The sequence below is a fragment of the Aurantimonas sp. A2-1-M11 genome (assembly GCF_036549475.1).
In the GTDB taxonomy this organism is placed as follows: Bacteria; Pseudomonadota; Alphaproteobacteria; order Rhizobiales; family Rhizobiaceae; genus Aurantimonas.
In genome coordinates this window covers 1-42,193 of sequence record NZ_JAZHLI010000041.1, presented here as the reverse complement: position 1 = coordinate 42,193, position 42,193 = coordinate 1, and the positions used below count along the sequence as shown (strand labels likewise).

Genomic DNA, 42,193 nt, shown 5'->3' with positions numbered 1-42,193 from the left:
CCACGGCATCCTCCCAACGGCGAAAATCCGCCGGCCAAGCGAAGAATCCATCGCAACCGCAAACGCAAGTGAACAATCAGACTACAAAAATTTCCAAATGCGATTCCCCTGCTGGTGGTACGCCGGACCGGTGATCTGGCTCCTGTTCTATGCCTTCGCCCCGGCCGCCGGGAGTCTCGAGGCTCGCGTCGCCGTCGTCTCGTCGATCGGCGCATTCTATTCCTTCGCAGGGGCGCTGCTCCTCCTCAATCCGGCCGCCAGGACCCGTGCGGCCAAGATTTTGAGCGCAGCCTTCGCCGCCCACGGATGCTTCAATACCCTGCGGATGCTCATGGTCGGCATGCCGGGGGCGCTGTCCGACCAGCGGCTGATGACCGGCTTCGTATTCACGATGATCATGGTCCAGGCGGTCCTCATAATCGGCGGGACGACCTATCTCATCATCGCCATGGTGCGCGGAAGGCAGGAGGCATCGCTGCGGCGGATGTCGGAGACGGACTTCCTGACCGGCATCGACAACCGCCGGGCCTTCACGGCCAAGGCGACCGCTCTCCTCGACAACGCCGATGCCGGCGAGGTGGCGCTGCTCCTGTTCGATCTCGATCGCTTCAAGCGGATCAACGACGAGCACGGCCACGGCTGCGGCGACGAGGTCATCAAGCTGTTTGCCGACAGCACTGCCGATCATCTGCGACCATCCGACGTCTTTGCGCGACTGGGGGGCGAGGAATTCGCCGCCGTGGTCAAGCGGCGCGACAGACACGAGCCGGCAGTGATCGCGCAAGCGATCGTGCGAGGCTTTGCCAACCAGGCCCGCATGGTGGGCGGCCGGTCGATCGCCGCCACCGTCAGTGCGGGAGTGGCGACCAATGCGGAAACGCACGATCTCAACGGACTGCTGACGGCGGCCGACCGGGCGCTCTACCGGGCCAAGTCCATGGGCCGCGACCGTGTCGAAGACGCTGTAGCCGAGGGACTGTCGCAGACACGGAAGACGGAAGCAGCGTTCCGCCAGGCCTCCTGAACGGGATCCGTCCCGGCCTACCAGTGAATGTGGAAGTGATGGGTCGGGCCATGGCCCGATCCGACGTCGAGCCGGTCCGCAGCGGCAATGGCGCCGGCGACATAGGCCTTGGCGCTCCGCGCCGCGTCGAAAGCATTTCCGGTCAGTGCGAGTTGCGCGGCCAGCGCCGAGGACAGCGTACAACCGGTACCATGGGTGTTGCGGGTCACCATGCGCCGGCCCTCGAACCATTGCCGCCGCGCTGCCGTGACCAGGAGGTCCGGGCTCTCGTCTCCCGCCAGATGCCCGCCCTTCAGGAGCACGGACCGGCACCCCAGCGCCATCAGCCGGGTCGCGGCCCCGTCCATTTCGTCGCGGCTGGCCGCCTCCGCCGCATCCAGCAGGACGGCCGCTTCGGGCAGGTTCGGGGTGATCATGTCCGCCAGGGGAATGAGTTCGCTCCGCAGCGCGGCGACAGCCTCGCCAGTCAGCAGGCGGTCACCGCCCTTGGCGACCATCACCGGGTCGAGGACGACGTTGGGCGCCTCGTGCCGCCGCAAGGCATCCGCGATGGCGCGGGCAATCTCGGCGGTGGCGATCATGCCGATCTTCACGGCATCGACGCGGACATCCGCGAAAACGGTGTCAATTTGCCGGCTTATGAAGTCCGGCGAGACCAGTTCCACGCCGGTAACGCATTGGGTGTTCTGGGCCGTCAGGGCGGTGACGACCGCCATGCCATAGACGCCGTTCGCGGCAAAGGTCTTCAGGTCGGCCTGGATGCCGGCCCCGCCGGACGGGTCCGAACCGGCGATGGACAGGACATTGCGGATGGAAGGGGGTGGCGCGGGCTGCATCTTGTGTCGGCTCCTGGCCGACGGGGAGCCCGACCCGGCACGATGGGAGGCGCCGGAGTCGCGACTCCCTCCGCCGGCATTATCCGGGTCAGGTTCAAAGGGTGCATCTCAGCCCGCCGTTCCCGGCGGACGCCCCCGTCACGAAGTGAAAGTCTACAACACCGCCGCAGGCTGTGTCAGCAACCCGAGGGGCAGGAAGGCGACGGATCGCCTCCCCCGATCCGGCTCAGTCTTCCTGCACCAGGACGATGGTCCCCAGCGGCGGCAACGACAGCGGCACGGAGAAGGGCCGGCCATGGACCGAGACCTCCTCGGCTTCCTTGCCGCCGAGATTGCCGACATTGGAGCCGCCATAGATCTCGGCATCGGTGTTCAGCCGCTCGACCCATCGGCCGGGCAGCGGCACGCCGATGCGGTAGTCGTGGCGCGGCACGGGTGTGAAGTTCGAGACGATCAGCACCGGATTGCCCGCGCGGTCCTTGCGCATGAAGGCGATGATGCTCTGCTCGACATTCGACGTGTCGACCCATTCGAAGCCGGCCGGATCGCAGTCGAGTTCGTAGAGCGCCGGCAGTTCGCGGTACAGGGTGTTGAGATCGCGCACCAGCCGCTGCATGCCCTTGTGGCCCGGCTGGTCCAAGAGGTGCCAGTCGAGGGAACGGTCGTGGTTCCACTCGCCAACCTGCCCGAACTCGCCGCCCATGAAGATCAGCTTCTTGCCCGGATGGGTCCACATGAAGCCGAAATAGGCCCGCAGGTTGGCGAATTTCTGCCACTCGTCTCCCGGCATCTTGCCGAGCAACGAACCCTTTCCGTAGACCACCTCGTCATGGCTCAGCGGCAGGACGAAGTTCTCCGAATAGGCGTAAACCATGCCGAAGGTCATGTGATGGTGGTGGTAGCGTCGGTTGACCGGGTCTTCCTGCATGTAATGCAGCGTGTCGTGCATCCAGCCCATGTTCCACTTGAAGTGGAAGCCGAGGCCGCCGGCAAAGGTCGGGCGCGACACGTCCGGGAAGGCCGTCGATTCCTCGGCGTGGGTCGTCGCCTTGGGATAATACTCGCCGACCCGCTCGTTGGTGTCCTTCAGGAAGGCCATGGCCTCCAGATTCTCGCGCCCGCCATGGATGTTGGGCTCCCATTCGCCGTGCTCGCGCGAATAGTCGAGATACAGCATCGAGGCGACCGCATCGACGCGCAGCCCGTCGATATGGAAGCGGTCCAGCCAGTAGAGGCCGTTGGCGACCAGGAAGTTCTCCACTTCCGGCCGGCCGTAGTCGTAGATCAGCGTGTTCCAGTCCTTGTGGAAGCCACGGCGCGGATCGGGATGCTCGTAGAGCGCGGTCCCGTCGAAGCGGCCGAGACCGTGGGTGTCGGTCGGGAAATGCCCCGGCACCCAGTCGAGAAGCACGCCGATTCCGGCCTGGTGCAACGCATCGACCAGCCGGGCGAACGCCGCCGGCGATCCGAAACGCGAGGTCGGCGCATAGAGGCCGATCGGCTGGTAGCCCCAGGACCCGTAGAAGGGATGCTCGGAGACCGGCAGGAGCTCCACATGGGTGAAGCCCATGTCGCGCACATAGGGGACCAGTTGCTCGGCAAGCTCGTCATAGTCGAGATAGGCGTTCTCCTCGCCGCGGCGCCAGGAGCCCAGATGCACCTCGTAGATCGAGATGGGCTTCTCGCGATCCTGCCAGTCCGCCGCATGAGCCTGGAACTCGTCGTCCTTCCATTCGTGCTCGACCAGACCGTCGACGACGGAGCCGGTGGACGGCGCCATCTCCTGCAGGAAGCCGACCGGGTCGGTTTTCAGCGGCAGGACGTCGCCATGGACGCCGACGATCTCGTATTTGTAGACCTCGCCGCGGCCGACGGCCGGAAGGAACAGCTCCCAGACGCCGCATTCGTGGCGCTTGCGCATGACATGGCGGCGGCCGTCCCAGGAGTTGAAATTGCCGACCACGGAGACCCGCCGGGCGGCCGGGGCGAGCACCGCGAAGCTGGTGCCCTCGACGCCGTCCATGACGGTCGGATGCGCGCCGAGCTTCTCGTACAGGCGGTAATGGTTGCCCTCCGCCAGGAGATAGACGTCCTGCTCGCCCAGCACGGGGCCGAAACGATAGGTGTCCTCCTCCTGCCAGCTGTCGCCGCCATGGGTGAAGTGCAGGCGGTAGGCCTCGCCCGGCTTCAGCCCGGCCACATGGCCCGAATGGAAACCGTCGGGGCCACTCGGCTCCAGCTGGCCCAGCACGTTGCCGGACATGTCCACGACCGACGCGGTCTCTGCACCGGGCCGGAAGACGCGCACGATCGTGCCGCCATCGGCGTCATGTGGCCCCAGGACTCCAAACGGATCACCGTGAACGCCGCGGGTGACGGCATCGATCTGATGCGCATCCGGCCGATGGTCGGTCGAAGCCGAGGCTTCGCGCGATTGGGGATTCGTCATCGTCATTTCAAAACCTGTCGTTTCTCGAGGAGCGCCACGATTCCCCGCAGCGGGATCGACAGCCATGCCGGACGCATCGTCGCCTCGTAGCGCAGTTCATAGAAAGCCTTCTGGAGCACGAAGAGATCGAGCAACTGCCCGATCGCCGGGTCGTCGAGCGCGATGCCCGACGCCTCGCTCCAGCGGTCGAGGAAGGTCTCGGTGACCTCGTCGCGCCAGTTCTCGGCCATTTCGCGCAGCCGCTCGATCGTTACCTCGTCGGCGGGACCGGCCTTGTCGCGGGCCGAAAAGGCCGCGTAGTCGAAGGAACGGATCATGCCCGCCACGTCGCGAAGCGGCGAGGATTTGCGCCGCCGCTCTTCGAGATCGCGCCCCGGCTCGCCCTCGAAGTCGAGGATGGCCACGTCGTTCTTGGCAACCAGCACCTGCCCCAGATGATAGTCGCCGTGGATGCGGGTGCGGTGGGATTCGACCTTCAGATTGAGGAAGCCGTCGAACCAGGTGAGAATGTCCTTCTCCGCCCCGAGTAGGCGATCGACGTCGGTCCCGATGCCGTCGCCTGCGTTGTCGCGCATGCGCCGCAGGATCACGAGGGCGTCGGTGGCCTCGCGCTTGGCCTCGGCCAGCATCTCGGCCAGCGAATCCCGGTCGATCGGCTCCGGGTCGAAGGCCGGGTCGCCGGTCCGGGTCGCCAGGGCCGCATGCATCTCGCCGGTCCGCGTGCCCAGGACATCGCCGACATCGATCTGGATGGCGAGCTTGAGATCGCTCATCGGGGCGACCTCGGCACTCTCTTCGCCGGACGGGTCCTGGGAATAGGCGTGGTCGCGCAGGAAGCGTGCCAGAGCGTCGGTAACGACGCTCCAGGCGTCGCCCTGGTTGCGGACCTGTTCGAACAGCGCCGCGATCGCCGTCCGGCTGCCATCCTCGCGCACGAGCTCGATCGATCCCAGCAGCGCGGGCGCCGCCTCGAAATCGGTCTTCTCGGTGAGGAATCGGGTGACCTCCAGCTCGGGCTGGATGCCGTCGCGCAGGCGGCGATAATATTTCAGGATCGCCTCGTCGCCGATGAGCACCGACGTGTTGGACTGCTCGCCGGAGATCGCGTGGATCAGTTCGGGCTCGATGAGAAGCGCCTGGGCAAGCCCCTCGCGTTCGGTCTCCGACGCGTAGATCTGCAGCGACGCCCCACCGAGGTCGATGTCGACGCCGGCGGCGATCAGCGAGACCACAAGCTGGGCCAGGTCCGGATCGCGGGTGCCGTCGACCACCGCGCCGATGCGCGGTCCCTGGCGGATCTTCGTCAGGGTGTAGGGCAGGAGCGGCGCCTGGGAGCTGAGATTTTCCTCGCCCCATTTGGCGCTGAGCGGCATGAAGTAGCGGTGCTGGCCGTCTTGCGCCTCGACGACGATCTCGGTGAAGAGATGGCGGCGCGAATTCGGCGTCGGCGGTCCGAGCACCTTCAGGGACATTCCGTGCTGACCTTCGGCCTTGGCGGCGAACCAGCGCTGCCCGCCGACGAAGTCCGGCAACACGGTTTCCAGTTCTGCCTGGTTGCGCGAATGGATCGTGCCCTTGAGGTCGCCGGAGGCCACCAGCGTCGAAAAGGCCGGCAGAGGCGTCGGTTCGGCGGCCTTCGTCGCGGTTGATGCGAGATCGAACCAGAAGAAGCCGAAGGCCGGCAGGGTCAGCATGTAGGAGCCGGTGCCGATCTGCGGGAAGGTCGAGAGGCCCAGCATCTCCACCGGCATCGCGCCGGCGAAGTCGGACAGCTCGAGCTCCACGGCCTGTGCCGAGGACGACAGGTTTGCCACGCACAGGATCCGCTCGTCGCGGTACTCGCGCAGATAGGCGAGAATCTTGCGGTTGGACGGGTAGAGGAACTTCACCGTGCCGCGGCCGAAGGCTTCCTTGGTGCGGCGAACCTGGATCAGCCGCCGCATCCAGTTGAGCTGCGAGGCCGGGTTGTTCGACTGCGCCTCGACGTTGACCGCCTGATAGCCGTAGACCGGATCCTGGATGACCGGCAGGTAGAGGCGTTGCGGATCGGTGCGCGAGAAGCCGCCATTGCGGTCGGCCGACCACTGCATGGGCGTGCGCACGCCGTCGCGGTCACCGAGATAGTAATTGTCGCCCATGCCGATCTCGTCGCCGTAATAGACGGTCGGCGTGCCGGGCATCGACATCAGCAGAGCATTGAGGAGTTCGACCTTACGCCGGTCGTTGCCCATGAGCGGCGCCAGCCGCCGGCGGATGCCGAGATTGATCCGCGCCCGGGTGTCGGCCGCATAGGTCGACCAGAGATAGTCGCGCTCTTCCTCAGTCACCATTTCCAGCGTCAGCTCGTCATGGTTGCGCAGGAAGATCGCCCACTGGCAATTGGCCGGAATTTCCGGCGTCTGCCGCAGGATGTCGGTGATCGGGTGCCGGTCCTCCTGCGCCACCGCCATGTACATGCGCGGCATCAGCGGGAAGTGGAACGCCATGTGGCATTCGTCGCCGTCGCCGAAATACGGACGCGTGTCCTCTGGCCACTGATTGGCCTCGGCCAGCAGCATGCGGTCGGGATAGTGCTTGTCCAGATTGGCGCGGATCGCCTTCAGGACATCGTGGGTTTCCGGCAGGTTCTCGTTGTTGGTCCCTTCGCGCTCGACCAGATAGGGGATCGCGTCGAGCCGCAGCCCGTCGACGCCCTTGTCCAGCCAGAAGTGCATGACCGACAGCACTTCCTCCAGAACCTTGGGATTGTCGAAATTCAGGTCCGGCTGGTGCGAGAAGAAGCGGTGCCAGAAATACTGCTTGGCGACCGGATCCCACGTCCAGTTGGACGTCTCCGTGTCGGTGAAGATGATGCGGGTGAGATCGTAGCCCTTGTCATCGTCGGCCCAGACGTAGAAGTCGCGCTCCGGCGAGCCCTTGGGCGCGTGGCGGGCGGCCTGGAACCAGGGGTGCTGGTCCGAGGTGTGGTTGATCACCAGCTCGGTGATGACCCGCATGCCGCGCTTGTGGGTCTCGGCGATCAGCCGCTCGACGTCCTCGATCGTGCCGTAGGACGGGTTGACCGAGCGATAGTCGGAAATGTCGTAGCCGTCGTCGCGCAGGGGCGACGGGTAGAAGGGCAGCAGCCAGATCGCCGTCACGCCCAGCGCCTGAACGTAGTCGAGCTTCTCCAGCAGCCCGGCGAAATCGCCGATCCCGTCACCATTGGTGTCGAGATAGGTCTTCACGTGCAACTGGTAGATGACCGCGTCCTTGTACCAGTCCTCGGCATCGGGATCCGGTCCGGTGGCGTGGTCGGTCGGCGCGACGGAAACGTGTTCGTTCATGAAGTGGATGCTTCCCGATAGTTCGTGTCAGCGTGTGATCTTGAAGACGGCGTAGGGCTGTTCATGCGGGTCCATCCACCAGTGCTGGATCTTCCCGCGCCAGACAAATTCCTGCCCCGAGGCCATGTCCGTCACCTTGACCGTGCCGTCGTCGGGCAGGCCGAGTTCCCACATGGGCACCTCGAAATGCCCGCCCTGGGCGGAATGGGGATCGAGGTTGACGAGGAACAGGAGGAACGACGAGCGGTCGGCGGTCCGCTTGCCGTAATACAGGACGTTGTCGTTCCAGAAATTGTAGAAGGCCAGGCTCCGGAAATCCTGCAGTGCCGCTTCCTCGCGGCGGATCCGGTTGAAGAAGGCGATATCCTCGCGGATGTTGCCCTCGGACTTCCAGTCGAAGGCGCGGATCTCGTATTTCTCGGAGTTGAGATACTCCTCCTTGCCGGGCACCGGCAGGAATTCGCAGAGCTCGAAGCCGGAATAGACGCCGTAATTGCCGGCGAGCGAGGCGGCAAGCGCCAGGCGCGTCCGGAAGCCGGGCCGGCCGCTGACCTGCAGGAACACCGGATTGATGTCCGGCGTGTTGACGAAGAAGTTCGGCCGCATGAATTCGGCGCATTCTTCCTGCGTCAGTTCCGTCAGATATTCCGCCAGTTCCGCCTTGGTGTTGCGCCAGGTGAAGTAGGAATAGGACTGGTTGTAGCCGACCTTGGCCAGCCGCTTCATCACCTTGGGCCGGGTAAAGGCCTCGGCGAGGAAGATCACGCCGGGGTCGGCCTTCCTGACTTCGGCGATCATCCACTCCCAGAACGGGAACGGCTTGGTGTGCGGGTTGTCGACGCGAAAGATCCGCACGCCCTTGTCCAGCCAGAACAGCACGACGTCCCGGAGCTCGTACCAGATCGAGGGCAGCGCGCCGCGGTAGAAGTGGACATTGACGATGTCCTCATACTTCTTCGGCGGGTTCTCGGCATATTTGATCGTGCCGTCGGGCCGCCAGTCGAACCATTCCGGATGCTCCTTGATCCAGGGATGGTCGGGCGAACACTGGATGGCGAAGTCGATGGCGACCTCCAGCCCATGGTCCTTGGCGCGCGAGATCAGCCGGGCGAAATCGTCGAAGGTGCCAAGCTCGGGATGGAGGGCGTCATGGCCGCCTTCGGGCGAACCGATGGCATAGGGGCTGCCGGGATCGTCCGCGCTGGGCGTCAGCGTGTTGTTCTTGCCCTTGCGGTTGACCTTGCCGATCGGATGGATCGGCGGGAAATAGAGGACGTCGAAGCCCATTTCCTGGATGTCGGGCAGGCGGTCGATGACGTCGTCGAAGGTGCCGTGGCGGGCCGGGTCGCCGGACTGGGATCGGGGAAATAATTCGTACCAGGCCGAGAACCCGGCGGCCTTGCGGTCGACCCAGACCGGAACATTGCCGGGATAGCGGGACAAATTCGTGCGCTGGCCGGCCACCGCCAGCAGCGCGATCGTCTCCGGATCCTGCAGCAGATGGTACTGGCCGTCGGCATCCGACTTCGCCTGCAGCGCCTCAAGCTTGTCGTAGAGACGCACCACCCCGTCCTGCTGGGCCTTGTTGCCGCGACCGGACTGGCGGGCCGCATGAACCAGTTCGCGCCCTTCGGTCAGCTCCAGGTCGGTGAGCTTGCCGGCATCGCGCTTCTTCTTCGCCTCGTCGCGCCACGTTGCATGGAGATCGCGCCACGCAATGATCGAGAAGCGATAGAGACCGGGACGATCGAAGACGATCTCGGCGGCCCAGCGGTCGTTCTCGACGAAGATCAGCGGCGTCTCGTTCCATTCCTCGCCATCGGCCGCGCCGTAGACGACCGCGGCCGCGATCTTGTCGTGGCCGTCGGAAAAGACATCGGCCTCGACGGTCAGCGGTTCACCTTCCAGCCGCTTCACGGGGAAGCGTCCGCCATCGATCTCCGGGGCAACGGCCTCGATCGCCACACGATTCTGGGCTAGCGCGAGCAATTGCGCCTCGCCGGCGGGTGCCACTCCCGCCGCGGCATCCGCCTTGGCGGGCTTGCGGGACTTGCGTGCGGGCTGGACTGCCTTGACCATGAAGATCCTTCCCCAAATCGAATAACCGGGCCCTTGGAATGGTGGGGCGGTACGGAAATCAATCAACGCTGTGCCTGAGCGACTGATCCCCTGACCCGCATCCCTCCGCGGTGACCGCGATACGCCCCAACCCCGGGATGCCGTCCTTTGGAAAAGTCCCTCGGGGGCGCAATGTTCCGTCCCGCGCCGCATGTGTTGCATTGCGGGACGGCGACAGGTCAGCCGGCGGCTGCGCGGATCGTCTGGCGCTGCTCGCCCAGATGGGTTCCCCCGAGGGTGACGATGTCGCCGGGCTTCAGGAAACGCGGCGGCTTCATGCCCATGCCGACGCCGGGCGGCGTACCGGTGGTGATCACGTCGCCTGGCATGAGCCGCATGAATTGCGAGATGTAGGAGACCAGCATCCGGATCCCGAAGATCATCGTGGCGGTGGAGCCGGTCTGCATCCGTTCCCCATTGACGTCGAGCCACAGGTCCACGGCCTGCGGATCGCCCAGCGTGTCCGGCGTCACCAGCCACGGACCGAGCGGTCCGAAGGTCGGCGCGCTCTTGCCCTTCATCCACTGTCCGCCGCGCTCGGCCTGGAAGGTGCGTTCGGAGACGTCGTTGCACAGGCAGAAGCCGGCAACGTGATCCATGGCGTCCGCCTCCGAGACGTAGCTCGCCTCGTCGCCGATCACGACGGCGATCTCGACTTCCCAATCGAGCTTGTCGGAGCCGCGTGGCACGACGACGTCGTCATGAGGGCCGACGATGCAGGACGGGGCCTTGTTGAAGAGAATCGGCTCCTTGGGGATGTCCATGCCGGATTCCTTGGCATGGTCGGCGTAGTTGAGGCCGACGGCGATGAAATTGCCGACGCGCCCGACGGGCGGTCCGATGCGGTGCGAGGGATCGGCCTTGGCGAGGCCCTTGGGATCGAGCGTTCGAATGCGCTCCATCTGTGCCCGGCCCAGAAACTCTCCGGCGATGTCCCCGACGTCTTCCGACAGATCGCGCAGCACATGATCGTCGTCGATCAGGCCCGGCTTCTCGCTGCCGCTCTCGCCGTATCGTACCAGTCGCATCGCAAATCCCTTCTCCAGCGCCGCCGCTGCGGCATGGCCTGGAAGAAGAGATAGACGGACCGGGCCGCATGTCGCGGCTTTGCGCCGACTTTTCTGCGCGAGGTGCAAGTTCCACGGTCCGAACGGCGTCGCGAAGGCCGGGTTATTGCGGCGCCTCGCCCCTATTTGCGCGGGCCGGCGAGGCGGCAAGATCGGCGCGGGGCGGCAGCGAGCGTCCGGGCGAATGCCGGTCATAAGCCCGGCGCCCGTCGACATAGGTGGCGACCGTCGACCGTTCGTCGCCGAGCACGATCAGCGCGAACAGCTCTTCCTCCAGGGTCTCCACCCGTTCCATCCGGCGGCGCATGGCGGCTGTCGCTTGGCTGTCCAGCACGACGAGATCGGCTTCCATCCCCGGCGCGATACGCCCGATGCGGTTGTCGAGCCCCATGGCCGCGGCATTGCCGGCGGTCAGCATGTGGAAGGCCTCGAAGGCCGGCAGCCGCTGGCCGTTGAGGGCGAGCACCTTGTAGCCCTCGGCCGCGGTCCGCAGCATGGAATAGCTGGTGCCGCCGCCGATATCGGTGGCGATCCCGGCCAGGATGCCCGCGGCCCGCATCCCCGCCAGGTCGAACAGGCCGGAGCCGAGGAACAGGTTCGAGGTCGGGCAGAACACCGCCGTCGCGCCGGCCACCCCCAGCGCGCCGCGCTCGCGGTCCGACAGATGGATGCAATGGCCGAACATCGCCTTCGGCCGCACCAGGCCGTAGCGCTCGTAGACCTCGGTATAATCCTTCGACCAGGGAAACGCCTGGCGCACGAAGGCGATCTCGGCGACATTCTCGGACAGATGCGTCTGGACGTGCATCTCGGGATACTCCGCCGCCAGGGTCTCGCAGGCCTCGAGCTGGGCCTCGCTCGACGTCGGGGCGAAGCGCGGCGTGATGGCGTAGTCGAGCCGACCCTTGCCGTGCCAGCGGCCGATCAGGTCCTGCGACTGCTGGTAGCCGGTGGCGGCCGTGTCGCGCAGCGCCTCGGGGGCGTTGCTGTCCATCATCACCTTGCCGGCGACCATGCGCAGGCTGCGCCGCTCGGCCTCGGCGAAGAAGGCGTCGACGCTCTGGGGATGGCTCGTGCAATAGACCCCGGCGGTCGTCGTGCCGTTGGCGAGCAGTTCGTCGAGGAGGAACCGCGCGGCGGCTTCGGCGACGGCCGGGTCGCCATACCGGCTTTCCTCGGGAAAGGTATATTTCGCCAGCCATTCCATCAGCTCGGCGCCATAGGAGGCGATGACCTGGGTCTGGGGCAGGTGCAGATGCGGGTCGATGAAGCCGGGCATCATCAGATGCGGGCGATGATCGACGACCGGCGTGTCCGGCGGCAGCCGGCGCAGCACCGCCGCGGCGTCGCCGACGTCGCGGATCACGCCGTTCTCGATCAGGACGATGCCGTCCTCGACATAGCGCACGGCGCGCGCCTCGCCCTCCTCGGCCGGGTCGGCGTCGAACCACAGGAGCCGCGCCCGCAATGCCGTGTCGCCGGGACGCCTCATCGCGCTGCCCTCGCGACATAGAGGCCCGAGCCGGAGGCGATCCAGGCCGCCAGCGTCTCGCGCTCCTCGGGCTCCAGGCCGGTGACGTTGCCGGGCGGCATGGCGTGGCTGCGCACGGCCTGCACATCGATCAGCGACGCGTAGTGGATGATCTCCTCGGCCGTCTCCAGCCGCACGTCCTTCGGCGCATGGCCGATGCCCGGCCAGAGCGGCTCCTGCGCATGGCACATGGAGCAGCGTGCCATGACGATGGCTTGCGCCTCCTCGAAATGCGGCGAGGCGGCGAGCGCCAGCTGCGGATCGCCGTCCCAGCGGCCTTCCGCCTGTTCCTCGACGGCGCCGGCATCGGCGCGCCAGCCGGGCGCACCGGACAGGGTGATGACGGCCGCAAACAGGATGCCGGCCACGGCCCAGCACCACCACAGCTGCCGACCAGTGGCATGCATGGTGTTGAAGAAATGCCGGATCACCGCGCCGATCAGCAGCACCAGCCCGGCAATCGCCCAGTTCCATTCTGTGGCGAAGGCCAGCGGATAATGGTTGGACAGCATCAGGAAGATGACCGGCAGGGTCAGGTAGTTGTTGTGCAGCGAGCGCTGCTTGGCCTCCTTGCCGAGCCGCGCCTCCGGCGTGCGGCCGGCCTTCAGGTCGGCCACGACGATGGTCTGATTCGGGATGATGATGAGGAACACGTTGGCGGTCATGATCGTGGCGATCATCGCGCCGGTGTGCAGCATCGCGCCGCGGCCGGAGAAGACCTGCGCGAAGAGGTAGCTGGCGAGCACCACATAGACGAAGAGCGCCGCCAGCAGCGCCGTGTCGCTATTCTTCAGGGGCGACTTGCAGAGACCGTCATAGACGAGCCAGCCCAGCGCCAGGCCGCCGACACCGATCGCGGTGGCGCCCCAGACCGGCAGGTCGGCCCGCTCGGGATCGATCAGATAGAGTTCGGCGCCGACGTAATAGACCAGGAACAGGAGCGCCGCGCCCGACAGCCAGGTGGCATAGCTCTCCCATTTGAACCAGGTGAGGTCCTCGGGCATGTGGCCCGGTGCGACCGTGTATTTCTGGACGTGGTAGAAGCCGCCCCCATGGACCTGCCAGGCCTCGCCGCCGACGCCCTCCGGCAGCTGCCGCGAGCGCCGCAGGCCGAGATCCAGCGCGATGAAATAGAAGGACGAACCGATCCAGGCGATCGCGGTGATCACATGCACCCAACGCACCGCGAAGCCCAGCCATTCGGCGAAATAGGTCCACATCAGCAGAACGTCCCTTACGTGAAAACGGCGGCGAAAGGTCCGAAGGACGCTTCGCCGCCGACAGGCTGACCGGAGCGGTCCCGCGAGAGACCGCTCCGTGATTCAAGGCGCGATCAGTTCTGCACGCCCTCGACGTACCAATCCATCTTGAGCAGGTCGCTGTCGGCGATGACTTCGCCCTCTGCGGCCCGCTCTTCGCCAGACTGATCCTTGATCGGACCGGTGAAGATCTCGTAAGTGCCGGCCTTCGTCTCGTCGACGATCTTCTGGGCCGCGGCCTTCACGTCCTCGGGCATCTTGTCGTTGAACGGCGCCATCTCGACCTCGCCCTCGGCCATGCCGAGCCAGACGTTTTCCGCCTCCCATGTGCCGTCGAGCAGCGCCTGTACCCGCTTGACATAATAGGGGCCCCACTGGTCGACGATCGCGGTCATGTGGGCGTTCGGGGCGAAGCTGGTCATGTCCCAGGCCTGGCCGAAGGCGATGGCACCGGCCTCCTCGGCCGCCTGCAGCGGCGCCGGCGAGTCGGTGTGCTGGGTGATGACGTCGGCGCCCTGGCTGAGCAGCGCCTTGGTGGCGTCGGCCTCCTTGGCGGGATCGTACCAGGAGCTGACCCAGACGACTTGGGTGGTGAACTCCGGATTGACCTTGCGGGCCGCCAGGGTGAAGGCGTTGATGCCCATCACCACCTCGGGGATCGGGAAGGAGGCGATGTAGCCGGCCTTGCCGGTCTCCGACATCATGCCCGCGATGGTGCCGAGCACGGCGCGGCCCTGGTAGAAGCGCGAATTGTACAGGCCCATGTTGTCCGAGCCGGTCTGGTAGCCGGTCGCGTGCTCGAACTTCACGTCCGGGAACTGCTTGGCCACCTTGATCGTCGGGTTCATGAAGCCGAACGACGTGGTGAAGACGATGTCGTTGCCTTCCTGGGCGAGCTGGCGGATGACGCGCTCGGCGTCCGGGCCTTCGGCGACGTTCTCGACATAGGTGGTCTCCACCTTGTCGCCGAGCTTCTCCTCCAGGTACTTGCGGCCCTGGTCATGGGCGTAGGTCCAGCCGAAATCGCCGATCGGGCCGACATAGACGAAGGCGGCCTTCACGGTGTCCTTGCCGTCCTGGGCGAAAGCCGGCAGGGCAAGAGAGGCTGCGGCGGCAAGGCCGACGGCTCCGGCCATCAGGCGGCGTCTGGTGGTATCGAACATGGAGAACTCCTTTTTCGTGTTCGTCGAAAGGTTCAGGCACTGGCCCGGAAGGGTTGGCCGAGACAGGCCGGTGCCGCTGTTCCAGCGCCGCGCCGGCCGGCGGAAATGATCGCCAGCACGAGGATCGTCGCCAGGTAGGGAAGGCTCGCCAGCAGTTCCGGCGCGAAGAAGTTGAGCCCCGCCGCCTTGGCCTGCAGCTCCAGCGTAATCACCGCGCCGAACAGATAGGCGCCGGCCAGCACCCGGCCCGGCCGCCAGGAGGCGAAGACCACGAGCGCGATGGCGATCCAGCCGCGGCCGGCGGTCAGCCGCTCCGCCCACATCGGGGTGAGGACCAGCGAATAATAGCAGCCGCCGAGGCCGGCCATGGCGCCGCCGAACAGCACCGCCAGATAGCGGATCTTCAGCACCGGATAGCCGATCGAATGGGCGGCGCTGTCGCTCTCGCCGACGGCGCGCAGGATCAGCCCCGGCCGGCTGTGCTTGAGGAACCACCAGATCGCCAGGGTCAGGAGGAGGCCGACATAGACCAGCGGCGAATGGCCGAAGACGATCCGCCAGACCGGGTCGTCGGCCAGCGCGGCCGGAAAGACCGGCCCAAGCGTCTGCGTGGTGATGCCGACATAGGGGGCACCGAGCAGCGCCGAGACACCGGTGCCGAAGATCGTCAGCGCCAGGCCGGTCGCGACCTGGTTGGCCATCAGGCTGAGGGTCAGGACGGCAAAGATCGAGGCGGCCAGCGCGCCGGCGAACATCGCGGCCAGCGCACCGAGCGACGGCGCGCCGGTCAGGGTGGCAACGGCAAAGCCGGTGACCGCCCCGATCAGCATCATGCCCTCGACGCCCAGGTTCAGGACGCCGGATTTCTCGACGACGAGCTCGCCGAGCGCCGCGATCAGCAGCGGGGTCGCGGCGGCGGCGACCGTCATCAGGATGGTGATGAACAGCGCAAGGGTCATGCGGTCGCGGCCTCCGCGCGGGTCTCGGTCGCCCCCTGGCGGGCCGCCGGTGACGGGTGTCCTGCGGCAGGCCGGCGCCAGGCCAGCCGATAGCGCACCAGGATGTCGGTCGCCAGGAGGAAGAACAGCATCATCGCCTGGAAGACGCCGGCCGCGGCCGAGGGCAGGCCGAGCGCCGTCTGGGCGCTCTCGCCGCCCACATAGGTCAGGGCCAGGACCATCGCGGCGAGTAGGATGCCGAGCGGATTGAGACGGCCAAGAAAGGCGACGATGATCGCCGTGTAGCCGTAGCCGGTGGGAAACTGCGGCACCATCTGGCCGAAGGGGCCGCTGGCCTCGAGAAGGCCGGCAAGCCCGGCCATGCCGCCACCGGCCATCAGCGCCAGCCACACCGTGGAGGACTGCCGGAAGCCGCCATAGCGCGCCGCCCGCGGGGCGAGGCCGACGACGCGGATCTGGAAGCCGGTGATCGAGCGGGCCATCAGGAACCAGGCGGTCAGCGCCAGCGCCGCGGCGATCGGAATGCCGAGATGGATCAGCGTGCCGGGCACGGCGATGGGCAGGGTCTGGGCCGCCGAGAACATCGCCGTCTGCGGGAAGTTAAAGCCCATTGGGTCCATCCAGGGCCCGCGCATCAGGTAATAGAGCAACTGGATGGCCACGTAGTTGAGCATCAGGCTCGACAGGATCTCGTTGACGTTCAGCCGCGTCTTGAGCAGGGCCGGCACCGCGGCCCAGGCCATGCCGCCCAGGATGCCGGCGACCACCATCACCGGCAGGATCCAGCCGCCGTCGAGATCGAGGGTCAGGAGGGCGACGCCCGTGCCGGCAAGGCCGCCGAGGATGTACTGCCCCTCCGCGCCGATGTTCCAGACATTGGCGCGGAAGCCGATGGACAGGCCGGTGGCGATGATCGCCAGCGGCGCGGCTTTGACCAGCAGATCCTGCCAGCGATACGGATTGAAGAGCGGCCGCACGAAGATCTCGTAAACAGCCAGCGCGCCATTGTGGCCGAGCAGCGTGAACAGGAGCGCGCCCGCGACGAGCGTCAGGGCGACCGCGATGACCGGCGCAGCCAGCATCATGCCCCGGCTCGGCTCGCGCCGCGGTTCGAGGGCGAAGGCCATCAGGCCGCCCTCTCCGCGACCGCGTCCGGCTGGTCGTCCTCGCCATGGACGCCGCCCATCAGGAGGCCGATTCGTTCGACCGAGATGCCCTTCACGTCCATCGCATCCGACAGGCGGCCTCCGTTGATCACCGCCATGCGGTCGCAGAATTCCAGCAGCTCGTCGAGATCCTGGCTGACCACGACGATCGCCGTGCCCTTGCCGGCGAGATCGACCATGGCCTGCCGGATGAAGGACGCGGCGCCCGCATCGACGCCCCAGGTCGGCTGCGACACCACGAGGACGGCCGGCTCCTGCATGATCTCCCGGCCCATGACGAATTTCTGCAGATTGCCGCCCGACAGGCTCGCCGCCGACGCGCCCGGACCGGTGGCCTTGACCGAGAAGGCGTCGATGACCGAAGCGGCGAAGCGGCGTGCGGCCCCGGCGCGGATGATGCCCCCAGAGACCAGCTCCTTGCGCCGGCGGGCCGAAAGGATGGCGTTCTCGGCCAGCGACAGGGACGGCACGGCAGCATGGCCGTTGCGCTCTTCCGGCAGGGTCGCCAGGCCGGCGGCCCGGCGCGCCGTCACCGACAGCCGGGTAATCGGCTGGCCGTCGAGGCTGATCGCGCCGCCTTCATAGTCGGCCCGCTCGCCCGACAGCGCCGACAGGAGTTCGTTCTGGCCATTGCCCGCGACCCCGGCGATGCCGAAGATCTCGCCGGCCCGTACCGTGAAGGATACGTCTGCAAGACTGGTGCCGAAGGGCGGTTCGCCCGACATCGACAGCCCGTCGACCACCAGCCGGGTCTCCCGGGAACACTCGCCCTCGCGGGGCGCCAGGTCCTTGAGGCTGCCGCCGATCATCAGTTCGGCCATGGACCGCGCCGATTCCTCGCGCGGGTCGCATGTGGCCACGACCTTGCCGCCGCGCAGGATGGTCGCCGATTCGCAGAGCAGTTTGATCTCGTGCAGCTTGTGGGAGATGTAGAGGATCGAGCAGCCCTCCGAGGCCAGCCGCCGCAACGTCTCGAAGAGCTGCGCCACCTCCTGGGGTGTCAGCACGGAGGTCGGCTCGTCCATGATCAGCAGTTTCGGCCGCTGCAGCAACGCGCGCACGATCTCGATGCGCTGGCGTTCGCCGACCGACAGCGTGTGGACGTAGCGATGGGGATCGAGGGTCAGCCGATAGGTGGCGAGAACCTCGCGGACCGCCGCCTCCAGCTCGCGGCGCGGCGGCGGATTGTCCATGCCGAGAGCGATGTTCTCCAGCACCGTCATCGCCTCGAACAGCGAGAAATGCTGGAACACCATGCCGATGCCGAGCGCCCGCGCTTCCCTCGGGGACTCGATCGAGACGGAGCGTCCGTCGAAGGTGATGTCGCCCTCGTCGGCCTTCTGCACGCCGTAGATGATCTTGACGAGGGTGGACTTGCCGGCGCCGTTCTCGCCCAGAAGCGCGTGGATTTCCCCGGGCGCGACGGAAAACGACACCGACTCGTTGGCGACCACGCCCGGAAAGCGCTTCGTGATACCGGAAAGCTGCAGCCGTGGCACCATGGAGGAGTGGGTCACCTGATTGATCGGACAGGCGTACTATTGCACTGCGCGGACGCAGCTGCAAAGCGATCGATCAGCATTTCCTGTTGACTGGAAAGCAGGCAGGTCACCAGCTCGGCGGCCGTGAGCGCGGCGATCACCTCGGGTCGCTTGTCCCGCACGGCAGCACCGCCGATCGGCAGCGTCAGCTGCGCGATATCGCCTTCCCGCCCGGCATCGCACAGCTCTCGGCGCAGCCGCTCGCGCTTCGTGGCCGATCCGATCATGCCGACATAGGCGGCGTCGCCGCGGGCCAGCGCCGCGGCGGTCAGAAGAAAGTCGAGCGAATGCTCGTGGGTCATCACGACATAGGCAGCTCCGGGCGGTGCTGCGGCCACTTCGGCCTCCGGCAAGGCGGCCGCCACGGCAGCAACGGCCTCGGGCAGGCCCTCGAGCATCTGCGGCCGGCTGTCGATCATCGTCACCGACAGGGGCAGCGGCGCCAAAGCGTTGGCCAGCGCCCGTCCGGTATGGCCGGCGCCGAAGATCAGCACGGCCGGCTGCGTCCGGCGTCGCGCGGTCTCGTCGTCGCACAGGGCTTGCAGGGTCGATGCATCGGCCGTGCACAGCTCGAGCCGCACATGCCCGCCGCAGCATTGGCCGATCTCGGGGCCGAGGGGGATGTCCAGTGCCGCGGCAGCCTCGCCCACCTCCAGCATCCGGCGGGCGTGCTCGATGGCCTGAAATTCCAGCCGGCCGCCGCCGATCGTGCCGGCCATGGCGTCGGCGGTCACCAGCATCGCCGAGCCGGCTTCGCGCGGCGTTGACCCACGGGCCTCGGTGATCGTGACCAGAACGGCCGGCTGCGATGCCGACAGGGCGGCGCGCAGGGCCGCCGCGACGCTCATGCGGCGCTCCGCACGCTGTCCACCGCGGCCAGCACCCGCTCCGGCGTCGCCGGCACGTCGAGGTCGGGGAATGCCCGCCCATCGCCCGCGGCGATCACCGCGTCGGTCAGCGCCGAGAACACCGAAATCGCCAGCATGAAGGGCGGCTCGCCGACGGCCTTGGAGCGGTAGATCGTCTCGGAACAGTTCTCGCCCTTCTCCCAGATCGCCAGGCGGAGATCGTCCGGCCGGTCGTTGGCGGTCGGGATCTTGTAGGTCGAGGGTGCATGCGTCTTCAGGCGGCCCGCCGCGTCCCACCAGAGCTCTTCCATGGTCAGCCAGCCCATGCCCTGAATGAAGCCGCCCTCGATCTGGCCCCGGTCGATCGCCGGGTTGAGCGAGCGCCCGACATCATGAAGGATGTCGGCGCGCAACAGCCGGTACTCGCCGGTGAGCGTGTCGATCACGACTTCCGAACAGGCCGCGCCATAGGCGAAATAATAGAAGGGCGTGCCACGGGCGCTGTCGCGGTCGTAGCTGATGCCGGGCGTGGCGTAGAACCCGGTCGAGGACAGGGAGATGCGCGCCAGATAGGCCTCGCCGACCAGGTCGCTGAACCGCTTCTCGCCATTGCCGATGCGCACCCGGTTGGCCTCGAACACCACCTGGTCGCGCGGCACGTGATAGCGCTCGACGGCGTAGTCGATGAGCCGGTCCTTGATGATGCGGACGGCCGCCTGCGCCGCCATGCCGTTGAGGTCGGAGCCGGACGAGGCCGCCGTCGCCGAGGTGTTGGGCACCTTGGCCGTCGTCGTGCCGGTGATCTTCACCGCCTCGACGTCGATCTGGAATTCCTCGGCGACGACCTGCGCGATCTTGGTGAAGAGGCCCTGCCCCATCTCGGTGCCGCCATGGTTCAGCGTCACCGAGCCGTCCTTGTAGACATGGACGAGGGCACCGGCCTGGTTGAGATGGCTGGTGGTGAAGGAGATGCCGAACTTCACCGGCGTCAGGGCCAGGCCCTTCTTCACGATCGGGTTGGCGGCGTTGAACGCCCGGATCGCGTCCCGGCGCGCGCGATAGCCGCTGCTCGTTTCCAGTTCCCCAACGATCTCGCCGATGACCGAATCGGTGACCGGCATGTGGTAGGGCGTCGGCGCCGGGCCGGTGTCGCTGTCGGGCGCCGGGTAGAAATTGCGCTTGCGTACGTCGAGGGGGTCGATCCCCGTGGCGAAGGCGATGCGGTCCATGGCGCGCTCGATGCCGACCATTCCCTGCGGCCCGCCAAAGCCGCGAAACGCCGTGTTGGAGACGGTGTGGGTCTTCAGCCGCCGCGAGTGGATCCGGGCCGCCGGCAATGCGTAGGCGTTGTCGGCATGGAACATCGCCCGGTCGGCGATGGCTGCCGAGAGGTCCTTGGAATAGCCGCAGCGCACGAGATGGGCGAAGTCGACGGCTGCGATCCGGCCGTCCGCGTCGAAGCCGAGATCGTAGTCGATCCGGACTTCGTGGCGCTTGCCGGTCATCACCATGTCGTCGTCGCGGTCGAGCCGGCACTTGGCCGGGCGACCGGTCTTCACCGCCGCCAGCGCCGCGACCGCGGCGAACAGCGCCGGCTGGCTCTCCTTGCCACCGAAACCGCCGCCCATGCGCCGCACCTCGACGACCACCGCATGGTCGGGAAGGCCGAGCAGCTTGGCGACATTGTGCTGGACTTCCGACGGATGCTGGGTGGAGGAGCGCACGAGCACGTCGCCGTCCTCGCCAGGGATCGCATAGGCGATCTGGCCTTCCAGATAGAAATGGTCCTGGCCCCCGATCTCGATCCGGCCGCGCAGGCGCTGGGCGGCTGCGTCGAGCGCCGCGCCGGCATCGCCGAGCCGCATCTCGTGGGAGGGCAGCAGATCCTCGCCGGCTTCGTCGGCCAGCGCGATCGCCGCGTCGAGCGTGATCGCCGCCGGCAGATCCTCGTAGGCAATGATCGCGCGCCCGGCCGCGGCACGGGCTGCGGCGGCCGTTTCGGCGGCAACGGCGAAGATCGGCTGCCCGACATACTGGACGATCGCGTCGTCGCCTTCGAACGGCGGGAACACCGGATCGTCGCCGAAGACCGGCGAATAGTCGTTCTGGCCGCGAATGTCCGCCGCTGTCAGCACCGCCGCGACGCCCGGCGCGCTGCGCACCGCGTCCAGATCCATCGACACGATGCGCGCATGGGCCCGCTCGGACATGGCGATGAAGATCTGCAGCGTGCCCGGCAGTTCCGGGTCGTCGTCGATGTAGCGGGCAGTGCCTGCGACGTGCTTGGCGCCGCTGTCATGGGCGAGCACCGCACTGACGCCGCCACGGATGGCGCGCGCTTCTCCCGGTCTGCGTTCATCCAGCTCCGCCGGCGAGGGCTCGCCGGCCGCGCCGCGATCCTGGATGCGGGTCTCGTCCATCACGATGCCGCTCCAACGGGTTCGCCGCCCGATTCCGGCCGGATGTCGGCAAGGTTGATGCGCGGTGCGCCCAGTTCCTGCAGGCCGAAACGCCGCAGCAGGTTCTGCGCCGACTTCAGCCGGTATTCGGCCGAGGCCCGCATGTCGGTGAGCGGCATGAAATCTTCGGACAAAACCGCCACCGCCGCTTCAATGGCGTGCGTGTCGAACGGCCGGCCGGCGAGCGCCGCCTCGGCCCGCGCGGCGCGCTTCGGTACGCCGGCCATGCCGCCGAAGGCCAGCCGCGCTTCGGTGACGCGGGCGCCCGGCCCCTCGCCGTCCAGGGTCAGGCAGAAGGCGGCCATGACCGCCGAGATGTCGGAATCCAGGCGCTTGGAGATCTTGTGGGCGAAGAAGCGCTGGTTGTCCTCCAGCCGCGGCACCTCGATCGCCACGACGAGTTCGCTTTTGGCCCGGTCCTGCCTGCCATATTCAATGAAAAAGTCTTCCAGCGGCAGTTGCCGGGACTCGTCGCCCTTGCGCAGATGCAGGACGGCGTCCAGCGCGATCAGGCAGGGCGGCAGGTCGCCGATGGGCGAGCCATTGGCGATGTTGCCGCCGATGGTGCCGGCATTGCGGATCTGATAGCCGGCAAAGCGGCGCAGCATCTCGCCGAGATCGGGATGGATGTCGGCAAGGATGCCCCGCGCCTCGCGATGGGTGACGGCCGCGCCGAAATAGACCCGGCCCCCCGCCTCCTCGATGACGCGCAGGTCCCGGACATGGCTGACGTCGATCAGGGTCGGCAGGTCGCGGTGCTGCTTGGTGACCCACAGGCCCACATCGGTCGCGCCCGCCACCAGCACGGCGTCCGGATGCGCGGCATAGAGGTCGGCGAGATCGTCGACATTGGTCGGCGCAAACCAGCGCCGGTCGCCTTGCTCATAGGCGAAGATGTCGTCCCCTTCGATGGCGCGGAGCCGGCGGGACAGCGCGGCATCGTCGGCGCGCGTGTCCGGCAAGGGCTCGGCGGCCAGGTCGAGGCCCGCATCGATGATCGGCCCGTAGCCGGTGCAGCGGCACAGATTGCCTGCGATCAGATCCTTCACCGACGCGCGGTCGGACATCGCGCCGGTCAGCCAGCCGGCATAAAGCTGCATGACGAAGCCCGGCGTGCAGAAACCGCACTGGCTGCCGTGGCGCTCCACCATCGCAGTCTGCACCGGATGCGGCCCGTTGCGGCCGACATGCTCCACCGTCTCGATGGCGCGGCCGTTCATCGCCGGCAGGAACTGGATGCAGGCATTGACCGCCCGGCGGTGCAGGCCGCCGTCGCCGTCGGATTCGCACACGAGCACCGTGCAGGCGCCGCAATCGCCTTCCGCACAGCCTTCCTTCGTGCCGGTCAGCCGTTCGGTCCGCCGCAGATGTTCCAGAAGCGTGGTCGTCGGCGCGACGCCGTCGACGGAACGGTCCTCGCCATTGAGGACGAAGCGGATCGGCCGGGCGGGAATCGCCGTCATCAGCTCCCCCGATAGGTCGAATAGCCGAAGGGCGAGAGCAGCAGCGGCACGTGATAATGCGCGTGCTCGGCAATGCCGAAGCGCAGCACCACGTCGCCGAGGAATTTCGGCTCCTGCAGGTCGATGCCCATGGCATCGAAATAGGCGCCCGCCGCGAAGACCAGCTCGTATTCGCCGATCGCGAAGGCCTCGCCCGCCATCAGCGGCGCGTCGCAGCGCCCGTCGGTATTCGTGACGGCCTCGGCGACGATCGTGCGGCTGCCGCCCGGCCCAAGCCGCGCCAGCGTGACGGCGATCCCGGAGCCGGGGCGACCGAGACTGGTATCCAGCACATGTGTCGTCAGCCGCGCCTGTTCTGCTTCGCCCATCGAGGCCATTCCACCGCCATTTTTGACCATTCGGTCAGCATCCTGCACCGTGCGATGCGGGGCCGTAAAGCGGGCTGTCACACAATTGTCCCACTCGCCGTCGCGCCCATGCGCCACACATCCCCCGGGGCAACGATTCCGCCGGGATGGCGGGACATCAAGGGCGAGATCATGCGCGACGGACCGGCCTTTCTCTTCGACCTCGACGGCACGCTGGTCGACAGCGTCTACCAGCATGTCATCGCCTGGCAGGAGGCGCTCGAATCGGAGGGCATCGCCCTGTCGGTCTGGCGCATCCACCGCAAGATCGGCATGAGCGGCGGGCTGTTCACCAACCAGTTGCTGCGCGAGACCGACCGCGAGATCACCAAGGAAACCTCGGAGCGTCTGCGCCGCCTGCACGCGGAAGCCTACGGGCGGCACGCCCATATGGTGCGGCCGTTGCCCGGCGCCACGGAGCTGCTGCAGGCGCTGACCGACGGCGGCGTCAAATGGGCGATCGCCACCAGCGGCCGGATGGAGACGGCGCGGCACAATCTCGACCGGCTGGGGGTGGATCCTGACAAGGTGCCGGTGATCACCCGCGACCTGGTGAAATACGCCAAGCCCGATCCGGACCTGTTCATCGCCGCCGCCGAGCGGCTGGGCGTGGCGACGGACACCACCATCGTCGTCGGTGATTCGATCTGGGACATGCTGGCGGCCCAGCGCTGCCGCGCCCTCGGTGTCGGCCTGCTATCCGGGGGCTACGGCACCGACGAACTGGAGCGCGCCGGCGCCTTCCGCGTCTACGAGGACCCGGCCGACATGCTGCTCCACATCGACGAGGTGGGCGGCCGGCGCTGACGGGGGCCAAGCCTCGCCTCGACGCTTCCAGAAACGGCGAGCTTCGGGCTATGTCTTGCGCAGACCGCAGCATCCGCCCGACGATCGGAATCGATGTTCGGCAAGCACGATGCCGAGATTCACAAGCTTAGAGCCTGCATGACGTCAAACCGCTATCCGCGCGACCTCCTCGGCTCCGGCCGCACGCCGCCCGCCCCGCAATGGCCCAATCCAGGCGGCAGCGGCCCCGCCAGGATCTGTGTCCAGTTCGTCGTCAATTACGAGGAAGGCGGCGAAAATGCCGTCCTTCACGGCGACGCGGCCTCGGAAGCGTTCCTGTCGGAGATCGTCGGCGCGCAGCCCTGGCCGGGCATGCGCCACATGAACATGGAATCGATCTACGAATATGGCTCGCGCGCCGGCTTCTGGCGCCTGTGGCGCATGTTCACCGAGCGCGGACTGCCGGCCACGGTGTTCGGCGTGGCGACCGCCCTGGAGCGCAACCCGGAGGCCGTCGCGGCGATGCAGGAGGCCGATTGGGAGATCGCCTCGCATGGCCTGAAATGGATCGACTACAAGGATTACAGCCGCGACGACGAACGCCGCGACATGCGCGAAGCGGTCGCGCTGCACGCGGCGATCACCGGCGAACGCCCGCTCGGCTGGTACACCGGCCGCTCGTCCCAGCATTCGCTGGAGCTCGCCGCCGAAGAGGGCGGCTTCCTCTATGCCTGCGACGCCTATGCCGACGATCTGCCCTATTGGCAGGAGACCGAATCCGGGCCGCTGCTGGTGCTGCCCTACACGCTCGACACCAACGACATGCGCTTCGCCACGCCCCAGGGCTTCAATTCCGGCGACCAGTTCTTCGCCTATCTGAAGGACGCCTTCGACGTCCTGTATGCCGAAGGCGAGGCCGGCCAGGCGAAGATGCTGAGCATCGGCCTGCACTGCCGGCTGGTCGGCCGTCCCGGCCGCGCCGCGGCCTTGGCGCGCTTCCTCGACTACGTGCAGTCCCGACCCGACGTCTGGGTCGCCCGGCGGATCGACATCGCGCGCCACTGGCGCGAGCGCTTTCCCTTCGTGCCCCCCTACCGGCCGAGCCGGCTGCCCGCAGCCGCCTTCGTGGAGACCTTCGGTTCGGTCTTCGAGCATTCGCCATTCGTCGCCGAGCGCACGGTCGATCGCGGCCTCGGCGCCGCCCACGATACACCCGCCGGTATTGCCGCCGCGATGATCCAGGCGTTCCGTCTCGCCGGCGAGGACGAGCGCATGTCCATCCTGAAGGCCCATCCCGACCTCGCCGGCAGGCTGGCGCTGGCCGGCGACCTGACCGAGCAGTCGCAATCCGAGCAGGCCGGCGCCGGGCTGGACCGGCTGAGCGAGGCGGAACTCGCCCGCTTTACCGACCTCAACACCCGCTATGTCGCGCGCTTCGGCTTTCCCTTCATCATCGCCGTCAAGGGACTGTCGAAGGACGACATCCTCTCCGCCTTCGAAGCCAGGATCGGCAACGATCCGGCCACCGAATTCTCCACTGCATGCCGGCAGGTCGAACGGATCGCCCGGCTGCGCATCGCCCAGATCTTCAAGGATGCCGCATGAGTTCCGAACGCTTCCTCACCGCCGATCCCGCACCCGAGACGGCAGATCTCCTGAAGCGCTACGTGGATCTTGCCCATCCGCGGCTTGGCACCGAGGTCGTGTCCGCGACCGACGATTTCTTCGCCGACAAGAGCCGGCTGATCGCCCCCGAGACGCCGGTGTTCTTCCCCGAGCGCTTCGACGACCACGGCAAGTGGATGGACGGCTGGGAATCGCGGCGCAAGCGCACCCCCGGCCACGACCACGCCGTCATCCGCCTCGGCCAGCGCGGCACCATCGCCGCCGTCGACATCGACACCGCCTTCTTCACCGGCAATTTCCCGCCGGAAGCGGCGCTGGAGGCGGCCGACACGGTGGACGAGCCGCGCGAGGACGAATGGCAGAGCATCGTCGGGCGCATGGATCTGAAGGGCGACAGCCACCACATCGTCGCCACCGATGCGGCTGGCCCGTTCCGCTGGCTGCGCCTGCATATCTACCCCGATGGCGGCATGGCGCGCCTGCGGGTCTACGGCACCATCGCGAAGGACTGGTCCGAGGTGGGTCCCGACGAGGTGGTGGACTTGGCCGCCCTGACCAATGGCGGCACCGCCATCGCGTGGAACGACGCCCATTTCGGGGCGCCCGCCAACATGCTGGCCCCGGGCCGCGCACCGGTCATGGCCGATGGCTGGGAGACCGCGCGCCGGCGACGGCCCGGCAACGACTGGTGCGTCATCAGGCTCGGCACCGCAGGCACGATCTCCAACCTCCTGATCGACACCCGCCACTTCAAGGGCAACTTCCCCGACCGCTTCAGCCTGCGCGCCGCGCATCTGGACGCCGATCCCGCGCCCGAATCCATCGAGGCGGACAGCGCAGCATGGCCGGTCCTCGTCGACGAGACCCGGCTGGCGGCCGACGAGGAACGGACCTTCAACGACGTCGCGGCGCTCGGGCCGGTGACCCATGTGCGGCTCGACATCTTCCCCGATGGCGGCGTGTCGCGGCTGCGGCTCTACGGCACCAAGGCGTCATGAGCGGGACCGACCGGGACCTTCCCGTCCATCCCCTGACGCGCGCGGCCTTCGCGCCCTTCGGCGACGTGATCGAGACGAACGGGGCCGCGCATTTCGCCATCAACGGCGGCACGACGACCCGCTTCCACGATCTTGCCCGGGTGGATGTCTCCGCGCAGGGCGGCCATCCGCTGATCTCGATCTTCCGGGGGCAGCCCTTCGCCTTTCCGATCGAGATCGCGATGATGGAGCGTCATCCGCTGGGCAGCCAGGCCTTCGCCCCGCTGCAGGACCGGGCCTATCTCGTCGTCGTCGCACCCGACGCGGACGGCGCGCCCGGAACACCCGTGGCGTTCCTGGCGAGGGGCCGGCAAGGCGTGAACTATGCGCCGGGAACCTGGCATCATCCGCTGTTGTCGCTCGAAGCCGTCAGCGAGTTCCTGGTCGTCGACCGGGGCGGCGAAGGCAACAATCTGGAGGAGGCGCGTTATCGGGCGCCCTACCGGGTGACCGGCAAAGCCTGAGCAACCGCGCCGACGGCGCGGACATCACGCCGGACAATGTCACTTTTCTTGTACCCACTCGCGCAGAACGTGGCGCGAAAACGGATGTCATGCCGGCCGGGGGTCTGGACATGTCGGTCCGCGACGATAGCTCGCAGTGAACTGCCGCACTGCGAAGGACCGTCCCATGGGCTCACGTACCGCCGCCATCTTCTCGATCATCATGATGGCCGTCCTGGCGATCGCCGGGATCTTCCTGACGGTTGGCGGCATCTGGCTGATCGTGGCGGGCGGGTCCTGGTACTACCTGACCGCCGGTCTGGTGATGCTGGTGACCGCGCTGCTCCTGCAGCGCCGGCGACCCGAAGCGCTGCTGCTCTACGCCGCTCTGGTCGTCGGCACGCTGATCTGGTCGATCTACGAGGTCGGCTTCGACTGGTGGCCCCTGGCGGCCCGCGGCGGCGTCATTTTCATCATCGGCATCCTCCTGCTCCTCCCCTGGGTGACCAAGCGCCTTGGCCGGCGAAACGTCGCCCAGGCGCTGGACGGCGTGAAGGTCACGCCCTCGGCACGGCGTGGTTCGGGCATCGCCCTGTCAGGCGCCCTCGTCATCGCCCTCGTCGTGGCCGCGATCTCCTGGTTCACCGATCTCCACTCGGTAGAAGGGCGCCTGCCGGATCGCCAGACCGCGTCGAACGATCTCGGCGTTCCCCCCGGCGAGTGGCACCAGTACGGCCGCACCAACTATGGCCAGCGCTATTCGCCACTCGCCCAGATCACGGCCGCCAATGTGTCCGAGCTCGACGTGGCCTGGCACTTCCATACAGGCGACGAAACCCAGCCGGGCGATCCCACCGAGACGACCTTCGAGGTCACCCCGCTGAAGATCGGTGAGCGGCTGTATCTGTGCACGCCGCATCAGAACGTCATCGCCCTCGACGCCACGACCGGTGGAGAAATCTGGCGCTACGACCCGCAGATCCAGGGCGAACTGGCCCTGCAGCACCTGACCTGCCGCGGCCTTGCCTATCAGGCGCCAGGTGGCGGCACGGCCGCCGCAGCGCCGGCGCCGGATGCCACCGATCCGGCCGCAGATGCCGCAGCAGCCCCCGCAGGCGTAGTGGACCCCGCACAAAGCGGTGCCGCGCCGGAAACGCCGCAGGCGAACGGAGAAGCCGCGACGGCGACCGAACTGGCCGAAAGCGGCGATCTGGCGACGGCCGAGTCGACAACCGGTGACGCTGGCGAAGCCAACCAGCCGCGTCCTCCGGCACCGGTCGGCGAGCCGGGCGCAGCCCAGCCGATTGCCGCAGCCACCGCGGTGCAGACGGCCCAGACCTGCGACGGCAAGCTGTTCATGCCGACCGCAGACGGCCGCCTGATTGCCCTCAATCTCGACACGGGCGCCGTCTGCACGGAATTCGGTGGCGGCGAGGGTCAGATCGACCTGTGGCGCAACATGCCGAACGTCCTGCCCGGCGCCTACTATTCCACCTCGCCGGTGGTGGTGACCGAGAACGTCGTCATCGTCGGCGGAACGGTGCTCGACAACGTCTCCACCAACGAGGCGTCGGGCGTCATCCGCGGCTTCGACGTGAACACCGGTGACCTGATCTGGGCCTGGGATTCGGGCAATCCGGACCAGACGGCACCGCTGCCGGAAGGCCAGACCTACACGCCGAATTCGCCGAACAGCTGGGCGATCTCGGCCGCCGACGAAGCGCTCGGGATGGTCTATGTGCCGCTGGGCAACCAGCCGCCGGACCAGTGGGGCGCAAACCGTTCGGACGCCGTCGAGCGCTTTTCGTCCTCGGTCGTCGCCCTCGACATCGCCACCGGCGAAGTGCGCTGGGTATTCCAGACCGTCCATCACGATCTGTGGGACTACGACGTCCCGTCGCAGCCCTCGCTGCTCGACCTGACAATCAATGGCGGCAGCGTGCCGGTGCTCGTCCAGCCGACGAAGCAAGGCGAGGTCTACGTCCTGGACCGCCGCACCGGCGAGCCGGTCCTGCCGGTCGTCGAGAAGCCCGTGCCCGGCGACGCCGTCGAGCCCGACTTCACCGCCCCCACCCAGCCGGTTTCGGCGCTGTCCTTCGATCCGCCGGCCATGCGCGAAAGCGACATGTGGGGCGCTACCCTGTTCGACCAGCTCGCCTGCCGCATCGCCTTCCACGGCTACCGCTACGAGGGCCGCTACACGCCGCCGTCGCTGGAAGGCTCGCTGGTCTATCCGGGCAATTTCGGCGTCTTCAACTGGGGCAGCGTCGCCGTCGATCCGGTGCGCGACGTCATGTTCTCGACGCCGGCCTATCTGGCCTTCATCTCCAGGCTGGTGCCCCGCGAGAACGACACCGACCTGGTCATCAACGAATCACAGCCGGAAGGTGCGCTGCCGGCGCTGAACGAGAATTTCGGCGCGCCCTATGCGGTCGAGCTCTCACCCTTCACCTCGGTGCTCGGCCTGCCCTGCCAGTCGCCGCCCTGGGGCTACGTGGCCGGCTCGGACCTGACCACCGGCGAGACGGTGTGGATGCACAAGAACGGCACCGTGCGCGATTCCTCGCCAATCCCGCTGCCCTTTGAGATGGGCGTTCCCGATCTCGGCGGCCCGGTGATCACCGCCGGCGGCGTCGCCTTCATCTCGGGCACGCTCGACTATTACGTGCGCGGCTTCGACGTGACGACCGGCGAGCAACTGTGGCGCGCCCGGCTGCCGGCCGGCGGCCAGTCGACGCCGATGTCCTACGAAGGCGCGGACGGGCGTCAGTATCTGCTGGTCTCGGCCGGTGGCCATGGCTCGCTCGGCACCAAGCGCGGCGACAGCGTGATCGCCTACGCCCTACCGAACGGCAGCGAGGCCGACGGCGAATAGAACCTGAGGCATCCGGGGCCGCTCGACGGCCCCGGATGCCTCAGGCAAAGCGCAAGGCGGCGGCGCCGTGTTCGGCCCGCAGCCGCGCGATGTCGACGTCGACCGGCATACCCTCCTCGACCCGCCATGTCCCCTTGACCATCACCCGGTCGGCCCGCGTCGCTCCGCAGAGGACGAGCGCCGCGATCAGGTCATGGGCGCCGGAGAAGCGCAGCTCGTCGAGGGTGAACAGCGCGATATCGGCCTGCATGCCGACGGCGATCCGGCCGATATCGGACCGGCCGAGACAGGCGGCCGAGCCTTCGGTCCCCATGGCCAGCACGTCGCGCGCGGTCATCGCCTCGGCGGACCGGTAGTTCAGCCGCCCCACCATCAGCGCATGGCGCGCCGCCTCGATGAGGTTCGACGCATCGTTGGACGCAGAGCCGTCGACGCCGAGGCCGACGGGCGAGCCCGCCGCCCTCAGTTCGTTGACCGGGCAGAAGCCCGAGGCCAGGACCGCGTTGGAAGCCGGGCAATGGCACACGCCGACCTTGTGGGCGCCCAGGCGCCGGCATTCGTCCGAGGTGAAGTGGATGCCATGGGCGAGCCAGGTCCGGGGCCCGAGCCAGCCGACCTCCTCCAGATAATCCACCGGCCGGCAGCCGAAGGTCTCGACGCAGAAGCGGTTCTCGTCCTCGGTCTCCCCCAGATGGGTATGCAGGCGGCAGTCATGCTGGTCGGCCAGCGCCGCGCTGGCGATCATCAGGCTCTTCGTCACCGAGAAGGGCGAGCACGGCGCCAGGGCGATCTGCGTCATCGCGCCATCGGCGCGGTCGTGCCAGCGCCCGATCAGCCGTTCGCTGTCGGCCAGGATCTCGTCCTCGTCCTGCACCACCGAATCCGGCGGCAGGCCGCCATCCTTCTTGCTGAGATTCATCGAACCGCGGGTCAGCGTCACGCGGATGCCCAGGGCACCGGCCTCGTCCGCCTCGATGTCGATCGCGTCCTCCAGCCCCTCGGGGAAGAGGTAGTGGTGGTCGGCCGCCGTGGTGCAGCCCGACATCAGGAGTTCGGTCAGGGCGAGCCGCACCGACAGGCGGAAGCTGTCCGGATCGAGCCGCGCCCAGATCGGATAGAGGTTGGTCAGCCAGGGAAAAAGTTCCTTGTCGATCGCCGCCGGATGGGCCCGGGTCAGCGTCTGGTAGAAATGGTGGTGGGTGTTGACGAGGCCCGGCAGCACGACATGGCGCGAGGCGTCGAAGCTGTCGTCGACCGGTTCCTGTGGTGCATGCCCCGACGCCACCAGTTCGACGATGCGGCCGTCCTCGACCACGAGGCCGCCGCCGGCACCGTCCGCAAGGACGGCCAGCGGCGTCTTCAGCCACAGCCGCGTCACGCGGCGCTCTCCACCGCCGGCATGCCGCCCCGCTCGGACAGGAAGGCCAGGATGTCGCCGATGCCCTTGGCCCGCGACAGGTCGGCAAAGATCGTCGTGCCCTCGCCGCGGCCCTTGGCGGCATCGACCCGCATGCGCTCCAGATCGGCGCCGACATGGGGCGCGAGGTCGGTCTTGTTGATCACCAGCAGGTCCGAGCGGGTGATCGCCGGCCCTCCCTTGCGCGGAATGTCGTCGCCCTGGCAGACCGAGATGACGTAGATCGACAGGTCCACAAGGTCCGGCGAGAAGGTCGCCGCCAGATTGTCGCCACCCGATTCCACCAGCACCAGGTCGAGATCCGGATGCCGGGCGTTGAGATCGCGGATCGCGGCGATGTTGATCGAGGCGTCCTCGCGGATGGCGGTGTGCGGACAGCCGCCGGTCTCCACGCCGATGATGCGGTCCGAACTCAGCGCCTGCATGCGCACCAGCGCCTCGGCGTCCTCTCGGGTGTAGATGTCGTTGGTGACGACGCCGATCGACCAGGTGTCGCGCGCCGCCTTGCAGAGCTTTTCGACCAGGGTCGTCTTGCCCGAGCCGACGGGGCCGCCGATGCCGACGCGCAGGGGACCGTTCTTGGAGATCATGAGCGGAAGAGCCTCGTGGGGAGCGTTTCATGCCGCATTGCGGCAATGTCCGACCCTAGCGCCGCCGAGCCGAGATCGTCCAGCGTGGAACGGGCCGCCCGGCTGGCCAGGTCGCGGATGTCGGGCTCCAGCCGGCGCAGAATCCGCACCGCCTCGCTCTGGGCAAGCGGGACCAGCCGGACGGCGGCCGAAACCAGCGCGGCGGCAAAGCCGTGGGCGAAGGCCAGCAGCGTTTCGTCCAGTTCGAAGCCGGCACCGGCGGCCAGCCGCCCGACCGCGACCGGATAGGTGACGCCGCCCGGTTCCGGGTCGTTCGCAGCATCGCCGCTTGCCCAGGGCTGTGCGGCTTCGGCGAAGGCCGCCCCCAGCGCCAGCGATTCGGCGCGCCGTTCGGCACTGCCGGCCAGGGCTTCGGCCAGTTCGGCCACCGCCGCGATGCGCGCTTCATCTTGGCCCCGATGCGCCTCATAGGCCTCGGCGAGAAGGACGAAGTCGTTCCATCCGCTGCCGCGGTCCAGCAGCACCCGCACCCAGGCCTCCACCGAGGGTCCATCGGTCAGGATGCGCTCGGCGACGGCCGCCTCCAGCCCGTGCGACCAGGCGAAGGCGCCGATCGGGAAGGCCGGCGAAAACAGGGTCAGAAGCTCGGCCAGATGCGGGGCGGGCACCGGGGACGGATCCGGCACCGCGTCACCATCGCGGCTCAAGAGCGTGCCGTCTCGGCCGGGTGATGGTGGCCCGACGGCTCGTAGGCGCCGCCTTCCGGGTCGAAGGCCGCCTCGGTTTCGGTGACCCGGGCGCCCAGCCCCTCCAGCATGCTGCGCACCACATCGTCGCGCCGGATCAGGATGGCGTCGTCCAGCAGCTGCGCGGCCAGATGCCGGTTGCCGATCTGCCAGGCCAGCGCCAGGAGATGGCGGGCATCGTGCCCGCGGATCTCCAGCAGCTGCTCGGGCTTGGCCTTTACCGCCACCAGACGCCCGTCATCGAGCAGGATCGCGTCGCCGTCGACGAGCAGGAGCGCTTCCGGCAAATCGAGGAGAAACGCGATGCCGCCGTCGCTGACCATCGCCATGCGCCGGCGGTGGCGCGCCGATTCGTCGAGGGTGATCGTGTCCGCCGCCTCCGTCCATTCTCCGGTCCGCTTGATGGTATCGCCGACGATCATCCTGCTGTCTCTTTCCTTCGAGGCCACGGCCCGTTTCGCTGTCCGCGCCGCGACGATACGGTGCCCTGGGGCGGGGGGCCAGCCCCTGCGCCGGCACGACCATGGCGCGCAATGCGTCGGCACCGGGACGGAGACACGGATCCATGCCCCTGCAGAACCGCGTGACGCCCCTCGGCGAGATCGTGGCCGACCCGGCCAGGGGCCAACTCATGGGCAATCGCGGCATTCTCCATGACGATGCGCGCCGCCTCGGCGTCAGCCGCTGGAAGCACAAGGCCTGGATCATCTGCGTCCTGTCGTTCAAGGGCCGCAGGCGGGCGGTCATGGCGCCGGGGACCTACACCGAGCTGTTCTTCCTGGACGAGGCGACTGCGCTGGCCGCCGGGCATCGCCCCTGCGCAGAATGCCGGCGCGCGGCGGCCCGCGGCTTTCGCCACGCCTTCATCGCCGGCAATGGGATGGCCGACACCGCCTCCACCCGCGACATCGACGCCTGCCTGCACGAGGCCCGCATCGCCAGGGGTACGCGCGATCAGCTGAGGGTCGAGCAGCCGGCCCGCGACCTGCCCGACGGGGTCTTCGTGGTCATTGAGGGCCGGCCCTGGCTCGTCCTGTCCGGGCGCCTCCTGCGCTGGACGCCGCGAGGCTACGACGCCGTCCGGGACCTGCCGGTCGGTCCGGTCACCGTGGCGACGCCGATGCCGAGCGTCGCGGCGATCGCGGCCGGCTACCGGCCGGCGCTGCATGAGAGCGCGCGCGCGCGCGCTCGCGGGGGCGTGAGCATCCGCTCCAGTCAGCGGCGGACCTGGCAGACCGTCGTCTGGCTGGGATCGCTGCGCCGCTCGCTGTAGAGGTCGCCGCGCCGGCCCTTGGTCCACCAGACCATCTCCCCGGCGGCGTATTTCGCGCCCGACCCGGAGATGACGTCGACGAAGAGCGTCGCGCGGCCGTTCACCGGCAGGATGGCGAGGGAGTTGGACGGCAGGTTGATGTATTCGACCACCATCTCCACCGGCTCGGCCTCGGCCTCGTCCCGGCACAGATAGGTGACGCGGGTGCGCTCGGCCGGCCCTTCCAGATCGAGGGTCAGCGGCGCGCCGTCCTGCGCGAGGGCGGGCAAGGCGCCCATGGCAGCAAAAGCAACGCCCAGGGCAAGGGCCCTGCCCTGCGCGGCGATCGAAACCTGTTTCCGGTGCATCCTGGCTCCCCCATCTTCGCGGCGGCCAGGCGGGTCCGGATCATCGTCCCCGCCTGCGCCTTCGTCGTTGCGGCGGAGCCTAGAACAGGAAGTAGCGCTGCGCCATCGGCAGCACCGTCGCCGGCTCGCAGGTGAGCAGTTCGCCGTCGGCGCGCACCTCGTAGGTTTCCGGATCGACCTCGATATGCGGCGTCGCGTCGTTGAGGCGCATCGACGCCTTGGAGATGCCGCCGCGGGTGTTCTCCACCGCCAGGAACGCCTTCTCGCAGCCGATCCGCTCGCGCAGCCCGTCGGCCATCGCAGCGCCCGAGACGAACGACACGGCGGAATGGCCGATGGCCTTGCCGAAGGCGCCGAACATCGGCCGGTAATGCACCGGTTGCGGCGTCGGGATCGAGGCGTTGGGGTCGCCCATCGGCGCCGCGACGATCATGCCGCCGATCAGCACCATCATCGGCTTCACCCCGAAGAAGGCCGGGTCCCAGAGCACGATGTCGGCGCGCTTGCCCACCTCGATGGAGCCGATCTCCCTCGACATGCCCTGGGCTATCGCCGGGTTGATCGTGTATTTCGCCACGTAGCGGCGGGCGCGCAGATTGTCGTTGTCGCCGGTTTCGCCGGCCAGGCGCCCGCGCTGGCGCTTCATCTTGTCGGCCGTCTGCCAGGTGCGGATGATCACCTCGCCGACCCGGCCCATGGCCTGGCTGTCCGAGGCGATGATCGAGAAGGCGCCGAGATCGTGGAGGATGTCTTCGGCCGCGATGGTCTCCTTGCGGATGCGGCTTTCGGCAAAGGCGATGTCCTCGGGGATCGACGCGTCGAGATGGTGGCAGACCATCAGCATGTCGAGATGCTCTTCCAGCGTGTTGGTCGTGTAGGGCCGCGTCGGATTGGTCGAGGACGGGATGACGTTGGGCAAGCCGCAGACCTTGATGATGTCCGGTGCATGGCCGCCGCCGGCGCCCTCGGTGTGGAAGGCATGGATGGTGCGGCCCTTGAACGCGTCGACGGTGTTCTCGACGAAACCGGATTCGTTCAGCGTGTCGGTGTGGATCAGCACCTGCACGTCGTGATCGTCGGCCACCGACAGGCAGTTGTCGATTGCGGCGGGCGTCGTGCCCCAGTCCTCGTGCAGCTTCAGGGCGCAGGCCCCGCCCAGCACGACCTCCTCCAGCGCGGCCGGAAGCGAGGCGTTGCCCTTGCCGGCAAAGCCGATGTTCATCGGCATGGCATCGGTCGCCTGCAGCATGCGGGCCATGTGCCAGGGCCCCGGCGTGCAGGTCGTCGCCAGCGTGCCGTGGGCCGGGCCGGTGCCGCCGCCCAGCATGGTGGTGATGCCGGAATACAGCGCCTCGTCGACCTGCTGCGGGCAGATGAAGTGGATGTGGCTGTCGAAGCCACCGGCGGTGACGATCTTGCCCTCGGCGGCGATCGCCTCGGTGCCGGGGCCGATGATGATGTCGACACCGCCCTGGGTGTCGGGATTGCCGGCCTTGCCGATCCCGCAGATGCGGCCGTCGCGCAGGCCGATATCGGCCTTGTAAATGCCCGTATGGTCGAGGACGAGCGCGTTGGTGATCACCGTGTCGACGGCCCCCTGGGCCCGCGAATGCTGCGACTGGCCCATGCCGTCGCGGATCACCTTGCCGCCGCCGAACTTCACCTCCTCGCCATAGACGGTAAAATCCTTCTCCACCTCGATGAAGAGCTCGGTATCGGCGAGGCGCACTTTGTCGCCGGTCGTCGGGCCGAACATGGCAGCGTAGGAGGAGCGGGCAATCCGGGCGGGCATGGGCAGTCTCTCCAGACGGGTCGGACACGGGCGGCGCAGCCGCCTTCATTGCGCCGCACCATCGCCGACCATATGTCGGTCGCGAAAGCTTGTCTTCCCGGTTTTGTCGATCCCGGCGAGACTGGCCGCAGGAGGCCGCCCCCCCCGCGCCCGTTCGCGCGACGTGCAGGTCCATGTCCCAGGAGCCGAAATGATCCGGATTGCGTTCGTCGCCGCGCTGCTTCTGCCCGGCTCCGCCCTCGCCCAGGCCTTCGACCCGGGTCCGATGGGCGATGTGCCGGGCTCGTCGGCGTCGGGCATGCGCATCGGCGGCGGTCAGCCCGCACCTGCCGGCCCCCGCATCCGCGGCGCCGACGTCTTCGGCGACACGGTCACCGAGCGCGCCTACGGCAAGAATTTCGACGACAGCTACCTGAAGCCGAGAGTTCCCCGGCCGGGCTCTGGTGAGCCCCAGCCGAGCACGGCGGAACGCGCCGTAGAGGGACGGTCCGATCTCAACGGCCTCAGCGCCGACAGCTTCGCGCGGCAGGGGCCCAATGCCGCGGGCCGCAGCGCGGTCACCCGGGGCCGTTCGGCCGGATCGCATCGCGCCATCATCCGCCGCAATCCCCAGGCGCGGTAACCCCGCGCAAGGGAACCCGGCGCGGGCGAGCGGTGTTGCTGTTCACAAGGCGTGGGGCGTCGACACCCATCGCCCCAGCCCGAAACTTCCGGAGGCCAAGCCCATGCGCAGATCCGTACCCTTTCTGGTCGCCCTTGCGGCCATCCTCGCAGGCGCCCCGGCACAGGCCCAGATCTCCGGTGGCGTCGGCGGATCGTCGGGCAGCGGCGGCATCACCGGTTCGGGTGCTTCCGGTACCGGCGGCTCCGGCATCGGAACCGGCTCGAGCCTGACGGACACCGGCACGTCCTCGACCCTGACCGATCCGATTGCACCGGGCGCGTCGTCCGGCGCGACCGGCCTCGACACCGACTCGACCCTCGGCCGCGCCAGCGAAGGCTCTGCAACGATCAACAGCCTGAATGCCGACGAGCTGGCGCGCTCCGACGGCGGCGCCGGCACATCCTCGGTCACGACATTCGGCACGAGCGACGGCATCGGCACGCCGGGCACCGGCTCCGACCGCGACTATCGGATCACCAAGCCCACGGTGGCCGTCGATCTCGGCGCGATACGCCGTGGCCTCTCGGACGCGCCGAGCGCCATCCCCAAGCCGAACGGCGACTGAACCTGCCGGCGCGGCGCCAGGAGTGCGTCGGCGCTCAGACTTCGAACGCAGGATCGACCGGCACCTGCAACGCCTGCGCCAGCTGGTTGGTCTTGGCCGCCAGTCCGATGACCGCCAGCAGTTCACCATATTGCGCGTCGGTCATGCCCTTCGCTCGCGCTGCGGCCGTGTGGGAATGGACGCAATAGCTGCAGCCATTGGTAGCCGAGACGGTGATGTAGAGCATCTCGCGGGTCAGCGGATCGAGCACGCCGGGCGCGCCCATCACCGCCTTCACCTCCTGCCATGTCCGCTTCAGGGTCGCCGGGTCGGCTGCGAGAACCCGCCAGAAATGGTTGACGAAGTCCGAGCCGCGGGTGGCCCGGATATCGTCGAACACGGCACGGACCTCGGGACTGGCGGTCTCGTCCCTCACCAGCGGGGCAGTCGCCATGGCCCGTTCCTCAGGTGGGTGTGGGACGCGGACGGGACCACCCCCCGTCCCGTACGGTCCCCCATTTCACAGCCGCGCAACGCCGCTCCTGCAGCCAGCTGCGAAATTCGCAGCCGCCGCCATTGCGGCCAGGGACCAGCAGCGCTCGAGCGCCGGCGTCGCGCCGTTCAGAGCGCGCCCATCACCTTTCCGTTGAACCCGTAGACCTTCCGCGCGCCACCGAGCGGCACCAGCGTGACCTCGCGGGTCTGCCCCGGCTCGAAGCGCACGGCGGTGCCGGCGGCCAGGTCCAGCCGCATGCCGCGGGCGGCGTCGCGATCGAAGGTCAGGGCGGGGTTGGTTTCGGCAAAATGGAAGTGGCTGCCGACCTGAACCGGCCGGTCGCCCGTGTTGCCGACCGTGATCGTCAGCGGTTCCGCGCCCTCGTTGAGCACGATGTCGCCGTCCAGGGTGAGGATTTCGCCGGGGATCATGACCTGTTACTCCAGAGCTTGCGGATGGTGATGATGGCCAGCACCACGAGCAGCACCGGGCCGATGGACATCAGGTCGTATTCACCGACCGGCTGTGGCGCCCGAATGAATTCAGGCACGATGTTCCTTTCCGGTCAGGCCCGCCCATGTCCGGGCGAGCCCCCTGTCGTGCAGGCCTTGGCCCGAAGGGTGCACGCGGCTCAGCCGGCCATCAGATAGAGGCCGGCAACCGCCGACGTCGCGCCGAGGCCGCGCACCAGCAGCGGGCTCGCGATGCGCGACAGGCCCGTGCCGAGGCCGATGCCCACGGCATGCAGGCCGGCGGTGGCAAGCACGAAGCCGAGGCCGAAGGAGAGCGCGCCGGCACTGCCGAGTTCGCCGCCATGGGCCGAGCCGTGGAACAGGGCGAAGGCGCCGACCACCATGGCAGCGGCCGGAACCGGCAGCCGCACGGCGGCGGCGACCATCAGGCCCACCGCGACCACCGAGGCGAGGATCACCGGCTCGACGAAGGGCAGCGGGAAGCCCGCGACCGCCATGGCATAGCCGATGCCCATCATGGCGACGAACGCCGCCGCCACGACCCAGAGCGCCCGCCCGCCGATCATCGCGGCCCACAGGCCGACGGCCACCATCACCAGCACATGGTCCCAGCCGAAGAGCGGATGCGAGACGCCGGCGAGCAGCGACCCGTGGGCGGCAGGATCCAGATGGGCAAAGGCCGGCGCGGTGGCGGCGATCAGCGTCGCGGCGGCGATGGCAAAACGTGTGAGCATGCAGATGTCCCTCAGATTGGTCGACGGGCGCCCCGGTATGGGTCGCGTCCGGCCCGCCGTCCCGACGCCCCGCGGGACCTCCGACCCGGCGGGTCCAATGGCGATCATGGAAGCGGCCCGACCGGGTGTCAAAGGCTTTCTGGGAGGTTTTTCGCACGTGCGAAGGGCGCAGGCGACCGCAGGGTTTTGGAAAGCCTGTCGGAAACTAGGCTGACGATGTCAGGGACTCGTGAAACCTTCCCGCGCTATCTCTGGTGCTCTGCGTTGACGACCTTCCCAAAAAAGGACTTTGGCACGGAACAAAACAGTGCATGATGACGTTACGGAAGTAGGCAGAGGTCCGGCATCCAACGATCGGAACCCGCATCCGCACAACAGGCTGGAGTTCGCATGCTGAGGTCGCTTCTGATCGCGGCGTTTCTCGGATTGTCGCTCGGTCCCGTGGGACCGGCACAGCCCTTGATGGTCCGCACCGTCACCATCGGGCCGGTCACCGGCGCCGCCTATTATTCCGTCATCGAGCAGGGCTATCGCTTCGTGGGCGACACCGCGGTCCAGGTTGCAGCCGAAGAACCGGCAATGACCGTCTCCGCACTCGAACCAGCCGCGCCGACGGACGAACCGGCTGCTGCAACTGCCGCGGAACAGAAGTAGACACGCGCCATAAGACGCGGTCCGAGCCCGGCGCCGTCACCCCGGCGTCAGCGAATCGGCTCGTGCACCGTCACCAGCTTGGTGCCGTCGGGAAAGGTCGCTTCGACCTGGACGTCGTGGATCATCTCGGCAATCCCCTCCATCACCTGGTCGCGGGTGATCACGTGAGCGCCCGCCTCCATCAGGTCGGCGACGCTGCGCCCGTCGCGCGCGCCTTCGACCACATAGTCGGTGATCAGCGCGATCGCCTCGGGATGGTTGAGCCTGACGCCTCGTTCCAGCCGGCGGCGTGCCACCATGGCAGCCATGGAGACGAGCAGCTTGTCCTTTTCGCGGGGGGTCAGTTGCATGCCGGGTTCCTTCGCAGATGCGTCATAGCGACCATACAAGCGGCAACGGCCCGTCCGCCAGACCCGAAAGCACCGGTATCAGCCGCTTGCGCAGCGAAAAACCGGACCGGGTCCTGATCCGGGCAACGAGTAGGCCGCCGACGAGGCTGGCGCCGCCATTCTCGCCGATGGTGGCGCGCAGCCAGTCGAGGCGCGCCTCGCCGTCGGGCAGGCAGGCGACGATCGTCGCCAGCGCCCGGTTCGGGCCCAGCGATGCCGGCTCGGCCATGTCCCTGGCGATGTCGCCATCGAGGCGCAGATCGTCGGCGAAGACCAGCCGGCCGGCCCGGCGAATGCGCCACCGGTCGTGGAAATGGCCGGTCGCCACCGTCTCGCCCATCAGTTCGCGGCCGAGGATCAGCGATTCGCAGAGGAGAAACCGCGCATCCGGCGCGGCGTCCAGTTCGAGCGAGCGCCGGACGCGGCCGCCGTCGAAGAGGATGGTTTCCTGCGGCAGCCAGGCAAAGCGCGCGCCGTCCCCCAGCGTTGCCCGTGTCCTCACCTGCGCGGGGTCGCCGTCGGCAGCACGGTAGATCCGCTCGCAGGCCTGCGTGGTCACAGTCAGGTCCGCGCAGGCCGACAGGGTGAAGTCCTGGGACAGCCGGTCGCCGCCGGTCAGGCCGCCCGAACTGTTGATGAGAATCGCCTCGGCGCCGGGGCGCGGCAGGCGGGGAAAGCGCAGCTTGAGGCAGCCGGACTGGTGCAGCCGCTGCAGCCGGGTTCGCACGTCCACGCGGCGGAACTGCGCTGCCGCGGTGCCGGCCGCCCGCTGCAGGCGGCGCGGCGCATCCGGCACCCTCTCCGGCAGATCGCGCACGGCACTCATGCCGGCAGGCACCGGGTGCGGCGCCGCAAGGCGCTATGATCCGGCCAGGCGCCGATCCGGTCAGTCATGGCAAGGGTCCACTGGCAGGGCAAAGGCCGGACGCCGCTGGCAGGTCCGGAACGACCGGACGACAGATCGGCGCCTTGGACGCGCTTTCGTTCCAGGCGCGCCGGCTTCGTCCTACTGTTTGAGCAAAGTGGTCTGGAACTCCTTCAGCGAAAGGCGCCACCAGTCGAAAGTGTCCTCGAGATTGCCGCGGGTCACGCCGTGGCGCAGATTGACGTCCATCTCCAGCACCGGCTCGTTCTCGGCGTCGAGATAGGCCTTGGCGAAGCGCTTGTCGCGGTTCCAGCCGTTGATCGCGGCCGGATCGATCTCGGACCCGTCCCAGGATGCATAGAACTGCAGGCTCTGGCACTCGCTCCGGTCGGCATTGCAATCGTTGAAGAACACCGCGTAGAGGGTCCCGTCGATGCGTCCGCGGACGAAAATGTTGTCCTCCTTCTCCAGCGTCCCGGAGCCGAAGCCGCGCGCGATGTCGACGATCTGGTCGACGTCGCCGGCCTTCACCAGCGACTGGGCCCGGGCAGTTCCCGCCAGGCAAAGGCACAGAAAAAGTGTCACGGCAAAGCGCACTGACGGTCCTCCCGAAAGCGACATGAACCAGGTGCCGAGCGGCAGGGGCCATCCGGCGCGGCGAACCCCGATCAGGTAGCATGCCGCAGGGGAGGCCGGAAGCGTTCGCCGCGCCGATGCCAGGGGAATCGCATTTGGAAATTTTTGTAGTCTGATTGTTCACTTGCGTTTGCGGTTGCGATGGATTCTTCGCTTGGCCGGCGGATTTTCGCCGTTGGGAGGATGCCGT

At 67.9% G+C, this 42,193-nt stretch carries 38 protein-coding genes and 1 riboswitch; of the genes, 10 read left to right on the top strand and 28 right to left on the bottom strand.

Annotated elements, in window-relative coordinates; translation table 11 throughout:
* Positions 1 to 97 precede the first annotated feature (97 nt).
* On the top strand, positions 98 to 1,024 hold the full coding sequence (locus VQ042_RS17040) for a GGDEF domain-containing protein (RefSeq protein ID WP_331821427.1): 927 nt from the start codon (positions 98 to 100) through the stop codon (positions 1,022 to 1,024).
* A 17-nt stretch (positions 1,025 to 1,041) separates the two neighbouring features.
* On the opposite strand, the gene thiD is transcribed toward VQ042_RS17040, so the two are convergent.
* The 15 genes from thiD to uraH form a co-directional block, all read right to left on the bottom strand.
* Entirely contained in the window at positions 1,042 to 1,860 is an 819-nt protein-coding gene (thiD, locus tag VQ042_RS17035) for a bifunctional hydroxymethylpyrimidine kinase/phosphomethylpyrimidine kinase (RefSeq protein ID WP_331821425.1), read from the bottom strand.
* A 48-nt stretch (positions 1,861 to 1,908) separates the two neighbouring features.
* Positions 1,909 to 2,007, bottom strand: a riboswitch (TPP riboswitch).
* A gap of 79 nt (positions 2,008 to 2,086) precedes the next feature.
* Positions 2,087 to 4,315, bottom strand: a complete 2,229-nt coding sequence (glgB, locus tag VQ042_RS17030; protein WP_331821423.1) for a 1,4-alpha-glucan branching protein GlgB — start codon at positions 4,313 to 4,315, stop codon at positions 2,087 to 2,089.
* On the bottom strand, positions 4,312 to 7,635 hold the full coding sequence (gene treS, locus VQ042_RS17025; RefSeq protein WP_331821421.1) for a maltose alpha-D-glucosyltransferase: 3,324 nt from the start codon (positions 7,633 to 7,635) through the stop codon (positions 4,312 to 4,314). The genes glgB and treS overlap by 4 nt, the downstream gene beginning before the upstream one ends.
* Positions 7,636 to 7,662: 27 nt before the next feature.
* Positions 7,663 to 9,714, bottom strand: a complete 2,052-nt coding sequence (locus VQ042_RS17020; RefSeq protein ID WP_331821419.1) for an alpha-1,4-glucan--maltose-1-phosphate maltosyltransferase — start codon at positions 9,712 to 9,714, stop codon at positions 7,663 to 7,665.
* Between the two features lie 218 nt (positions 9,715 to 9,932).
* The gene (locus VQ042_RS17015; protein ID WP_331821417.1) at positions 9,933 to 10,781 is read right to left on the bottom strand and encodes a fumarylacetoacetate hydrolase family protein; all 849 of its coding nucleotides are present in this window, start codon (positions 10,779 to 10,781) and stop codon (positions 9,933 to 9,935) included.
* A gap of 142 nt (positions 10,782 to 10,923) precedes the next feature.
* On the bottom strand, positions 10,924 to 12,312 hold the full coding sequence (gene guaD, locus VQ042_RS17010) for a guanine deaminase (protein WP_331821415.1): 1,389 nt from the start codon (positions 12,310 to 12,312) through the stop codon (positions 10,924 to 10,926).
* Positions 12,309 to 13,571: a urate hydroxylase PuuD gene (locus tag VQ042_RS17005; protein WP_331821413.1), complete on the bottom strand. Its 1,263-nt coding sequence runs from the start codon at positions 13,569 to 13,571 to the stop codon at positions 12,309 to 12,311. The genes guaD and VQ042_RS17005 overlap by 4 nt, the downstream gene beginning before the upstream one ends.
* 113 nt (positions 13,572 to 13,684) lie before the next feature.
* The gene (locus VQ042_RS17000) at positions 13,685 to 14,746 is read right to left on the bottom strand and encodes a BMP family ABC transporter substrate-binding protein (protein ID WP_442880110.1); all 1,062 of its coding nucleotides are present in this window, start codon (positions 14,744 to 14,746) and stop codon (positions 13,685 to 13,687) included.
* A gap of 59 nt (positions 14,747 to 14,805) precedes the next feature.
* Complete coding sequence (locus VQ042_RS16995) at positions 14,806 to 15,732, bottom strand: ABC transporter permease (RefSeq protein ID WP_331821409.1); 927 nt, start codon at positions 15,730 to 15,732, stop codon at positions 14,806 to 14,808.
* Positions 15,729 to 16,859 (bottom strand): ABC transporter permease, encoded by a 1,131-nt coding sequence (locus tag VQ042_RS16990; RefSeq protein WP_331821408.1) that lies wholly within the window; start codon positions 16,857 to 16,859, stop codon positions 15,729 to 15,731. Before VQ042_RS16990 ends, VQ042_RS16995 begins: the two co-directional genes overlap by 4 nt.
* Positions 16,859 to 18,400 carry an ABC transporter ATP-binding protein gene (locus VQ042_RS16985; protein WP_331821437.1) on the bottom strand — a complete coding sequence of 514 codons (1,542 nt, stop codon included), beginning with the start codon at positions 18,398 to 18,400 and terminating at the stop codon, positions 16,859 to 16,861. The genes VQ042_RS16990 and VQ042_RS16985 overlap by 1 nt, the downstream gene beginning before the upstream one ends.
* Positions 18,401 to 18,411: 11 nt before the next feature.
* Positions 18,412 to 19,287 (bottom strand): xanthine dehydrogenase accessory protein XdhC, encoded by an 876-nt coding sequence (xdhC, locus tag VQ042_RS16980; RefSeq protein WP_331821407.1) that lies wholly within the window; start codon positions 19,285 to 19,287, stop codon positions 18,412 to 18,414.
* Positions 19,284 to 21,707, bottom strand: a complete 2,424-nt coding sequence (xdhB, locus tag VQ042_RS16975; protein WP_331821435.1) for a xanthine dehydrogenase molybdopterin binding subunit — start codon at positions 21,705 to 21,707, stop codon at positions 19,284 to 19,286. Before xdhB ends, xdhC begins: the two co-directional genes overlap by 4 nt.
* Positions 21,707 to 23,209 carry a xanthine dehydrogenase small subunit gene (gene xdhA, locus VQ042_RS16970; RefSeq protein WP_331821405.1) on the bottom strand — a complete coding sequence of 501 codons (1,503 nt, stop codon included), beginning with the start codon at positions 23,207 to 23,209 and terminating at the stop codon, positions 21,707 to 21,709. Before xdhA ends, xdhB begins: the two co-directional genes overlap by 1 nt.
* Positions 23,209 to 23,586 (bottom strand): hydroxyisourate hydrolase, encoded by a 378-nt coding sequence (gene uraH, locus VQ042_RS16965; RefSeq protein WP_331821433.1) that lies wholly within the window; start codon positions 23,584 to 23,586, stop codon positions 23,209 to 23,211. Before uraH ends, xdhA begins: the two co-directional genes overlap by 1 nt.
* 162 nt (positions 23,587 to 23,748) lie before the next feature.
* Between uraH and VQ042_RS16960 the strand changes: the two genes are divergently transcribed.
* From VQ042_RS16960 to VQ042_RS16940, 5 genes are all read left to right on the top strand, one after another.
* A complete protein-coding gene (locus VQ042_RS16960; protein ID WP_331821431.1) occupies positions 23,749 to 24,423 on the top strand; it encodes an HAD family hydrolase in 675 nt (224 codons plus the stop codon).
* Positions 24,424 to 24,561: 138 nt separating this feature from the next.
* Positions 24,562 to 26,007, top strand: coding sequence for an allantoinase PuuE (puuE, locus tag VQ042_RS16955; RefSeq protein ID WP_331821403.1), 1,446 nt, complete (start codon positions 24,562 to 24,564; stop codon positions 26,005 to 26,007).
* Complete coding sequence (gene alc, locus VQ042_RS16950) at positions 26,004 to 27,026, top strand: allantoicase (RefSeq protein ID WP_331821401.1); 1,023 nt, start codon at positions 26,004 to 26,006, stop codon at positions 27,024 to 27,026. Before puuE ends, alc begins: the two co-directional genes overlap by 4 nt.
* Positions 27,023 to 27,529 carry an ureidoglycolate lyase gene (locus VQ042_RS16945; protein WP_331821399.1) on the top strand — a complete coding sequence of 169 codons (507 nt, stop codon included), beginning with the start codon at positions 27,023 to 27,025 and terminating at the stop codon, positions 27,527 to 27,529. The genes alc and VQ042_RS16945 overlap by 4 nt, the downstream gene beginning before the upstream one ends.
* 166 nt (positions 27,530 to 27,695) lie before the next feature.
* Entirely contained in the window at positions 27,696 to 30,383 is a 2,688-nt protein-coding gene (locus tag VQ042_RS16940) for an outer membrane protein assembly factor BamB family protein (RefSeq protein WP_331821397.1), read from the top strand.
* Between the two features lie 40 nt (positions 30,384 to 30,423).
* Here the strand turns inward: VQ042_RS16940 and VQ042_RS16935 are convergent, their stop codons facing one another.
* From VQ042_RS16935 to VQ042_RS16920, 4 genes are read right to left on the bottom strand one after another with little or no spacing between them, the layout of a single operon-like run.
* The gene (locus VQ042_RS16935) at positions 30,424 to 31,761 is read right to left on the bottom strand and encodes an 8-oxoguanine deaminase (RefSeq protein ID WP_331821395.1); all 1,338 of its coding nucleotides are present in this window, start codon (positions 31,759 to 31,761) and stop codon (positions 30,424 to 30,426) included.
* Positions 31,758 to 32,390, bottom strand: coding sequence for an urease accessory protein UreG (ureG, locus tag VQ042_RS16930; protein ID WP_331821393.1), 633 nt, complete (start codon positions 32,388 to 32,390; stop codon positions 31,758 to 31,760). Before ureG ends, VQ042_RS16935 begins: the two co-directional genes overlap by 4 nt.
* Positions 32,387 to 33,097, bottom strand: a complete 711-nt coding sequence (locus VQ042_RS16925; protein ID WP_442880108.1) for an urease accessory protein UreF — start codon at positions 33,095 to 33,097, stop codon at positions 32,387 to 32,389. Before VQ042_RS16925 ends, ureG begins: the two co-directional genes overlap by 4 nt.
* The gene (locus VQ042_RS16920) at positions 33,094 to 33,558 is read right to left on the bottom strand and encodes an urease accessory protein UreE (RefSeq protein ID WP_331821391.1); all 465 of its coding nucleotides are present in this window, start codon (positions 33,556 to 33,558) and stop codon (positions 33,094 to 33,096) included. The genes VQ042_RS16925 and VQ042_RS16920 overlap by 4 nt, the downstream gene beginning before the upstream one ends.
* A gap of 143 nt (positions 33,559 to 33,701) precedes the next feature.
* Between VQ042_RS16920 and VQ042_RS16915 the strand changes: the two genes are divergently transcribed.
* Positions 33,702 to 34,409 carry a hypothetical protein gene (locus tag VQ042_RS16915; RefSeq protein WP_331821389.1) on the top strand — a complete coding sequence of 236 codons (708 nt, stop codon included), beginning with the start codon at positions 33,702 to 33,704 and terminating at the stop codon, positions 34,407 to 34,409.
* On the opposite strand, the gene VQ042_RS16910 is transcribed toward VQ042_RS16915, so the two are convergent.
* Positions 34,352 to 34,756 carry an MliC family protein gene (locus VQ042_RS16910; RefSeq protein WP_331821387.1) on the bottom strand — a complete coding sequence of 135 codons (405 nt, stop codon included), beginning with the start codon at positions 34,754 to 34,756 and terminating at the stop codon, positions 34,352 to 34,354. The genes VQ042_RS16915 and VQ042_RS16910 overlap by 58 nt on opposite strands.
* 79 nt (positions 34,757 to 34,835) lie before the next feature.
* Positions 34,836 to 36,548: an urease subunit alpha gene (ureC, locus tag VQ042_RS16905; RefSeq protein ID WP_331821385.1), complete on the bottom strand. Its 1,713-nt coding sequence runs from the start codon at positions 36,546 to 36,548 to the stop codon at positions 34,836 to 34,838.
* A 190-nt stretch (positions 36,549 to 36,738) separates the two neighbouring features.
* On the opposite strand from ureC, the gene VQ042_RS16900 reads away from it, so the two are divergent.
* Together VQ042_RS16900 and VQ042_RS16895 are read left to right on the top strand one after the other, a co-directional pair.
* A complete protein-coding gene (locus tag VQ042_RS16900) occupies positions 36,739 to 37,170 on the top strand; it encodes a hypothetical protein (protein WP_331821383.1) in 432 nt (143 codons plus the stop codon).
* Positions 37,171 to 37,273: 103 nt separating this feature from the next.
* Positions 37,274 to 37,777 carry a hypothetical protein gene (locus VQ042_RS16895; protein ID WP_331821381.1) on the top strand — a complete coding sequence of 168 codons (504 nt, stop codon included), beginning with the start codon at positions 37,274 to 37,276 and terminating at the stop codon, positions 37,775 to 37,777.
* A gap of 34 nt (positions 37,778 to 37,811) precedes the next feature.
* Here the strand turns inward: VQ042_RS16895 and VQ042_RS16890 are convergent, their stop codons facing one another.
* The 4 genes from VQ042_RS16890 to VQ042_RS16875 all read right to left on the bottom strand — a co-directional run bounded on the left by VQ042_RS16890 (position 37,812) and on the right by VQ042_RS16875 (position 39,459).
* On the bottom strand, positions 37,812 to 38,210 hold the full coding sequence (locus VQ042_RS16890; protein WP_331821379.1) for a carboxymuconolactone decarboxylase family protein: 399 nt from the start codon (positions 38,208 to 38,210) through the stop codon (positions 37,812 to 37,814).
* A 167-nt stretch (positions 38,211 to 38,377) separates the two neighbouring features.
* Positions 38,378 to 38,683, bottom strand: coding sequence for an urease subunit beta (locus VQ042_RS16885; RefSeq protein WP_331821377.1), 306 nt, complete (start codon positions 38,681 to 38,683; stop codon positions 38,378 to 38,380).
* On the bottom strand, positions 38,680 to 38,802 hold the full coding sequence (locus VQ042_RS16880) for a hypothetical protein (protein ID WP_331821375.1): 123 nt from the start codon (positions 38,800 to 38,802) through the stop codon (positions 38,680 to 38,682). The genes VQ042_RS16885 and VQ042_RS16880 overlap by 4 nt, the downstream gene beginning before the upstream one ends.
* An 81-nt stretch (positions 38,803 to 38,883) precedes the next feature.
* A complete protein-coding gene (locus tag VQ042_RS16875; protein WP_331821374.1) occupies positions 38,884 to 39,459 on the bottom strand; it encodes a HupE/UreJ family protein in 576 nt (191 codons plus the stop codon).
* A gap of 390 nt (positions 39,460 to 39,849) precedes the next feature.
* On the opposite strand from VQ042_RS16875, the gene VQ042_RS16870 reads away from it, so the two are divergent.
* On the top strand, positions 39,850 to 40,113 hold the full coding sequence (locus tag VQ042_RS16870) for a hypothetical protein (RefSeq protein WP_331821373.1): 264 nt from the start codon (positions 39,850 to 39,852) through the stop codon (positions 40,111 to 40,113).
* Between the two features lie 47 nt (positions 40,114 to 40,160).
* Here VQ042_RS16870 and VQ042_RS16865 read toward each other — a convergent pair whose 3' ends face one another.
* The 3 genes from VQ042_RS16865 to VQ042_RS16855 all read right to left on the bottom strand — a co-directional run bounded on the left by VQ042_RS16865 (position 40,161) and on the right by VQ042_RS16855 (position 41,952).
* Positions 40,161 to 40,463: an urease subunit gamma gene (locus VQ042_RS16865; RefSeq protein ID WP_331821372.1), complete on the bottom strand. Its 303-nt coding sequence runs from the start codon at positions 40,461 to 40,463 to the stop codon at positions 40,161 to 40,163.
* A gap of 22 nt (positions 40,464 to 40,485) precedes the next feature.
* Positions 40,486 to 41,328 carry an urease accessory protein UreD gene (locus VQ042_RS16860; protein WP_331821370.1) on the bottom strand — a complete coding sequence of 281 codons (843 nt, stop codon included), beginning with the start codon at positions 41,326 to 41,328 and terminating at the stop codon, positions 40,486 to 40,488.
* A 180-nt stretch (positions 41,329 to 41,508) separates the two neighbouring features.
* On the bottom strand, positions 41,509 to 41,952 hold the full coding sequence (locus tag VQ042_RS16855; RefSeq protein WP_331821368.1) for a YbjN domain-containing protein: 444 nt from the start codon (positions 41,950 to 41,952) through the stop codon (positions 41,509 to 41,511).
* Positions 41,953 to 42,193 lie beyond the last annotated feature (241 nt).

Coding starts and splice junctions, on each gene's coding strand:
- VQ042_RS17040 (WP_331821427.1), top strand. CDS start 98: ATGCGATTCCCCTGCTGGTGGTACGCCGGACCGGTGATCTGGCTCCTG.
- thiD (WP_331821425.1), bottom strand. CDS start 1,860: ATGCAGCCCGCGCCACCCCCTTCCATCCGCAATGTCCTGTCCATCGCC.
- glgB (WP_331821423.1), bottom strand. CDS start 4,315: ATGACGATGACGAATCCCCAATCGCGCGAAGCCTCGGCTTCGACCGAC.
- treS (WP_331821421.1), bottom strand. CDS start 7,635: ATGAACGAACACGTTTCCGTCGCGCCGACCGACCACGCCACCGGACCG.
- VQ042_RS17020 (WP_331821419.1), bottom strand. CDS start 9,714: ATGGTCAAGGCAGTCCAGCCCGCACGCAAGTCCCGCAAGCCCGCCAAG.
- VQ042_RS17015 (WP_331821417.1), bottom strand. CDS start 10,781: ATGCGACTGGTACGATACGGCGAGAGCGGCAGCGAGAAGCCGGGCCTG.
- guaD (WP_331821415.1), bottom strand. CDS start 12,312: ATGAGGCGTCCCGGCGACACGGCATTGCGGGCGCGGCTCCTGTGGTTC.
- VQ042_RS17005 (WP_331821413.1), bottom strand. CDS start 13,571: ATGTGGACCTATTTCGCCGAATGGCTGGGCTTCGCGGTGCGTTGGGTG.
- VQ042_RS17000 (WP_442880110.1), bottom strand. CDS start 14,746: ATGGCCGGAGCCGTCGGCCTTGCCGCCGCAGCCTCTCTTGCCCTGCCG.
- VQ042_RS16995 (WP_331821409.1), bottom strand. CDS start 15,732: ATGACCCTTGCGCTGTTCATCACCATCCTGATGACGGTCGCCGCCGCC.
- VQ042_RS16990 (WP_331821408.1), bottom strand. CDS start 16,859: ATGGCCTTCGCCCTCGAACCGCGGCGCGAGCCGAGCCGGGGCATGATG.
- VQ042_RS16985 (WP_331821437.1), bottom strand. CDS start 18,400: ATGGTGCCACGGCTGCAGCTTTCCGGTATCACGAAGCGCTTTCCGGGC.
- xdhC (WP_331821407.1), bottom strand. CDS start 19,287: ATGAGCGTCGCGGCGGCCCTGCGCGCCGCCCTGTCGGCATCGCAGCCG.
- xdhB (WP_331821435.1), bottom strand. CDS start 21,707: ATGGACGAGACCCGCATCCAGGATCGCGGCGCGGCCGGCGAGCCCTCG.
- xdhA (WP_331821405.1), bottom strand. CDS start 23,209: ATGACGGCGATTCCCGCCCGGCCGATCCGCTTCGTCCTCAATGGCGAG.
- uraH (WP_331821433.1), bottom strand. CDS start 23,586: ATGGCCTCGATGGGCGAAGCAGAACAGGCGCGGCTGACGACACATGTG.
- VQ042_RS16960 (WP_331821431.1), top strand. CDS start 23,749: ATGCGCGACGGACCGGCCTTTCTCTTCGACCTCGACGGCACGCTGGTC.
- puuE (WP_331821403.1), top strand. CDS start 24,562: ATGACGTCAAACCGCTATCCGCGCGACCTCCTCGGCTCCGGCCGCACG.
- alc (WP_331821401.1), top strand. CDS start 26,004: ATGAGTTCCGAACGCTTCCTCACCGCCGATCCCGCACCCGAGACGGCA.
- VQ042_RS16945 (WP_331821399.1), top strand. CDS start 27,023: ATGAGCGGGACCGACCGGGACCTTCCCGTCCATCCCCTGACGCGCGCG.
- VQ042_RS16940 (WP_331821397.1), top strand. CDS start 27,696: ATGGGCTCACGTACCGCCGCCATCTTCTCGATCATCATGATGGCCGTC.
- ureG (WP_331821393.1), bottom strand. CDS start 32,390: ATGATCTCCAAGAACGGTCCCCTGCGCGTCGGCATCGGCGGCCCCGTC.
- VQ042_RS16920 (WP_331821391.1), bottom strand. CDS start 33,558: ATGATCGTCGGCGATACCATCAAGCGGACCGGAGAATGGACGGAGGCG.
- VQ042_RS16915 (WP_331821389.1), top strand. CDS start 33,702: ATGCCCCTGCAGAACCGCGTGACGCCCCTCGGCGAGATCGTGGCCGAC.
- VQ042_RS16910 (WP_331821387.1), bottom strand. CDS start 34,756: ATGCACCGGAAACAGGTTTCGATCGCCGCGCAGGGCAGGGCCCTTGCC.
- ureC (WP_331821385.1), bottom strand. CDS start 36,548: ATGCCCGCCCGGATTGCCCGCTCCTCCTACGCTGCCATGTTCGGCCCG.
- VQ042_RS16900 (WP_331821383.1), top strand. CDS start 36,739: ATGATCCGGATTGCGTTCGTCGCCGCGCTGCTTCTGCCCGGCTCCGCC.
- VQ042_RS16895 (WP_331821381.1), top strand. CDS start 37,274: ATGCGCAGATCCGTACCCTTTCTGGTCGCCCTTGCGGCCATCCTCGCA.
- VQ042_RS16890 (WP_331821379.1), bottom strand. CDS start 38,210: ATGGCGACTGCCCCGCTGGTGAGGGACGAGACCGCCAGTCCCGAGGTC.
- VQ042_RS16885 (WP_331821377.1), bottom strand. CDS start 38,683: ATGATCCCCGGCGAAATCCTCACCCTGGACGGCGACATCGTGCTCAAC.
- VQ042_RS16875 (WP_331821374.1), bottom strand. CDS start 39,459: ATGCTCACACGTTTTGCCATCGCCGCCGCGACGCTGATCGCCGCCACC.
- VQ042_RS16870 (WP_331821373.1), top strand. CDS start 39,850: ATGCTGAGGTCGCTTCTGATCGCGGCGTTTCTCGGATTGTCGCTCGGT.
- VQ042_RS16865 (WP_331821372.1), bottom strand. CDS start 40,463: ATGCAACTGACCCCCCGCGAAAAGGACAAGCTGCTCGTCTCCATGGCT.
- VQ042_RS16860 (WP_331821370.1), bottom strand. CDS start 41,328: ATGAGTGCCGTGCGCGATCTGCCGGAGAGGGTGCCGGATGCGCCGCGC.